Raw genomic sequence first — 57,671 nt, 5'->3', positions numbered from 1 at the left:
TGGGCTTCGAGGAGGCCGCCGCGAGGGTGCAGGACCTGTACCTGGCCAAGCAGCACCGCGACGCCGCGGCGGCCGTGCCGTTCGAGTTCATCGACGCGACGACCCTCATCGGGCCGCCGGACCGCATCCGCGACCGGCTCCAGCGGTATGCCGACGCGGGCGTGGGCACGCTGTCGGTGGCGCCGTTCGCCGGCGCCCTGGAGGACCGCCTGCGGGTCGTGCGCACCATGGCCGAGCTCATGGGGGAGACTGGCTCCGCCGTTCCCGCCCCCACGAAAGCAGACCAGTGACGCTGAGCTTCCTCCAGGCCATCATCCTCGGCATCGTCGAGGGCCTCACCGAGTTCCTGCCGGTGTCCTCCACCGGGCACCTCACCATCACCGAGAAGCTGCTGGGGCTGCAGGTCGACGCCCCCGCGATCACGGCATACACCGCGATCATCCAGCTCGGCGCGATCCTGGCCACCCTGATCTTCTTCTGGCGCGACATCGTGCGGCTGCTGGTCGCGTGGGTCCGTGGCCTCGGCAGCGCCGAGGCGCGCACGGACCACGACTACCAGCTGGCCTGGGCCGTCATCGTCGGCTCGATCCCGGTGGGGATCGTCGGCTTCCTCGCCAAGGACCTCATCAGCGGACCGCTGCGCAGCCTCTGGGTGGTCGCGGCAGCGCTCATCCTGTGGAGCGTCGTCATGTGGCTCGCCGAGTCGCGGCACGGCAAGCTCGAGCGCGAGGGCGTGGAGCGCACCGAGGGCGGCGTCACCCTCATGGACGGCCTCGTCATCGGTCTCGTGCAGTGCTTCGCGCTCATCCCCGGGGTGTCGCGCTCCGGCGCCACGATCTCCGCAGGCCTGTTCCGCGGCATCGACCGCGTCTCGGCGACGCGCCTGTCCTTCTTCATGGCGATCCCGGCCCTGACCGCGGCCGGCCTGTTCGAGGCCGTGCAGGAGAAGGATCACCTCAAGCTGCTCGGCGGGGCCCAGATGGCCGTCGGCATCGTGGTCGCGTTCGTCGTCGCCTACGCCTCGATCGCGTGGCTGCTGCGGTTCGTCTCCAGCAACAAGATCACGGCCTTCGTCTGGTACCGGGTGCCCCTCGGCATCGTGCTCGCCGTGCTCCTCGCCACGGGGGTCATGTCGGCCACCTGACCGGCTGGGCCGCCCGTCGCGCTACAGCCAGCCCGACTTCTTGAACATGCGGTAGAGCACGACGCACGCACCTCCCATGAGGCCCAGGGCGCCGAAGTAGCCGTAGTACCAGTGCAGCTCGGGCATGTGGTCGAAGTTCATGCCGTAGATGCCGGCGATCATGGTCGGCACCGCGGCCATCGCGACCCAGGCCGAGATCTTGCGCATGTCGTTGTTCTGCTGCACCGAGATCTGTGCCAGGTGCGCGCTGAGGATGTCCGTGAGCAGCCGGTCGTAGGACTCCATGTGGTCGATGACCCGCAGCAGGTGGTCGGCGACATCGCGAAGCAGCAGCCGGACCTCCTTGTCCGGCAGGGGCGAGCGCGATCCGTCGTGGAGCATCCGCAGGGGAGCCGCGAGCGGCGTCGCCGCGCGCCGGAACTCCAGCACCTCGCGCTTGAGCCGGTAGATCGTCTCCGAGGTCACCGTGTCGGACCCCGCGAAGACCGACTGCTCGATCTCCTCGAGGTCGTCCTGGAGCTCGGCGTCGATGGCCAGGTAGTTGTCGACGACCGCGTCCGTGACGGCGTGCAGCACCGCGATGGCCCCGTGCGAGAGCATCTCGGGATTCGCCTCGAGTCGTGCCCGCACCGACTTCAGCGGGCCGGCCTCGCCGTACCGCACGGTGACGACGAACCGGTCGCCGACGAACATCATGACCTCGCCGGTCTCGATGTCCGAGGTCTCCTCGATGTACCGCAGCGGCTTGAGGACGACGAACATCGTGTTGTCGTACAGCTCGACCTTGGCCCGCTGGTGGCCGTTGACGGCGTCCTCGACCGCGAGCGGGTGCAGCTGCAGCTCCTCGTTGACGAGGTCGAACTCCGCCGATGTCGGGTCCTTGAGCCCGATCCAGAGGAAGTCGGTGCTTTCCTCGTCGGCGCGCAGGGCGTCGAGCGCGTCGCTGAGGTCGCCGCACGGCTCACGACGCCCTCGCCGGTAGATGGCCTGGTCCACGATCACGGGGACCACTCCACCACGCCGCGGGCCGCCGGGCACGCAGCCACACGTATGGTTCGTGCGTGCCCACCGTCATCCTCGTCCGCCACGGCCACTCGACGTCGAACGGCGACGGCACCCTCGCGGGCCGCACCCCCGGCATACACCTCAGCGACCGGGGGCGTGAGCAGGTGGCGAGGCTGGCCGAGCGGTTCGCCGGTGCCACGCTCGCCCGCGTCGTGAGCAGCCCGCTCGAGCGGTGCCGGGAGACGGCCGAGGTCATCGCGGCCGCCGTGGGCGCCGACGTCGTGGTCGAGGACGACCTGCAGGAGTGCGCCTACGGCGCGTGGACCGGCCGCAGGCTCAGCGAGCTCGCCAAGGAGCCGCTGTGGTCCACCGTGCAGGACGACCCCGCCTCGGCGCGCTTCCCCGACGACGAGCGGTATGCCGCGGAGAGCCTGGCCGAGATGTCCGACCGCGTCGTGCGCGCGGTGCAGCGGCACGACGCGCAGGTGCGCGAGGCCCACGGCGAGAACGCCGTGTGGGCGGCGGTCACGCACGGCGACCTGGTCAAGGCGCTGCTCGCCGACGCGACGGGCGCGGGCCTGGGCCGGTTCCAGCGCTACACGGCCGACCCGGCGTCGGTCTCGGTGGTCCGGTACGGCGGCCGGCACACGTTCCTGCTCGCCGCCAACGACGTCGCCCCCGACCTCTCGCGCTTCCACACCCAGGAGCCGCCCCCGGCCGACGCCGCCGTGGGTGGGGGCGCCGGTTAGGCTCGCTCCATGGCGCTCGTCGAGTTCGACCCACCGGACCGGTTCGTGGCCGGCACCGTCGGCCCCCCGGGCCAGCGCACCTTCTTCCTGCAGGCCAGCTCGGGCCGTCGGGTCACGAGCGTGTCGCTGGAGAAGGAGCAGGTGTCGGTCCTGGCCGACCGCATCAACGACCTGCTGGACAGCTACGCCGGGGGAGCGGGGGGCGACCACGCCGCTGCCGCCCTGGTCGACAACGCGCCGCTGGACACGCCCATCGAGGACGAGTTCCGGGTCAACACGCTCAGCCTCGCCTGGGACGAGGCCCGCGGCGTGGTCGTGATCGAGGCACTCGACCGCGACCCCGACGACCCCGAGGCCAGCCTCGACCCGTCGGTCCTGACCGAGGAGCCCCGCCAGATCCGCGTCGTGCTCCCGCCCGCGAACGCGCGGGCGTTCGCCCGCCGGGCCCAGTCGGTGGTCTCCGCCGGCCGCCCGCCGTGCCCCTTCTGCGGTGGCCCGCTGGAGCCCGAGGGCCACATCTGTCCACGCGCGAACGGATACAAGCGCTGAGCGGCTGGCCGACCGAACCGCGGGCCGTCGAGGAGCTGCTCACCACGGCGGACCTGGTGGTGCTCGGTGCCCTCGCGGACGCGTCCAACCTGGCGCTGCTCGTGCGCCTCGGCTCCGACGAGGGCCCACTCGCGGTGTACAAGCCGATCTCGGGCGAGCGACCGCTGTGGGACTTCCCGGACGGGTCACTCGCGGCCCGCGAGGTGGCGGCCCGGCTCATCAGCGACCTGGGCGGGTGGGACGTCGTCCCGGCGACGGTGCTGCGCGAGGGGCCGCACGGTCCCGGTTCGGTGCAGCGCTGGGTCGGCGACCCCGAGGAGGTGCCGGAGCACCCCGTCGACGTCGTCCCGGTCGGTCACGTCCCCGAGGGGTGGTTGCCGGTGCTGCGGGGCGAGGACGAGCGGGGGCGTGCCGTCGTCGTCGTGCACGAGGACACGGCCGCCGCCCGCTCGGTGGCGGTGTTCGACGCGGTGATCAACAACGCCGACCGCAAGGGCTCGCACCTCGTCCGGGTCGAGGGCGGGCTGCGCGGCTTCGACCACGGCGTCAGCCTGCACGAGGAGCGCAAGCTGCGAACCGTGCTGTGGGGGTTCGCCGGCCAGCCGGTCGCCGACGAGGAGCTGGCCCGCGTCGACCGGGTGCTGGCGGCCGTCTCCGACGGCACGTCGGACCTGCGGGCCGAGCTCGACGTGCTGCTCACCCCCGCCGAGGTGGCGGCCCTGGAGGCGCGCTGCCGCGCCCTGCTGGCGGCCGCGGCATACCCCACGCCGTCGGGGCAGTGGCCGGCCATCCCGTGGCCGCCGCTCTGAGCCGCCCCCGTAGGCTTCGTCCGTGATCTCCTGGCCCACGCCCTCCATCCCCTCCGTGCCGGGCACCGGTCGCCCCGTCCAGCTCTTCGACACCTCGACCGCGGCCGTCCGCGCCCTCACGCCAGGCCCCACCGCACGCCTGTACGTCTGTGGGATCACCCCCTACGACGCGACGCACATGGGCCACGCCGCGACCTACGTGACCTTCGACGTGCTGGGCCGCGCGCTGCGCGACGCCGGGCACCGGGTGCAGTACGTCCAGAACATCACCGACGTCGACGACCCGCTGCTCGAGCGGGCCCAGCGCGACGGTGTCGGCTGGGAGCAGCTGGCGGCCGACCAGATCGCGCTGTTCCGCGAGGACATGACGGCGCTGGCCGTGATCCCCCCGGACCAGTACGTCGGGGTCGTCGAGAGCATCGTCCCGGTGGCCGCGGCGGTGCGGGCGCTCCTGGAGTCCGGTGCGGCGTATGCCGTGGACACGCCGGATTCCGAGGCCGGCGACGACATCTACCTCGACCTGCGCCGCGACCCCGGCTTCGGGTCGGTCTCCAACTGGTCCCGCGAGCAGATGATGGCCGTCTTCGCCGAGCGGGGCGGCGACCCCGATCGCGCGGGCAAGCGCGACCGCCTCGACCCCCTGCTGTGGCGCGCCGCCCGGCCGGGGGAGCCGTCGTGGCCCGCGAAGGGGCTGGCCGACGGCCGGCCGGGATGGCACATCGAGTGCACGTCCATCGCCCTCGACCACCTCGGCATGGCGTTCGACGTGCAGGGCGGCGGCACCGACCTCGTCTTCCCGCACCACGAGATGAGCGCGACGCAGGCCACCGTCCTGACGGGGGAGCGGCCGTTCGCCCGCACGTACGCGCACCAGGCGATGGTGGGCCTCGACGGCGAGAAGATGAGCAAGTCCCGGGGCAACCTGGTGCTCGTCTCGAAGCTGCGCGCCGATGGCGTCGACCCGATGGCGATCCGCCTGGCCCTGCTCGCGCACCACTACCGCACCGAGTGGTCGTGGACCGACGCCGGCCTGGCCGAGGCCAAGCAGCGTCTGGACCGGTGGCGCGCGGCGTTCTCGGTCGCCACGGCGCCGTCGTCCGACGGGGCCGTGCAGGAGCTGCGCGCCCGGGTGGCCGACGACCTCGACACCCCGGGCGCCCTCGCCGTGGTGGACCGCTGGGCCCACCGCACCCTCACGGTCGGCGGCGAGGACGAGGCCGCTCCGGGCGTGCTGGCCCGCGCGGTCGACGCGATCCTCGGCGTGCGGGTCTAGTCCCACCCGGGTCTGGTCCGGGCGAGGGTCCGGACCGAGGAGGGTCCGGACAGGACGAGGACTCGGTCCGGACGAAGGGCTAGGCCGGACCCCCGGGGCCCGGCTGCGGGCCGCCGTCCTGGCCGCGCCGTCGCAGGTACCGCTCGAACTCCCGCGCGATGGCGTCGCCGCTGGCCTCGGGCAGGTCCGCCGTGTCCTGGGCCTGCTCCAGGGACTGGACGTACTCGGCGACCTCGTCGTCGGTCTCGGCGAGCTCGTTCACGCCGCGCTCCCACGCACGTGCGCCCTCGGGGAGGTCGCCGTGGGGGATGGGGGCGTCCAGCAGCTCCTCGAGCTTGGAGATGAGGGCGAGGGTGGCCTTGGGCGAGGGGGTGTGGCCGGCGTAGTGCGGCACCGCGGCCCAGCACGAGACCGACTGCAACCCGCTCTGGGTGGCTGCGTCGGCGAGGACGCCCACGATCCCCGTGGGGCCCTCGTACCGGCTCGGCTCGAGGTCGAAGCGGTGGATGACGTCCTCGTCCTCGGAGGTCGCCGTCACCGGGATGGGGCGGGTGTGCGCCACGTCGGCCATCAGGGCGCCGAGGGTGATGACGGTGCTCGCCCCGACCTCCTGGGCGAACTCCATCAGCTCGATCGTGAAGGCGCGCCAGCGGAACGACGGCTCGATGCCCTGCACGAGGACCACGTCGCGGTCCAGGCCCGAGCTCGAGGCCACGAGGATCCGGGTCGTCCGCCAGTGGATGCGGCGCCGGCCGTCGTCGAGCACGACGCGGGGGCGGTTGACCTGGAAGTCGTAGTACTCCTCGGGGTCGAGGGCCGCGATGGGCTCGGCGTCCCAGACGTCGACGAGGTGGTCGATGGCTGCCGTGGCTGCCTCGCCGGCGTCGTTCCACCCCTCGAAGGCTGCGATCACGACCGGGTTGTCCAGCTCCGGCACGTCCTCGAGCTCGATCACCGTTCCTCCTTCGCACACCGGCGGGGTGCCGGTCTTCCCAGCCTACGGTCCCGTCGTCGGGACGGTGCGCAGGCCTGCGTAGACTCGGCCGACGTGACCGACCTGCCCGCCGCCGTCTTCTGGGACATGGACGGCACCCTCATCGACACCGAGCCGTACTGGATCGCTGCCGAGCACGCGATCGTCGAGGAGGCCGGCGGGGTCTGGAGCGACGAGTACGCCCACGAGCTGGTCGGCAACGACCTCATGGTGTCGGCACAGTTCATCCGGGACAACAGCCCCGTGGACCTCGACCCGGTGCAGATCGTCGACCAGCTGCTCGAGCGGGTGATCGTCCAGGTGCGCGAGCACGTGCCGTGGCGTCCCGGCGCGCTCGAGCTGCTCGAGGCCCTCGCCGCCGAGTCCGTGCCGAGCGCGCTCGTGACCATGTCGTGGCGGTCGCTGGCCGACGCCGTCGTCGGCGCCCTGCCGGAGGGCACGTTCTCGGCCGTCATCACCGGGGACGAGGTCGAGCACGGCAAGCCCCACCCGGAGCCGTACCTGGCTGCCGCCCGCGCCCTCGGCGTCGAGGCGGCTGAGTGCGTGGCCATCGAGGACTCGCCGACCGGTGTCCGGTCGGCCGTGGGCGCCGGCGTGCCGACCCTGGCCGTCCCGCATGTGGTCCCCGTGCCGGTCATCGCCGGCGCGGTGCAGGCGCCGAGCCTGCGCGGGCTCACCCCGCGCGACCTGCGCACCCTCTTCGACGGCGCCCGCCGGGCCTGACGCCCGCAGTCCTCCGGGCTAGTCGTCGGCGGGGACGACCTGACCCGAGACGCCCGGGTCGAGCGCGATCCTGGCCGCGTCCTGCGGCAGCGGTGGCGGGGTGCCGCCCCACGCCGGGCAGAACTGCCGGAAGTCGCACCAGTCGCACAGCCGTGAGGTCTTGGGCCGCCAGTCCCCGGTGGTGGCAGCGCGCTCGATGGCGCCCCAGACCGCCTTGAGGTTGCGCTCGAGGCCGAGCAGGTCGTGCTCGTCGGGGGAGTAGCGCACCACCTCGCCGTTGCCGAGGTAGACCAGCTGCAGCAGGCGCGGGATCTCACCGCGCAGCCGCCAGAGCACGAGCGCGTAGAACTTCATCTGGAACAGCGCCTTGCCCTCGAACAGCTCGCTCGGGGACCGGCCGGTCTTGTAGTCGACGACCCGCATCGCGCCGTCGGGCGCCACGTCGAGTCGGTCGACGTACCCGCGCAGGACGAGGCCGTCGACGTCGGTCTCGACGTAGAGCTCCCGCTCCGCCGGCTCGAGCCGGGTCGGGTCCTCGAGGGTGAACCAGGTCTCGATCAGCGCGTTGGCCTCACCGAACCACGAGTCGAGCGTGCGCTGCTCGTCCCCGGCGATCATCTCGGCGAGCTCGGGCTCCTGCTCGACCAGCTGCTGCCACTGCGGCCCCACGAGCTCGGCCGCGGCCGTGGGCGTCCGCTGCTCCGGAGGCAGGTCGAAGAGCCGCTCCAGCACGGCGTGGACGAGCGTGCCCCGGGCCGCGGCAGGCGAGGGCGGGGCGGGCAGCTTGTCGACGGCGCGGAAGCGGTAGAGCAGGGGGCACTGCTTGAAGTCCGACGCTCGGCTCGGGGACAGGGCGGGAACCATGCCACGCACTCTAGGTGCCGGCGCCGACACGACCCGGCACCCCGCGCCATACCAACTCCCAGACCTCCCACTTGTTGCCAGCAGGTCGTCACGGAAGGCCGAAGAAGCCGGCCTGGTGACCACGAGGTGGCAACAAGTGGGGAAGGCGGGGGTCAGTCCTCGGGGATGTAGCCCAGGTTGGGGGAGAGCCAGCGCTCGGCCTCGGCGAGGGTCCAGCCCTTGCGCCCGGCGTAGTCCTCGACCTGGTCGCGGCCGAGCCGCCCCACGACGAAGTACTGCGACTCCGGGTGCGAGAAGTACCAGCCCGACACCGATGCCCCCGGCCACATGGCCATCGACTCCGTCAGCTCGATCCCGGTCTTCTCCTTGACCCCCAGCAGGTCCCAGAGGACCTCCTTCTCGGTGTGGTCGGGGCAGGCCGGGTAGCCGGGCGCCGGGCGGATGCCGCTGTACTTCTCCGCGATCAGGTCGTCGTTCGGCAGGTGCTCGTCGGGGGCGTAGCCCCAGAAGTCGTGCCGCACGCGCTCGTGCATGCGCTCCGCGAACGCCTCGGCCAGCCGGTCGGCGAGGGCCTCGAGCATGATGGCGCTGTAGTCGTCGCCGTCGGCCTTGAGCTGCATGACCCGCTCCTGCGACCCGAGCCCGGCCGTGACCGCGAACGCCCCGACGTGGTCGGACAGGCCCGACTCCCGCGGCGCGACGAAGTCGGACATGGCGCGGTTGGGCACGCCTTCACGGTGCGAGCCCTGCTGGCGCAGGGTGTGCAGCGTCGTCGCGACGTGCTCGCGGCTCTCGTCGGTGTAGACCTCGATGTCGTCGCCGACCGCGTTCGCCGGGAACAGGCCGATGACGCCCTCAGCCCGCAGCCAGCGCTCCTCGACGATGCGGTCGAGCATCTCCTGGGCGTCCTGCCAGAGCCGGGTCGCGGCCTCGCCCGTGGCGGGGTTGTTGAGGATGTCCGGGAAGCGCCCCTTCATCTCCCAGGCGAGGAAGAACGGCCCCCAGTCGATGTACCGGCGCAGCTCGTCGAGCGGGTAGTCGTGGAACGTCCGCACGAACTGCGTCGGCACCTTCCCGCGGGCGCCGGACTGGCGACGCAGGAGCTCCTTCTCCTGGGCGGCGACGAGGTGCGGCACGGGCGGGTGGTAAGCCGTCCAGTCGATGGGCGTGGCGTGCGCCCGCGCCTTCTCGAGGGAGACCAGCGGGCGCTCGGTCGCCTTGGCCGCGTGGCGGGCCCGCAGCGAGTCGTAGTCGGCCTCGACCTGGGCCATCAGCGTCGGGCGCTGCTCGTCCGACAGCAGCTGCGCGACGACCGGGACGGACCGCGACGCGTCCTTCACCCACACGACCGGGCCGTGGTACCGCTGGTCGACCTTGACGGCGGTGTGCGCCCGCGAGGTGGTCGCGCCACCGATGAGCAGGGGCAGGTCGAAGCCCTGCCGCTCCATCTCCGCGGCGAAGTTCACCATCTCGTCCAGGCTCGGCGTGATCAGGCCGGAGAGGCCGATGACGTCCGCGTTCTCCGCCCTGGCCGCGTCGAGGATCTTCTGCGCCGGCACCATGACGCCGAGGTCGACGACGTCGTAGTTGTTGCACTGCAGCACCACGCCGACGATGTTCTTGCCGATGTCGTGGACGTCGCCCTTGACGGTGGCCATGACCACCTTGCCCTTGGCGCGCTTGGGGGCGTCGGACTTCTCGGCCTCGATGTACGGCACGAGGTACGCCACGGCCTTCTTCATGACGCGGGCCGACTTCACCACCTGTGGCAGGAACATCTTGCCGCTGCCGAACAGGTCGCCCACGACGTTCATGCCGTCCATGAGCGGGCCCTCGATGACCTCGATCGGCCGGCCGCCGCGCTCCTCGATGAGGGCGCGCAGCTCCTCGGTGTCGGCCTCGACGTGGTCGTCGATGCCCTTGACGAGCGCGTGCGTGATCCGCTCCTCGACGGGGAGTGAGCGCCACTCCTCGGTCTTCTCCTCGGCGGCCTCGCCGCTGCTGTTGAACCGGTCGGCGATCTCGAGCAGGCGCTCGGTGGAGTCCGGGCGGCGGTTGAGGACGACGTCCTCGATCCGCTCGCGCAGCTCGGGGTCGATCTCGTCGTAGACGACGAGGGCACCGGCGTTGACGATGCCCATGTCCATGCCCGCCCGGATGGCGTGGAAGAGGAAGACCGCGTGGATCGCCTCACGGACGGGGTTGTTGCCGCGGAACGAGAACGAGACGTTGGAGACGCCGCCGGAGACGAGCGCGCCGGGGAGGTTCTCCTTGATCCAGCGCGTGGCCTCGATGAAGTCGGTGCCGTATGCCGCGTGCTCCTCGATACCCGTGGCCACCGCGAAGATGTTGGGGTCGAAGATGATGTCCTCCGCGGGCAGGCCGACCTCCTGGGTGAGGATGTCGTAGGCCCGGCGGCAGATGACCTTGCGCCGCTCGAGGTTGTCGGCCTGGCCCTCCTCGTCGAAGGCCATCACCACGACGGCCGCGCCGTACTTGCGGCACAGGCGGGCCTGCTCGACGAACTTCTCGACGCCCTCCTTCATCGAGATGGAGTTGACGATCGGCTTGCCCTGCACACACTTGAGGCCGGCCTCGATGACCTCCCACTTCGAGGAGTCGATCATCAGCGGCACGCGGGAGATGTCCGGCTCGGACGCGACGAGCTTGAGGAAGCGGTCCATCGCCGCGACGCCGTCGATCATCCCCTCGTCCATGTTGACGTCGATGACCTGCGCGCCGGCCTCGACCTGCTGCCGGGCGACGTTGAGCGCGGTGGGGTAGTCCTCGGCCTGGATGAGCTTGCGGAACCGTGCCGAGCCGGTGATGTTCGTCCGCTCGCCGACGTTGACGAAGAGCGACTCCTCGGTGACGGTCAGCGGCTCCAGGCCCGAGAGGCGCAGCGCAGGCGAGACCTCCGAGGGCACCCGCGGCTTCTCGCCCGCGGCGGCCTCGGCGATCGCCTTGATGTGGTCGGGGGTCGTGCCGCAGCACCCGCCGAGCAGGTTGACCAGCCCCGCCTGCGCGAACTCGCCGACGACCGCCGCCATGGCGTCCGGGGTCTCGTCGTACTCGCCGAAGTGGTTGGGCAGGCCGGCGTTCGGGTAGCACGACACGAAGGTGTCGGCGACGCGCGCCAGCTCCGCGGCATACGGGCGCATCTCGGCCGCACCGAGGGCGCAGTTGAGCCCGACCGCGATGGGGCGGGCGTGGCGCACGCTGTGCCAGAAGGCCTCGGTGACCTGGCCCGAGAGGGTGCGGCCCGAGGCGTCGGTGATGGTGCCGGAGATGATGACCGGCCAGCGGCGGTCGTGCTCCTCGAAGAGGGTCTCCAGCGCGTAGATCGCGGCCTTGGCGTTGAGGGTGTCGAAGATCGTCTCGACGATGAGGACGTCCGCGCCGCCGTCGACGAGGCCGCGCGCCTGCTCGAGGTACGCCTCGACGAGCTCGTCGTAGCTGACGTTGCGCGTGCCCGGGTCGTTGACGTCCGGGGAGATCGACGCGGTGCGGTTCGTGGGGCCGAGGGCGCCGAGCACCCAGCGCGGGCGGTCGGGCGTGCGCGCGGTCATGGCGTCGCACGCCTCGCGGGCCAGGCGGGCGGCCGCGACGTTCATCTCGTAGGCGAGGTCGGACATGCCGTAGTCGGCCAGGGAGATGCGCTGGGCGTTGAAGGTGTTCGTCTCGACCAGGTCGGCGCCGGCCTCGAGGTAGGCGTCGTGGATGCCACGGATGACGCCCGGCTGGGTGATGGACAGCAGGTCGTTGTTGCCCTTGAGGTCGTCGGCCCAGTCGGCGAACCTCTCTCCGCGGTAGTCCTCCTCGGCCAGCCCCTCCCGCTGGATCATGGTGCCCATGGCGCCGTCCATCACGAGGATCCGCTCGCGCAGGGCAGCCCCCAGCTCGTCGGATACGTCGGGGCGATGTGTCACGGTTCCAGGCACCCGCCAAGTATCGCCCATGCCCCGCCCGGGGCGTCCACCGCCTTCACGTAGGGTTCCCGCATGAGCGCCCCCGCCGCCCGTGAGGCCGAGGAGTCCGGGCACGGCGTGCGGATCGCCCGCGTCGCCGGGATCCCCGTCTACCTCGCGCCCAGCTGGTTCCTCATCGCGGTGGTGATCATCGCGATCGTGGCCGGTCCGGTGCTGACGACCCGGCCGCTGTTCGGCATCGGGGTCGGGGTGCTGCAGGCCCTGCTGCTGCTCGTCTGCGTCCTCGCCCACGAGGCCGCCCACGCCGTGACGGCCCGCGCCTTCGGCATGCCGGTCCTGCGCATCGTGGCCAACGTGTGGGGCGGTCACACCTCCATGGAGGCGGTGCGCTCGACCCCCGGCAGGATGGCGGCCGTCGCCGCGGCCGGCCCGCTGGCCAACGCCGCCCTGGCGCTCCTGGCGTATGCCGTGGCGCCCCTCGTGACCGGCGACCTCAGCCACCGGCTCGTCACCGGCATGGTCATCATCAACGGCAGCCTCGCGGTGCTCAACCTCCTCCCCGGCATGCCCCTCGACGGCGGCCAGGTGGTGGAGTGCCTGGTCTGGAAGGCGACGGGGGACCGCAACAAGGGTGCCGTGGTCGCGGGCTGGTCCGGCCGGGTCGTCACGGTGCTCGTCGTCCTGTGGTTCTTCGTCCGGCCGGTCGCGCTGGGGCAGGGCATCGGGTTCGGCTCGATCTGGGTGCTCGTGATCGCCTCGGTGCTGTGGGCCGGGGCGAGCGAGTCCGTGCGCCGCGGCACCGCGCTGGGCAAGCTCGGCCGGCTGAGGGTGCAGGACGTCGCCGAGCGCGCCGTGGTGCTGGCCCCCGACAGCACCGTCGGCATGGCCCTGGACCACCCCGACATCGTGCTGACGACGGACGAGCGCGGCGTGCCCTGCCTGGTCTTCGGTGCCATGGACCTGGCCCTGCACCACGACCTCGACCGGCAGGCGCCGGTCAGCGCCGCCGTCTTCCGGGTGCCGGATGCCAACGTCGTCGACGCCGGACCTCAGGACGGGGTGGACGTGGTCGTCGCCGCGATGCAGCAGACCGGCTCCGGGACCGTCGTCCTCACCAGCGGCGGCCGGGCCTGGGGTGTCACGAGCGTCGACCGGATCAACGCGGCCGCGGAGCGCAACTAGACTCCCGGCCCATGACCACCGGGCCGCAGGACACCACCACCTCCACCTCGACGGCCGTCGGTGCCGACCTGCGCCGCGGGCCGTTCGGCGTGGGGGAGCGGGTCCAGCTGACCGACCCGAAGGGGCGGCTGCACACGATCACCCTGGAGCCCGGACGCGAGTTCCACACCCACCGCGGCCGGCTCGCCCACGACGACCTCATCGGCGCCCCCGACGGGTCGGTGGTCCGCAACACCGCGGGTGTCGAGTATCTCGCGCTGCGCCCGCTGCTGTCCGACTACGTCATGTCGATGCCGCGCGGCGCCGCGGTCGTCTACCCCAAGGACGCGGGCCAGATCGTGACGATGGCCGACGTGTTCCCCGGGGCCCACGTCGTCGAGGCGGGCGTCGGGTCCGGCGCCCTGTCGATGTCGCTGCTGCGGGCTGTCGGCGAGCACGGCACCCTGCACTCCTTCGAGCGGCGCGAGGACTTCGCCGACATCGCCAGGGGCAACGCGCGGGCGTTCTTCGGCGTGGACCACCCCGCGTGGACGGTCACCGTCGGCGACCTCGTCGAGGAGCTGCCCCGGACCGTCGAGCCGGGGACCGTGGACCGCGTCGTCCTGGACATGCTCGCGCCGTGGGAGTGCCTCGACGTCGTCTCCCAGGCGCTGCTGCCGGGCGGGGTGCTCATCTGCTACGTCGCCACCGCCACCCAGCTCTCGCGCGTCGCCGAGGCGATCCGTGACCACGGCGGCTACACCGAGCCCGAGGCCTGGGAGTCCCTGGTTCGGGGCTGGCATCTCGAGGGCCTCGCCGTCCGCCCGCAGCACCGCATGCACGGACACACCGGCTTCCTCATCACCACGCGCCGGCTCGCCCCGGGCGTCACCCCGCCGCTGCGCAAGAGGCGGCCGGCCAAGGGCGCCTACGGCGAGGACGGCGACGCCGGCGCCACGCCCGGTGACACCACGGCATTCGGCCAGGAGGCGGAGTTCTCGGCCGAACAGCTGGGGGAGCGCGTCCCATCAGACAAGAAGATCCGGCGCCTTCGCCGTTCTGTGACGCAAACCTCCACGACGACCGAGCAGTAGCGCGTTAGGTTGGGTCATCGGTCGCACTGCTGCGGCCGGTGGGTACGTCGATCGCCACCGAGGGAGCCGACATGACCGACCAGCACCGCCACGACCCGTCCGACGAGCGCCGCCAGGCCGAGCTCCTCGCCGAGGAGGTCGCTGCCCTGCGCCAGCGGCTCGCCGACGCGCCGGCACGATCCCGCGAGCTCGAGACCAAGGTCCTGCAGCTGCAGTCGAACCTCGCCACCATCTCCTCCCAGAACGAGCGGCTCGTCCGCACGCTCAAGGAGGCGCGCGAGCAGATCGTGACCCTGAAGTCCGAGGTGGACCGGCTCGCGCAGCCGCCCGCGGCATACGGCGTCGTCCTGGAGTCCTACGACGACGCCACGGTGGACATCCTCACCGGGGGCCGCAAGATGCACGTGGCCGTGAGCCCGGCCGTCGACCCCGCGGAGCTGTCCGCCGGGCGCGAGGTGCGCCTCAACGAGGCCATGAACGTCGTCGCCACGTGCGGGTACGAGCGCACCGGCGAGGTCGTGATGATCAAGGAGATGCTCGGCGACGGCCGGGTCCTGGTCGTCGCGCACGCCGACGAGGAGCGCGTCTGCCGGATCGCCGACTCCCTCGAGGGCGAGCCGATCCGCGTCGGCGACGCCCTCATGCTCGAGCCGCGGTCCGGGTTCGTCTACGAGCGCATCCCCAAGGCCGAGGTGGCCGAGCTGGTGCTCGAGGAGGTGCCCGACATCGACTACGAGGACATCGGGGGCCTGGCCGGCCAGATCGAGGCCATCCGCGACGCCGTCGAGCTGCCCTACCTGCACCCCGACCTGTTCACCGAGCACCAGCTCAAGCCGCCGAAGGGCGTGCTGCTCTACGGCCCGCCCGGATGTGGCAAGACGCTCATCGCCAAGGCGGTCGCGTCGAGCCTGGCCAAGAAGGTCGCCGAGCGCGAGGGCAAGCCGGTCGGCAAGTCCTTCTTCCTCAACATCAAGGGCCCCGAGCTGCTCAACAAGTACGTCGGCGAGACCGAGCGGCACATCCGGCTCATCTTCCAGCGGGCCCGGGAGAAGGCCTCCGGTGGCACGCCGGTCGTGGTGTTCTTCGACGAGATGGACAGCCTGTTCCGCACCCGCGGCTCGGGTGTCTCCTCCGACGTCGAGACGACGATCGTCCCGCAGCTGCTGTCGGAGATCGACGGAGTGGAGCGGCTCGAGAACGTCATCGTCATCGGTGCCTCGAACCGCGAGGACATGATCGACCCGGCGATCCTGCGTCCCGGCCGGCTCGACGTGAAGATCAAGATCGAGCGCCCCGACGCCGAGAGCGCCCGCGACATCTTCACGAAGTACCTGACCGCGGACCTGCCGCTGCACGAGCACGACCTGTCCGAGCACGGCGGGTCACCGCAGGCGACCGTCGACGCCATGATCACCGCCACCGTCGAGCGGATGTACTCCGAGATCGAGGAGAACCGGTTCCTCGAGGTGACCTACGCCAACGGTGACAAGGAGGTCCTGTACTTCAAGGACTTCAACAGCGGCGCGATGATCCAGAACATCGTCGACCGGGCGAAGAAGATGGCCATCAAGGACTTCCTCACCGTCGGCGCCAAGGGCATCCGGGTCGACCACCTGCTCGCCAGCTGCGTCGACGAGTTCAAGGAGAACGAGGACCTGCCCAACACGACCAACCCCGACGACTGGGCCCGCATCTCCGGCAAGAAGGGCGAGCGGATCGTCTACATCCGCACGCTCGTCACCGGCAAGAGCGGCACCGAGCCGGGTCGGTCGATCGACAACGTCGCCAACACCGGCCAGTACCTCTAGCCGCCAGCTCCAGCGGCCGACCGCTAGCCGCCGACGCCCGCCCGGGTCCGCACGCTGCGGGCCCGGGCGACGTGTGTCCGCACCCGGGATGCGGTGCCGCGGCCGCGGGCCTCCAGCCAGGTCCAGCCCCGGTGGTAGGCGATGCCCACGGCGATCGAGGCCGCCATGGCGAGCACCGAGCTGTACGCCATGAGGTGCGGGTAGACGACGAAGTGCGTCAGGTAGACGAACAGCGAGGCTGCCGCGACCGCCGAGGCCGCCCGCGCGAGGCAGCCCGGCAGCCGCACGGCAGGCAGCCAGACCAGGGCGAGCACCCCGAGCATGACGGTCGGGCCGCGCATCGGCATGCTCGGCCAGAATCCCGGCAGCGTGAGCAGCGGCACCGCCGAGACGAGCAGCCGCTGCGGCACCGTGCGGGCGCGCGCGGCCGCCCAGCCCGTCGCGAACAGCCAGATCAGCACGTAGGCGTTGGCGCCGCGGTATGGCCCGGCGTCCGGCACCACCACGTCGTACCGCGTGAGCAGGCCGACGCCCACCAGCGCCATGGGGAAGGCGAAGGGGAACCGCCGCTCCCACCGGTCGACGGCCGGCACCGACAGCAGGAGCGCCGCGCCCGCCAGCAGGGCGACCAGGGCCTCGACGAACCAGTAGTGCCAGTGCGGCGACCAGCGGGCCCAGTCCCCGAGGACCTGGTTGAGCAGCAGGACGTTGCGCCAGTCGTAGGTGCCGAGGGTCACCGCGACGACGGCGATCCACAGGGCGCTGGGTGCCCAGATCCGCAGGGCACTCCGGACGATGCCCCTGGCGCGCTCGGCGCGCGGTCGGGCGGTGAGCTGGAAGCGGGCCAGGTTGAACCCCGCGAGGGCCAGCAGGGTGTGCGCGCCACCGGGCACGAAGGACAGGTGCGTGTGGTTGGCGAGGATGAGCAGGACCGCGACCGCCCGCACCACGACGCTCGTCTCCACGGCGTGCCAGCCGCGTCGCCAGCGTGGGGTCGGGCGGCCACCGTCCACCGCCAGGTCCCGGCCCGGGTGCGAGGGCCGGGCTGCCGCGACGAGCTCGGCGGGGGAGAGCAGGTGCCACCCGGCCGGGAGCGCGCCGAGGAGCCGCTCGAGGCGCAGCGACACCTCGACGTAGGAGAGCGAGTCGCCGCCGAGGTCGACGAAGCTCGTGCGCTCGTCGGCCCCCGGGGCGTCGAGCAGGTCGCGGTAGAGGGCCGCCACGGCCTGGGGAGTGAGGGCGGCCGGGGCGCCGGCGCCTGCGTGCTCCGCCCGTGCTGCGCGGGCGCGGGCCCGGTGGGCCTCGACGAGCGCTGCCATGCCCGGGTAGTCGGGCTTGCCCGTGGGCAGGACCAGCACGTCGGCGCCGTCGAGCACGACGACCCCGCTGGCGGGTATGCCGTGCCGGCGGGTGAGCGTGTCCGTCACCGCGTCCCCGGAGCCGGGCTCGGCGGCCACGACGCCCACGGCGTCGCCGAGGTCGACGCAGTGGGCCCGGACGCCGGCCTCGGCCAGGTCGCGCTCGGCCCGGTCGAGGTCGATCCGCAGGCCGACGACCTTGGCGAAGCGGCTGCGCCGCCCGACGACCTCGACCGTCCCGTCGGCGCGCAGGTGCCCGAGGTCGCCGGTGCGCAGCTCGGTGACGTCGCGCCCGCGCGCCAGGTCACCGGGGTGCTCGGCGTACCCCAGCATGACGTTGGGGCCGGAGTAGACGAGCTCTCCGAGGCCGCACTCGAGCTCGGACAGCGGGTCGAGCCGGAACCGTCCGCCTGGGACGGGGAGCCCGACGGTCTCGGCGTGGGAGTCGAGCAGCTCCGGCGGCAGGACCGCCATGCGCGCGGTCGCCTCGGTCTGGCCGTACATGACGAAGAGGTCCCAGCCGCGCGAGCGCCCCAGCGTGGCATACCGTCGCACCGCGTCGGGGGCGAGCCGGCCGCCGGCCTGGGTCACCACGCGCAGGCTGGGGTGGTGGCGCTCGGCGAAGCCGCTGCGGTCGAGCAGCTCGAACGTGTGCGGGACCCCGGCGAGGGTCGTGACACCGGCGTCGTCGACGAGCCGCCAGAAGCACGGGTCGACCACGGACAGGTCGGTGAGGACGAGCGAGGCGCCGACCGCGAGGTGGCTGTGCGCGACGGAGAGGCCGTAGCAGTAGTGCAGCGGGAGCGTGGTGGCCGCCCGGTCGCCGGGTCGGGTGCGCAGCGCCTCGGCGATGGCCAGGGCGTTGCTGTCGAGGTTCTCGTGCGACAGCCGGACGAGCTTGGGGGAGCCGGTGGAGCCGGAGGTCGGCAGGAGCAGCGCGAGGTCGGGGTGCAGCTCATGGGCCGGTTCGGCGCTCCGGTGGGTGACCTGCCAGCCGGCGCCGTCGCGGGAGGCCACGACGTCGGGGGAGTACCGCTCCACGAGGGACGCGTGGTGCTGGGGGCGGTCGCCCGGGACCACCAGCGGGACGTGCCCGGAGGCCAGGGCGCCGAGGTAGGTGACAAGGAAGTCGAGCGAGTTCTCCGCCGCGAGCAGCACGAGGCGCCGTCCGGTCCCGAGCGCGGAGCCGGCGTCCTGGACGCGAGCGGTTAGGTCGGCATACGTGAGCGGGCCCTCGGGCGTCCACACGGCGCAGCGGTCGCCGTGCTCGGCGAGGGCGGCGGCGAACCGGCTCGCGGGCCGGGGCCGCGTCGTCTCGTGCGAGGGGGTGGGGAACGAGCTCACGCAGGGCACGTTATTAGGTAAGCCTTACCAAACTCAAACCCGGGCGTGCCGCGGTGGCCGCCCGCCTGGCCGGTGGTCACCGCCTCAGCGGCGGTTCGCCGCCCGGGCCGACCACCGGGCGAGGCCCTCGCCCCCGAAGCGCAGGACCGCGACCGCGCAGCGCCAGCCCACGAGGAAGAGGCCGAGCACCAGCAGGGTCACCAGGCCGAAGGACCAGGCGAAGCCGCCCCCGGACAGGACCCGCAGCCCCAGCCCGAGCACGACGGTGACCAGCCACACCACCTCGGCACCGGGCACGCCGACCGGCCAGCCGCGCAGCCGCACCGCCGCCACCCAGCCCACGGCGAGGGCGACGAGGAAGGGCCACGCGACCTCGAGAACCCCCGTGACGGTGAGGCCCTCGCGGTGGCTGGCCCGGCCGACGGTGGCGAACAGCAGCACGAAGGCGGCGTCGACCACGAACGCCGCGATCCTGCCCCTCAGGCGGACCACCCCGTCAGGTGCCGGCGCGCAGCCGGGCGGCCACCGGCCATCAGTGCACCCGGTCGAAGAGGGTGGCCTGCGGCGGCGCGTGCGTGGGGTCGACGCCGTCGAACAGGCTGCTCACCGACTCGCCCGCGTGGATGCGGCTGATGGCCTCGGCGAAGAGCTGGGCCACGGTCCGCACCCGCAGCTCCGGCCACCCGCTGGGCGCCGGCACCGTGTCGGTGGTGACGACCTCGCCCACCATTGGGTGCTCGCGCAGCCGCTCGACCGCGCGCCCGGCAAAGAGCCCGTGGGTGCACGCGACGTCCGCCCGGGTGCACCCGAGGTCCTTGAGCCGCTCGAGCAGCTCCACGATCGAGCCGCCGGTCGCGATCTCGTCGTCGAGGACGATCGCCCGGCGGCCGGCCACGTCGCCGACGATGGAGTCGATGACGACCCGGTCGTCCGCCAGCCGCTGCTTGCTCCCGGCGGCGACGGGCAGGCCGAGCAGCCGGGCGAACTGGGTGGCGGTCTTGGCGTTCCCGAGGTCGGGCGAGACGACGACGGAGTCGGTGAGGTCGGTGCCGCGGAAGTGGTCGGCGAGCACCCCGATGGCCGTGAGGTGGTCCACCGGCACCGAGAAGAACCCGTGGACCTGGGGTGCGTGCAGGGTCATGGTGAGGACCCGGTGGACGCCGGCGGCGACGAGCATGTCGGCGACGAGTCGGCCGCCGAGGGAGATGCGCGACGCGTCCTTCTTGTCCGAGCGCGCGTAGGCGTAGTGCGGGATGACCGCGGTGATCTGCGCCGCGGAGGCGCCCCGTGCGGCGTCGACCATGAGCAGCAGCTCCATGAGGTGCTCCTGCGTGGGCGGCACCAGCGGCTGGACGATGTAGACGTCACGCTGGCGGCAGTTGGCCAGCAGCTGGGCCTGCAGGCAGTCGTTGCTGAACCGCTTGATCTCCACCGGGGAGAGGTCGACGCCCAGCGCCCCGCAGATGCGGTGGGCCAGGGCGCGGTGGGCGCTTCCGCTGAAGATCACGATGTCGCGCAATGCGTCTCCCGGTGGGGTCCGTGGGGGATCGGTCCGTGGCGGATCGGGTCGAGCCTAGCCCGCGTCGCCGCGATCCGGGACCGTCGCCGGGTACAGGTGGGCGCGCAGCTCCGCGACGAGCTCGGCCCGGTGGCGGGGCCCGGCAGGGGTCGCACCCGGCATCGACGCGAAGCCGTGCGGCACCCGCCGGTAGTTGGTGTGCCGCACGGGCACCCCCGCTGCCCGCAGCGCCGCGGCATACCTCACGCCGTCGTCCCGGATCGGGTCGAGGTCGGCGGTCTGCACCAGGGCCGGCGGCAGGCCCTCGAGCCGGCCGAACAGCGGCGACACCAGCGGTTCACGCCAGTCCGCCTCCCGGGGCGCGTAGTGGGCGCGACAGGCCAGGATGCTGTCGCGGGTGAGCATCGGGGCGTGGGCGTGCTCGGCGATGGACGGTGAGCCCAGGGTCATGTCGGTCGAGGGATAGATGAGGGCCTGGTGGAGCAGCGGGGAACCGCCCAGGTCGCGCATCAGCTGGGCGGTCACGGCCGCCAGCGCCCCGCCGGCACTGTCGCCGACGACCGCCATCCGCGAGGTGTCGGCCCGCAGGACCGCGCCCCGGAGGGAGACCCACGAGGTCGCGTCGTAGGCGTCGAGCGCCGCGGTCGGGGCCCGGTGCTCCGGGGCGACGCGGTAGTCGACGCTGACGACGACGGCCCGCACCTGCGCGGCGAGGTGGGTGCACAGGGGGTCGTAGGAGACCACGTTCCCCTCGACGAACCCGCCTCCGTGGAGGAAGACGACGACGGGGACGTCGGTGTCGGTGTCCCGCACGGCACGGGGCCGGTAGACGCGCAGCGGGATGTCGTAGCCGTCCCGCGCGGGGGCGGTGCCGTAGGTGATCCCCACCGAGCGGTCCACCGGTCCGGTCACCCAGGTGAACGGCGGGCGCGCCGGGTAGGTCCGGCCGCGGCGCCGCGCGATCTCGTCGGGCGTGAGCCGCTCGACCGGTGGCAGCAGGACGTGGTCGAGCAGGGCCGTCAGCGCCGCGAGCCGCACCGGCATCGCAGCAGGGGAGTGGCGCATGGAGCGGAAGTCTCTCACCTAGGGTGGTGACCGTGACCGTGCGCCGCGTGATGGGGATCGAGACCGAGTACGGCATCTCCGTGCCGGGCGACCCGGCAGCCAACCCGATGATCCTGTCCGGCCAGGTGGTCAACGCGTACGCGTCGATGCAGGGCATCCGGGCCGCCCACGCCTCCTGGGACTACGCCGACGAGGCGCCCCTGCGCGACGCGCGCGGCTTCGACATGGCGCGGGCGCTGGCCGACGCGAGCCAGCTCACCGACGAGGAGGACCCGACGCTGGCGAACGTCGTCCTCACCAACGGCGCCCGCCTCTACGTCGACCACGCCCACCCCGAGTACTCCTCGCCCGAGGTCACCTCGCCCCGGGCCGCGGTGGCCTTCGACCGGGCCGGCGAGCTCATCATGGCCGAGGCCGTCCGCCGGCTGTCGGCCGTCCCACCCGGGGTGAACCTCTACAAGAACAACACCGACGGCAAGGGCCAGTCCTACGGCACGCACGAGAACTACCTCATGCGGCGCGAGACGCCCTTCACCGACATCGTCCGCCACCTCGTGCCGTTCTTCGTCGCGCGGCAGGTGTTCACCGGCTCCGGCCGGGTGGGGATCGGCGTCGACTCCCGCAACCCCGGGTTCCAGCTCAGCCAGCGCAGCGACTTCTTCGAGGTCGAGGTCGGGCTCGAGACGACCCTCAAGCGGCCGATCATCAACACCCGCGACGAGCCGCACGCCGTGGCCGACCTCTACCGGCGGCTGCACGTCATCATCGGCGACGCCAACCACTGCGACGTGGCCAACCTGCTCAAGCTCGGCACCACCTCGCTGGTGCTGGCGATGATCGAGGACCGCGCGATCGACGTCGACCTCACCGTCGCGCGGCCCGTCTCGACCCTGCAGCGGGTCAGCCACGACCCCACGTGCCGCGAGCTCATCGAGCTGCGCGACGGCACGAAGCTCACGGCGGTGCAGCTGCTCTGGCGCTACCACGAGCTCGCCGAGCGCTACCTCGAGCGCCGGTATGCCGGGGAGCTGGACGAGGACACCGCGGAGGTCATGCGCTGGTGGGCGCTCGTGCTGGACCGGCTCGAGCGCGACCCGCGTGAGGCCGCGCGCGAGGTCGACTGGGTCGGCAAGCTGCAGGTGCTCCAGGGGTACATCGACCGCGACGGCCTGGAGTGGTCCGACCCCCGGCTGCGCGCCGTCGACATCCAGTGGTCCGACGTGCGCCCGGACAAGGGCATCTTCCACAAGCTGCGGGCTGCCGGCCGGTTCGAGGAGCTGGTGAAGGACGACGAGGTCCTGCACGCGGTGCACGAGCCGCCGACCGACACCCGCGCCTACTTCCGCGGCAAGTGCCTGGAGAAGTACTCCGACCAGATCGCGGCGGCATCGTGGGACTCGGTCATCTTCGACATCCCCGGCCAGAGCTCGCTGCAGCGGGTGCCGATGCTCGAGCCGCTGCGCGGCACCAAGGCCGGTGTCGGGGCGCTGCTCGACCGCAGTCCGGACGCCGCCACCCTCCTGCGCGAGTTGGCCTCGGCATCGGGTTAGGGTCGCACTAGGTTGGAGGCACGGGGCGCAGCAGCGCCGACGGAGCAGCACGAGCGGGAGGTCACGGAGATGCCGAGCCAGGAGCAGAGCCGACCACAGCGCCGGGACGACGCGCCGGACGAGGCGCCGGAGCCCACCCCGGCGTCACCCGAGGCGAGCGCCCGCAAGGAGAACCTCGACTCCGACATCGACAGCGTCCTCGACGAGATCGACGGCGTGCTCGAGTCCAACGCCGAGGAGTTCGTCCGCGGGTTCGTCCAGAAGGGCGGCCAGTGACCACGGACACCGGCGCGGGGCGCCTGCCCGCGGCATACCTGTCCACGGGCTCGTCCTCCTTCACCGAGTTCGTCGGGGTGCACGCACCCCACCTGCTCCCGTCGGGCCGGGCACTGCCCCCGGGCAGCTCGCTCGAGGCGCCGCACGGCACGACGATCGTCACCGCGACCTTCGACGGCGGCGTCGTCATGGCGGGCGACCGCCGCGCCACCATGGGCAACCTCATCGCCAACCGCGACATGGAAAAGGTCTTCGCCGCCGACGAGTACTCCGCAGTCGGCATCGCCGGCACCGCGGGCCTCGCCATCGAGCTGGTCAAGCTCTTCCAGGTCGAGCTGGAGCACTACGAGAAGATCGAGGGCACGCTGCTCTCGCTCGAGGGCAAGGCCAACCGGCTCGCCTCGATGATCCGCGCCAACCTCGGCATGGCCATGCAGGGCCTGGCGGTCGTCCCGATGTTCGCCGGGTACGACCTCGACCGGAACCTGGGCCGGATCTTCTCCTACGACGTGACCGGCGGCTGCTACGAGGAGCACGACCACCACAGCGTCGGGTCGGGCTCGCTGTTCGCCCGCGGGTCACTGAAGAAGCTGTGGCGCCCCGGCCTGTCCGCCGACGACGCCGTGCGCGTGGTGGTCGAGGCGCTCTACGACGCGGCCGACGACGACTCCGCCACCGGCGGCCCGGACGTGGGCCGGCGGATCTGGCCGACCGTGGCCGTCGTCGACCTCCAGGGCGTGCGGTTCGCCGCCGAGGAGGCGCTGCGCGAGGTGGTCGAGTCCGTGATCGCCGGACGCCAGGGCAACCCGGGAGGTGCGCGATGAGCAGCATGCCGTTCTACGTCTCGCCCGAGCAGCTGATGAAGGACCGGGCCGACTACGCCCGCAAGGGCATCGCCCGCGGCCGGTCGGTCGTCGTCCTGGGCTACGACAAGGGGATCGCGTTCGTCGCGGAGAACCCGTCCCGGGCGCTGCACAAGGTGTCCGAGATCTACGACCGCATCGCTTTCGCGGCGGTCGGCAAGTACAACGAGTTCGAGAACCTGCGCGTGGCCGGCGTCCGGTACGCCGACCTGCGCGGCTACTCCTACGACCGCACCGACGTCACCGCCCGCGGCCTGGCCAACGCCTACGCGCAGACCCTCGGAACGGTGTTCACGCAGGAGTCCAAGCCCTACGAGGTCGAGATCGTCGTGGCGGAGGTCGGCGAGAGCGACGCCGACGACCAGATCTACCGGCTGACGTACGACGGCTCCGTCGCCGACGAGCACGGGTTCGTCGCGATGGGCGGGGCGGCCGACTCGATCGAGACCGGCCTGAAGGACCGCTGGCGTCCGGGGATGAGCCTGGGCGAGGCGCTCACGCTGGCCGTCGGCGAGCTCGGCAAGGACCCGTCCGGCGGCGCAGACCGCGGCCTCACGGCGGCCCAGCTCGAGGTGGCGGTGCTCGACCGCGAACGCCCCCGCCGCACCTTCCGGCGGATCGGCGGGGCGCTGCTGGAGGCGCTGCTCAGCACCGAGGACCCGACCCACGACGCGCCGTCCGAGGACGACCGCACGCCCGGCCGTCACGACACCCTCACGGGCGAGGGCACCGTGCGCGACGAGTCCACCAACCCCCAGACCCAGCGGCCGGCGGACGACGCCTGACACAGGAGCCGTCCGGGACCCGTCGCGGGCACCCGGACGGCTCGAGGCCCCGGATGGTGGGGTTTCAGACGGGCAGGTGCTCGGCCAGCCACTGCCCGGTGGCGACCCAGGCCTGCTCCGAGGCGTCGGCGTCGTGGAAGAGCGGCGAGGGGTTGTCGAACGCGTGGCCGGCGCCGGCATACGTCAGGAACGTCGCGTCGCGCCCATCGGCGGTGACGGCGTCCTCGATCTCACGGACCTTGTCCTGGGGGATGTAGTCGTCGGCGAGGCCGAAGTGGTGCAGGCTCGGGCAGGTGACCTGGGGCGCGAGGCCGAGCAGGTCCGGCAGGGCGGACCCGTAGTAGCTGACGAGGGCGTCCGGGCCGGCGCCCTGCGGCAGGGTCGCGGCGGCCGTCGCGAACGCCAGCCCACCGCCGAAGCAGAAGCCGAGGACGCCGACCGGCCCCTGCACCTCGTCCCGCTCGCGCAGGGCGGCGAGGGCCGCCGACGCGTCAGCGACCGCCGCGTCCCAGTCCAGCCGCTGGAGCAGCCCCATGGCCTCGGGCAGCCCGTCCTGCGCCTCCGAGACGACCTGGTCGCCGAGCCGCCAGTAGATGTGCGGCACCAGGACGACGTACCCCTGCGAGGCGAGGTCGCGGGCGCGCCCGCTGATGTACCCGGTGACGCCGAAGATCTCCTGCAGGAGCACGATGCCCGGGCCCTGCCCGCTCGGCGGCAGGTGGAGGTCGGCCGGCAGGTCACCGCCCGTGACGGGGACGGTCAGCGTGGTCACGTCGTTCTGGCTCATGCCGGACAACGTATGCCGCGCCGGCCCCGTTCGCCGGGCGAACCGCCTCAGGCGGTGGGCGCCGCGGCGTAGCGCAGGTAGGGCTTGACCTCCTCGACGTCCTCGAACCGCGCCCGCGCGTCCTCCGTCGACACGGTGGGGGCGACGATGACCCGCTCGCCCTGCTTCCAGTCGACCGGCGTGGAGAAGGGTCCCGCGTCGTTGACCTGCAGGGCGTCGAGGGCCCGCAGGATCTCGTCGAAGTTGCGGCCGGCGCTCTTGGGGTAGGTCAGGGAGAGGCGGACCTTGCCGGCCGGGTCGATGAGGAAGACCGAGCGGACGGGGGAGGTGTCGCCCGCGCCGGGGTGGATCATGTCGTACAGCTCGGCGACCTTCCGGTCGGCGTCGGCGACGATCGGGTAGTCGACCGAGGTGCCGGCGACGTCCTCGATGTCGCCCTTCCACGCCTCGTGGTCCTCCAGGGCGTCGACGGAGACGGCGAGCACCTTGGTGTTGCGGCGGGCCCACTCGTCCTTGAGCTGGGCCACGCGGCCGAGCTCGGTCGTGCACACCGGCGTGAAGTCGGCCGGGTGGCTGAACAGGACGGCCCAGCCGTCGCCCTTCCACTCGTGGAAGCTCAGCTCGCCCTCGGTCGTCGGGGCGGTGAAGTCGGGGGCGTCGTCGCCCAGTCGCAGCGTGGCCATGTCGGGGTCCTCCCAGAGGTAACGCGGTGTTTGCCGAGACCAAACATGCCGTTACCTGATCGGGATGTGGATGCCGCGTCCGGATCGTGGACCTGCGACGAGGGCGAGGAGGGCGTCCGCGAGCGCGTCGAGGCTGCCCGGGTCGAGCAGGGTGCCGTAGTGGTCGGCGTCCAGCCGGACCGTGCGGACGTCTGCCGGCAGGTGAGCCTGCGCCAGGCGCGCGGGGGAGTACAGCCCCGGCTCCTGCCCCAGCGGACCGCGCGCGGCCCAGGCGAGCACCGCGGGGCACTGCAGCGTGTGGACCGCCGCGAGGGTGGCCGGGTCGCTCATCATGTCGGCCCAGTCGGCCCGGACGCACTCCAGCGAGCTGCTCGAGCGCATGGCGCCCGGTGCGCCGGCCAGGTCGTGCTGCAGGTATGCCGCGAGCGCGTCACCGTTCGTGCGCGCCAGCGCCGGCCCGAGGGTCGGGTGCTCCCGCCAGTGCTCCAGGTACGCCTGGTCGTCCTCGAAGGTCATGGTCAACCGGTCCATGGCCGGGCCGATGATCCCGTGGAGGACCTCGTCGACGTCGAAGCTGCCCGGAGTCGGGTAGGCGAGGCCGCCGTCGACGAGCAGCACCCCGCCCACGACGTCCGGGCGGCTCGCCGCAGCCAGGGCGGCGACGAACGCACCCATGGAGTGCCCTGCGAGCACCGGTCGCTCGAGGCCGAGGTGCTCGATGACGGCGAGCACGTCGCGGACGTGGTCGGCGAGCCCGGTGGAGCGCAGCCGGGAGCTCTCTGCCCGTCCGCGCATGTCCGGCGCCACCACGGACAGGCCGCCGGCGAGGGTCGTGGCGAGCGGCTGCCAGGCCAGCCCGTTCGAGGAGATGCTGTGCAGGGCGAGGACGGTCCCGGTCCCGGCCGGCGCCTGCGTGAGGAGGTGCACCGTCAGTGCGCCCCCGGCCACCGGCACCTGGCAGGTCCCCGCGTCCACGTCGTTCCCCCTGCCACGGTCGGTCGGTCGGACCGACGACGCTACGGGCCGGCGGTGCCGCCGGACATGGTGCGCAGACCCACTTCCCGGCAGCACGCGTGTGCGCCGCTCACGGCAGGTCCTCGTCGCCTCGCGCCCGGACCAGCAGCTCCCGCTCCTCGGAGGGGGACAGGCCGGCCCGGCGCGGCCGTCCCGGCCCCTGCCGCAGCTCCCACTCCAGCACGTCCTCGAGGGTGTCCTCCAGCGGTCGGGTGACCAGCCCGAGGGTCTGCGCGGCGGAGGTGTCCCTCGCCATGAAGCCGGCATACTCCGGCACGGGGAGCCACATCGGCAACGACCGCTCGCCGCTCCAGGGCGCCACGGAGTGCTCCGCGAGCCACTCCTGCGGCACGGCGACGAGCTCGCCCTCGTGCCCGGCCACGCGCCGTGCGGCGGCGAGGTGCTCGGCGAGGGGGAGCGTCGGACCGGAGGCGTTGACCACGCCGTTCGCGCCCTGTGCGCCGGACCGGACGAGCCACGCGGCGAGGTCCCGGGAGTCGACGAGCTGAGTTGTCACCGTGCTGTCGGGGACGAGGACCGAGCCGTCCGTGGTCGCCGGGTGGGCGAACCGCAGGGGCCAGTATCCGGTGCGGTCCGAGACGTCCCCGGGTCCGCCGATGAGCCCCGCGCGGGCGACCAGGGCCCGGTCGGGCAGGGCCGCCAGGACGTGCTGCTCGCAGGCCACCTTGCGCTCGCCGTAGGTCTCGAAGCCGTCCTCGTCGGTCTCGCTGGGAGGTAGGAGCGGCGCGGACTCGGCGGCCCCCGGCTGGTCGTGGCCGGCGTAGACCGAGCAGGACGAGACGAACACCCACGTGCCCGTGCGGGGCCCCAGCGCGGCCACCGCGCCGCGCACGTGGCTCGGCTGGCGCGCGACGTCGACCACGACGTCCCACTCGCCATCGACCTCGGCGTACGCGCCGGGACTGCTCCGGTCGGCCCGCACGACACGCACGCCCGCCGGGGGCGGCCCGGACTCCCCGCGTGCGAGCACGGTGACCTCGTGACCCGCCCGCACCGCCTCCTCGGCGACCTCGCGGCCCAGCCAGGCCGTCCCGCCCAGCACCAGGAACCTCGCCATGGCGCCACGCAACCACGGCGGCCGACGGCCTGTCGACCGCTTGCGCTGAGGGCTGACGCGCGACGGGAGCGCCCCGGGTGGGGGCGCTCCCGTCGTCGGAGGGTGGCGTCAGGCGCGGCTGGTCGCGCGGCGGTCCGCCCCGCCCTTCGCCTCAGCCACGTCGTCGCCGGACTCGTCGTCCCGGGCGTCGGCCTCGTCGGCCTCGTCGACCTCGTCCTCGTCGGACGCGTCGTCATCGGCCTGCGCGTCGGCGTCCGCCTCGTCGGACTCCCCGACCGGCTCGGCGGCGTCCTGCGTCGGCTGCTGCTCGGCCGCCACGTCCTCGTCGCCCGCGGCGGCCGGCTCGTCCTGCCCGGACGCAGCGGCCGCGGCGGGGTGGTCCGCGGCGGGCGCGACGGCCTCGTCGAGCTCGCCCACCATGGCGGCGCCGCCCAGCGTCGCCAGCATCTGGCGCACGTTGCTGAGCTGGGCGGTGATGCTGTCGCGGCGCGCGGTCGCGGCGGCGAGCTCGCGCTCGGAGTCGCGGCGGATGCGCTCGGCCTGCTCGCGGGCGGCGGTGACGAGCTGCTCGGCCTCCGCCCGGGCGTTCTCGAGCAGGCGGGTGCTCTCGGCCTGGGACTCGGCGTGGGCCCGCTCGCTCTCGGCGCCGAGCTGCTCGGCCCGCTGCTGCGCCTGGGTCAGCGCCTGCTCGTGCTGGGCCATCTGGGCCGCGAACTCGGCAGCGGCCTTGTCCCGGCGCTGGCCGAGGGTGGCCTCGAAGTCGGCGGCCGACGCGGCGGCCCGCGCCCGCTGGTGCTCGTAGAAGGCCTCCGCCTCCTCGCGACGGGCAGAGGCCTCGCGGTCGGCGTCGTCGAGGATCGCGTCGGCCTGCTGCTTGGCCTGCTCGACCACGCGGGTCGCCTCGGCGTCCGCCTTGGCCCGCACCGACTCGGCGTACCGGTCGGCGTCCGTGCGGGCCTGGTCGGCGGCCAGGCGGGAGGTCCCCGCCAGCGTCTCGGCGTCGGCCCGGGCGTTGGCGCGGATCTCGGCGGCCTCCTCGTCGGCCATCCTCAGGATGGCGCCGATGCGCTCGCCGAGGTCGGTGTAGGTCGGCGCGGCCGCCTTGCGCTGCTCGGCCTGCAGCTCCTGCAGGGAGCGGCGGATCTGCGCCTGCTCCTCCTGCGCGGCCGCGAGGGAGGCACGCAGCTCGCTCACCTCGACGGTGCGCTCGGCGGCCTCCCGCCGGGCCTGCTCCAACGCGCTGGCGTTCTCGGCGCGCCACTGGTCGACCTGGGCCGGGTCGTAGCCGCGCAGGACGCTGCGGAAGGAGGTGGTGTCACTCATGGTCGGTCCGTTCGTTCTCGGTGGTGGGGGAGTCGGGGGTGGTCTCGTCGGTGCCGGCCACGGCAGCCACGTCGGTGGCGGTGACGGCACTGGGTTCCTGCGGGTGCGGGCTGCCGGCGGCACCCGCGGAGGGACGCTCGGGCACGGCGAGCGCGTCGATGACGCCGGACAGGTGGCCGAGCTGCTTGGTGATGTCCTCACGGCGGGCGGCGAGGACGGCGACCTCCGCCCGTGCGCGCTCGAGCATCGCCCGGGCCTCGGCACGGACCCGGTCGGCCTCGTCCCGAGCCTGCGTCGTGGTGCTGACGAGCTGCTCGCGGGCCTGGCGGTGGTTCTCGTGCGTCTCGCGCTGGAGCCGCTCGATCTCGACCGCGGTGCGCTCACGCACGAGACGGGCGGCCTTCTCGGCCTCCTCGACCCGGCGGCGAGCCCGCTCGTCGGCTGCGCGCTCGGTCTCGGCCGCGGAGAGCTGCACCCGCTCGGCGTGCTCCTCGGCCGCGGTGGTGGTCCGCTGGGCGTGCGCCTGTGCAGCGGTCATGACGGCCTCCGCCTGGGCGCGCAGCCGCTCGGCCTCGGCACGCGCGGCCTCGCGCTCGGACCGGGCCCGGTGCGCCGCACGCGCCAGCGCGCTCTGGATGAGCTGGCGGCGCGAGCGCATCCGGGCGGCGAGCTCGCGGTGGGTCTCCCGCCGCTGGCGGGCCACCTCGGCCTCGCCCTCGTCGAGGATCCTGCGGACCGTGTCCTGGCCCCACTTGAGGTGCTCCTCGGCCTGGGTCATGATCTCGCCGGCCTCGGCGTGGGCCCGCTCGAGACGCTCACGGGCATCGGTGCGGGCCTGTTCGAGCAGTGCCGCGGCCTCGAGCTCGGCGTCCTGGCGCAGCAGCACCGCCTCACCCGTGAGCCGCTCGGACTCGGCCTCGGCCCTGGCCCGCACCTCCGCGACGTCGCGCTCGGCGGCCTCGCGCAGGGCGGCGAGCTCGGCCTGCTGCTCCTCGTCGCGCTGCGCGAAGTGGGCGTCCATCCGCTCCACCCCGGCGGCGAAGGCCGCGTCGCGCTCCTGCTCGTGCGCGGCATACCGCTCCATGGCGGCGTCGTAGTCGGCCTGGGCTGCCGCGCGCAGCTGCTCCGCGTGCGCGGTGGCCCCCTCGAGGAGGGACTGGGCCTCGGCACGGGCCGAGGTGACGGCCTCGTCGCTGGTGCGGGTGGCGGACTCGGTGAGCATCGAGGCCTGCTCGGCGGCGTCGGCGACGAGGGACTGGGCCTCCTGCTGCGCCTCCTGCAGGGCACGGCCGGCCTGGTCGCGGTCCCGGGCGGCGTCGGCGTGCCGTCGCTCCGCGTCCTCGAGCAGCTCCCGGGCACGGGCGCGCAGCTCCTCGGCCTCCGAACGGGCCGTGGCGAGGACCTCGTCGGTCTCAGCGCGCATGGCGTCGGCGTAGGCCTGGGCGCGCTCGAGGATGGACTGCGTGTGCCGGGTCAGGTCACCGACCTGGACGGTCGTCTGGCCGGGGGGCCGGCTCGCCGCGTCCGTGGGGGCGTCGGGCATGGCGTCAGTCTGTCGCATGCCGGGCCGTGGATGCAGCCAGGGCCGGACCTTTCGGACCATCCCTTTACCTACCGGGCGTTGACCTGCGCCGATGCGTGGACGGCCGCCCGCAGCACGCGCGTGCGGCCTACAGTGTCGTCATGGAGCGCCGGATCTTCGGGATCGAGAACGAGTACGGCATCACCTGCACCTTCCAGGGCCAGCGGCGGCTCACGCCGGACGAGGTCGCGCGCTACCTCTTCCGCAAGGTCGTGTCCTGGGGTCGGTCCTCGAACGTGTTCCTGTCCAACGGGTCGCGGCTCTACCTGGACGTGGGGTCGCACCCCGAGTACGCCACGCCCGAGTGCGACCACGTGCGCCAGCTCGTCGTGCACGACAAGGCGGGGGAGCGGATCGTCGAGGGGCTCGTCGCCGACGCCCAGGAGCGGCTCGTCGAGGAGGGCATCGAGGGCGAGATCTACGTCTTCAAGAACAACACCGACTCGGCCGGCAACTCCTACGGCTGCCACGAGAACTACCTCGTCGGTCGTGCCGGCGAGTTCCAGCAGCTGTCCGACGTGCTCATCCCGTTCCTCGTCAGCCGCCAGATCACCTGCGGGGCCGGCAAGGTCGTCACGACGAGCAAGGGCGCGACCTACTGCGTCAGCCAGCGCGCCGACCACATCTGGGAGGGCGTCTCCTCCGCCACCACGCGCAGCCGGCCGATCATCAACACCCGTGACGAGCCGCACGCCGACGCCGAGCGCTACCGCCGGCTGCACGTCATCGTCGGCGACTCGAACATGAGCGAGACGACCACGATGCTCAAGGTCGGCTCGGCCGACCTCGTCCTGCGGATGATCGAGGCCGGGGTCGTCGTGCGCGACCTCACGCTGGAGAACCCGATCCGGGCCATCCGTGAGATGAGCCACGACATGACCGGCCGCAAGACGGTCCGGCTGTCCAACGGCCGCGAGCTGTCGGCGCTGCAGATCCAGGGGGAGTACCTCGAGCGCGCGACGGCCTTCGCCGACCGCGAGGGGCTGCAGGACCCGATCCACAAGCAGGTCCTCGACCTGTGGGAGCGCACCCTGCGGGCCGTGGAGACCCAGGACCTGTCGCTGGTCGACACCGAGATCGACTGGGTGATCAAGCACAAGCTCATCACCGGGTACATGGCCAAGCACGACCTGCCGATGGAGCACCCCCGCATCGCCCAGCTCGACCTGGCGTACCACGACGTCAACCGGCAGCGGGGCCTGTTCTACCTGCTGCAGAAGCACGGCCGCGCCGCCCGCGTCTGCACCGACCCCGAGGTGTTCGAGGCCAAGACGACGCCGCCGCAGACGACCCGGGCCAAGCTGCGCGGCGACTTCATCAGGGCCGCCCAGGAGCACCGGCGCGACTTCACGGTGGACTGGGTGCACCTCAAGCTCAACGACCAGGCCCAGCGCACCGTGCTGTGCAAGGACCCGTTCGCGGCGGTCGACGCCCGCGTCGAGCGGCTCATCGAGGGCATGCGCGGCTGAGCCCGTTTCGGGAACACACAGCCCCCGTGGTTATGGTGGGCGCTGGTCCGACCCCGATCGAAAGCCCCCACCGTGCACCCACGACGTATCCATGCCCTCGGCGCTGCCGTCCTCGCGGCGGCCCTGACCCTCACCGCCTGCGGCAGCGGCAGCGACGGCAAGGGCTCGCCCCTCGACAAGATCACCGTCACCGGTGGCAGCGACACCACCGCCCCCACCGTCAAGGTCCAGCCGCAGCCGCTCAGCGTCGCGGAGACCACGACCCGGGTGGTCAAGCCCGGTGACGGCCCCGTCGTAGCCAACGACGAGATCGTGAGCATCAAGTACGTCCTGCTCAACGGCAAGGACTCCTCGGTCCTCGACTCCAACTACGGCAAGCAGAACCTCGGCCTGAACCTGGGCGCGAACGACCTGCTGCCCGGTCTCAAGAAGGGCCTGGCCAACCAGAAGGTCGGCTCGCGCATCCTCGTCGCCATGCCGCCCAAGGACGCCTTCGGCACCCAGGGCAACACCGAGCTCAAGGTCGGCGCCAAGGACACGGTCGTCTTCCTCATGGACGTGCAGTCGGCGACCAAGCCGCTGGCCTCCGCCGAGGGCAAGGCCGTCAAGCCGGCCGCCGGCCTGCCGACCGTCAAGGTCGAGCCCGGCCAGCAGGCGACCATCACGATGCCGAAGAACGCCAAGGCCCCGGCCAAGACCATCCGCCAGCCGCTCATCGAGGGCACCGGCCCGAAGGTCGAGTCCGGGCAGACGGTCCGCGTCGCGTACACCGGAGCGGTCCTGTCGACCGGCAAGGTCTTCGACTCCTCGGCCAAGACGCCGCAGAAGTACTTCGAGACGGTCATCGGCAAGCAGCAGGTCATCAAGGGCTGGGACTCCACGATCGTGGGATCCACGGTCGGCAGCCGGCTGCTGCTGCTCGTGCCCCCGGCGGACGGGTACGGCGCGGCCGGCCAGCCGCAGGCCGGCATCAAGGGCACCGACACGCTCGTCTTCGTCGTCGACATCCTCGCGGCCTACTGACCCGCACGTCTCCGGCCGCACCCACCCGAACCCCCGAACAGGAGAGCCACATGGGCTTCGACCCCAACACCACCAAGCCGGAGATCGACTTCCCCGGTGACGAGGCGCCCAGCGACCTCGTGATCGAGGACATCGAGGAGGGCGACGGCCGCGAGGCCAAGGCCGGCGACACCGTCCTGGCGCACTACGTCGGCGTCGCCCACTCCACCGGCGAGGAGTTCGACGCGTCCTGGAACCGTGGGGCGCCGCTGGACTTCCCGCTCGGCGCCGGCCGCGTCATCCAGGGCTGGGACCAGGGCATCGTCGGCATGAAGGTCGGCGGCCGGCGCAAGCTGGTCATCCCGCCGCACCTCGGCTACGGCGACCGCGGCGCGGGCGCCGTCATCAAGCCGGGCGAGACGCTGATCTTCGTCGTCGACCTCGTCGACGTGCGCTGAGCGCGTTCTCCCCACGCGGTCGCTGAGCCGCGCAGCTACTCCGACAGCAGCCGGGCGGCCCACCGCCCGGCTGCTGCGCTGTACCGGAAGGCGGCACGGTCCTCCTCGACCCCGCGCCCCATGGTGGAGAGCCTGACGGGAGAGGTCGCCAGCGACTCGTCGAGGCCCTCGCCCTCGACCTGCACCACCACCGCGGTGCCGGAGGCCTCCGCGACGAGCTCCTGGGCCTGCCGCAGCACGAGTGCCTCGAAGTCGTCGGAGGGGTCGATGGCCACCACGTCCGCGGGCACCAGGCAGATGCGCCCGTATGCCGTGGTGCTGTGGTGGGAGATGCCGCGGTGGCGTTCGCGCGGGTCGGCGTCCGAGACGCGCAGCGCGGCGACGCCCCGGCCGTGCAGGGTGGACACGGCGTTGAGCGCCTCCCCGGCCGCGACCCCGGTGTAGCCCCACCGGGTGCCGGTGCCGACGTTGCCGGGCCCCTGCGTCACGACGACGACGTCCGCGTCGAGGACGTGGCGGGCCGCCAGCAGCCCGCTGTGCAGGGTCACCGCCTCGTGGTCGCCGCCGTAGGCCTGGCCCACGGTCACGGTGCCGGCCAGCCAGCCCGCCTCGCGCAGCGCGGCGACCGTGCGGGAGAACGCGACCGGCAGGGCCCCGCCGTCGGTCATGACGTAGGCGACGACGGCGTCCGGGCGCTCGGCCCGGATCCCCGCCAGGACCGCGGGCAGGGCCGAGTGCAGGTCGGCGACGACGACCGGCATGCCGTCGAGCTCCACGTCGACCGCCGGGCCGGACGTGAGGGTGGCGTGGTGGGGGCTGTCCTGCTCGTCGACCGCCATGAACATCTGCTGCTGCGGGGTGTAGCGGGCCTTGACGATGTGGCCGTCCTGCGCGGGCGGGTCGGCCGGGAGCCGGTCGGGGGCCGCGACGACGAACGCCAGACCGCCGGTGCCGAGACCGCGCAGCAGGGCCGAGGCGTTGAGCAGCACGCGGTCGCCGACCTCCGGCTCGCCGACGACCTCCGTGTACGCGAGGGCCCGCACGACCCCGCCCGCGGGGCCGGCCAGCCGGACGGCATACTCCACCGCCCCGGGCCAGCGGTCGCGGACCTGCTCGACGACACCCTCGCGCCACTGCATCACGACACGCAGAGTAGCCACCGGCAGCAGGCGGGCACTCCGGTAGCGTCGGGCCGGTGAGCTCACCCACCGGCCCTGCGGCGAAGACCGAGCGGCTGCTCAACCTCGTCCTCTGCCTGCTGTACACCCGGCGCCCGCTGCCCAAGTCGCGGATCCGCGACGTCGTGCCGCAGTACGGCGACGCCAAGACCGACGAGGCGTTCGACCGCATGTTCGAGCGCGACAAGGACGAGCTGCGCGAGCTCGGCATCCCGCTGGTCACCGAGGACATCGGCGGTCTCTGGGACGACGAGGTGGGCTACCGCATCGACCAGCGTGAGTACGCCCTGCCGGACGTGGCGTTCGAGCCCGACGAGCTGGCCGTGCTCGGCCTGGCCAGCCGCACGTGGGCGCACGCTTCGCTCGCCGGCCCGGCGGCCCAGGCGCTGCGCAAGCTCAAGGCGTCCGGGATCGAGCGCGACGGCGACTCGCTCGTCGGCATCGAGCCGCGCCTCGGCACCCGCGAGCCCGCCTTCGAGGCCGTGAAGAACGCCGTCGTGGGGCAGCGCACCATCCGGTTCGGCTACCAGACCGGCGGGGCCGGCGAGGTGCAGGAGCGGCGCGTGCAGCCCTGGGGCCTCGCCTCGTGGCACGGCCGGTGGTACCTCACCGGCTTCGACCTCGACCGGGAGGCACCCCGGGTGTTCCGGCTGTCGCGGATCGACGGCGCGGTGACCGAGGTGCGCCGGGCCGAGCCGTACACCGTGCCGGCAGACCACCGCGCGCAGGAGATGATCCGCACCACCGTGGGGGAGCAGCGGCCGCGGACCGCCCGGGTGCGGGTGCGCGCGGGCCGCGGGCACACGCTGCGCCGTCGGGCCACGAGCACCACCGACGCGGGGGAGTGGACCCTCCTGGAGGTGCCGTTCACCGACGACGACGCCCTGGCCGACGAGGTCAGCGGGTACGGCGCCGACGTCGTCGTGCAGGAGCCCCCGGAGGTGCGCGACCTCGTCGTCGCCCGGCTGCGGGGTGCCCTCGCGGCCCACGGGGGTGCCGCATGAGTGCCCGCACCCCCCGCCCGCCACAGGAGACCGCCACCGACCGGCTCGGCCGCCTCCTCACGATGGTCCCGTGGCTGGTCAACCGCCAGGGCATCGACGTCGAGCAGGCCGCCACCGACCTCGGCATCACCCCCGAGCAGCTCGAGACCGACCTGCGGCTGCTCTACCTGTGCGGCTACGGCCAGATGCCCGACGAGCTCATCGACGCCGAGTGGGAGGGCGGTCGCGTCTTCGTCAGCAACGCCGACACCATCGCCCGGCCGCTGCGCCTCGGACGCGACGAGGCCCTCACGCTGATGGTGGGGCTGCGCGCCCTCGCCAGCGTGCCCGGGCTGGGGGAGCGGGACGCGATCGAGCGCGCCATGGCCAAGCTGGAGGAGGCGACCGGGGCGAGCAGCGAGGCCGCCGCCCGGGTCCAGGTCGCGATCGACGAGGGCGTGGAGGCCCAGCTGCTCGCCGACGCGCGCCGCGCCGTGGAGCAGCACCGACGCGTGCACCTGACCTACCTCGTGCCGAGCCGGGACGAGTCGACCGAGCGCGACGTCGACCCCATGCGGGTGGTCAACCTGGACTCGCGCTGGTACCTCGAGGGCTGGTGCCACCGCGCCCAGGACACCCGCACCTTCCGGATGGACCGCATCACGGCGCTGCAGGTGCTCGACGTCGACGGCACGCCGCCGCCGGACGCGCAGCTGCGCGACCTCGACGCCGGGGCCTTCACCCCGCGCCCCGACGACACGCTGGTGACCCTGCGGCTGGAGCCCGGCGCCCGCTGGGTCAGCGACTACTACCCCGTGGAGTCGGTGCAGGACGCCGCGGACGGGTCGCAGACGGTCACCCTGCGCACCGCCGACACCCTCTGGCTGCGGCGGCTGCTGTGGCGCCTGGGTGGCGGTGGCACGGTCGTCGCCCCGGCCGAGGTCGCGACCGCGGTGGCGCAGGGCGCCCGCGAGGCGCTCGCGGCATACGGGGTGGAGCAGGAGCCGGGCCCCACGGACGGCCCGCGGCCCGACAGCCCCGCCACGGACCGGTAGGGTCGAAGGCATGTGGTGGTGGGTGCTCATCTGGGCGCTGCTCGTGGTCGTGGCGCTGGTGTACCTCGCCTCGCGGGCCTGGGGCGTCTGGGGACAGTTCAAGGAGCTCACCGCCGAGCTCACCCGGGCCACCGAGACCCTGTCCGCGCTCGAGGCGGCCGCGGACCGGCTCGGCGACCGGTCGGCACCGCCCACGCCCGACCTGCTCGGCGACCCGCGCCTGCTGCGCCGGGAACGCGAGCGCACCCGTGCCTCGTTGAGGCAGGAGAGGCGGGCCCGACAGGCGGCCCGCCGCCCGGCCTGGGCACGTCACCTGGACTGAGGCGCCGACACCCGCGACGCGCCACGTGGACTGCGCGCCACCGAGGGTCGCGCGCCGCCTAGACTGGCCCCGACACAGCACCACACCACGCCGGGCACCCGGCTGAAGGGAACGAACCACCATGGGACGCGGACTGTTCGAGGGATGGCACCTGATCATCCTGATCGTGTTGCTCATCGTTCTCTTCGGCTTCCGGCGGCTCCCGGACGCCGCGCGCTCGATCGGGCGGTCGATGCGCATCTTCAAGTCCGAGGTGGACGAGATGAAGAACGACGGCAAGAACGGCAAGAGCGCCGCGAGCCGCGACACCGTCAAGGGCGAGACCGTGCCCGGCACCGAGACCGACGCCGCCGGGACCACCCCGGTGCGTGAGGACAACTCGCCCCGCACGGACAACTCCTCCGGCGCAGCCTGACCTCGACCGACACGCCCACCCTGCCCACGATGGCGTTCCGCCGTGCCCGAAACCCCGACGGGCGGATGTCACTGGGGGACCACCTGCGCGAGCTGCGCCGGCGCGTCGTCATCGCGGCGGTCGCCGTCCTGGTCCTGTCGGTCCTGGGCTGGATCTACTACCCGGAGATCTACGGCCGCCTCGCCGCGCCGTTCAACGACTACAAGAACGCGCACCCGGGCAGCGCGATCAGCCTCAACTTCGGCAACGCCACCGCGGCGTTCTCCCAGCAGCTGAGCATCTCGATCTTCGCCGGCGTCATCTGCGCGAGCCCGGTGTGGCTGTACCAGCTGTGGGCGTTCATCGTCCCGGGCCTCACCAAGAAGGAACGGCGGGTCTCGCTGGCCTTCATCGCCGCCACCGTGCCGCTGTTCCTCGGCGGCTGCGCCCTGGCGTACTGGGTGCTGCCGAAGGTGCTGGCCGTGCTGTACGGCTTCACGCCGTCGGGAGCCTCGAACATCCAGCAGGTGTCGGACTACTTCTCGTTCGTCACCCGCTTCATCCTCGCCTTCGGCGGCGCGTTCCTCATGCCGGTCTTCCTCGTCGCACTCAGCGCCATCGGGGTGCTGCCCTCCTCGGCGATGGTGAAGGCCTGGCGCCCGGCCGTCTTCGGCATCTTCGTGCTCTCGGCGATCCTGACGCCGACGCCCGACGCGTTCACGATGTTCCTCATGGCCGGCCCGCTCGTCGTCCTCTACTTCGCCGCGATCGGCGTCGCCAAGCTGATCGAGCGCAGCCGTCGCCGGGCCCGGCCCGAGTGGGCGGACGTGGCCGACGACGAGGCCTCGAGCCTGTAGCCTCCGCGCGTGGCACCCCTCCCCGCGGGCGCCAGGCGGGTCGGCCTGGTCGTCAACCCGACCTCCGGCAAGAACCGGGGCATGAGCCTGGGCCTCGAGGTCGCCCACCGCCTGCGGGCGGCCGGCCACGAGGTCCTCGACCTCTCCGACGAGACGTATGCCGCGGCGCGCGACCGCGCGCTCGGCGCCATCGCGCAGGGCCTGGACGTGCTGGCGGTCGTCGGCGGTGACGGCATGGTCCACCTCGGGGTGAACCTCGCGGCGGAGACCAAGACGCCCCTGGCCGTCATCGCCGCGGGAACGGGGAACGACGTCGCGCGCGGGCTCGGCCTGCCCGTGCACGACCCCGTGCGGGCGGCCGACCTGGTGACGACCGGCGTCCCGCGCAGCATCGACGCGGTGCGCCACGTCGACGTCCACGGTGTGCACCGGTGGTACGCCGGGGTGCTCGGTGCCGGGTTCGACTCCCTCGTCAACGAGCGCGCGAACACCTGGCCGTGGCCCAAGGGCCAGATGCGCTACAACCTCGCCATCCTGCGCGAGCTGCCGCTCTTCCACGCGATCCCGTACGCCGTCACCGTCGACGGCGTGCGACAGGAGACGCGGGCGATGCTCGTCGTCGTCGCCAACGGCCCGTCCTACGGGGGCGGGATGCGCGTCGCGCCCGACGCGCGGTTCGACGACGGCCTGGCCGACGTCGTCATCCTGCACGAGATCAGCACCCTGGAGTTCCTCAAGGTGTTCCCCAAGGTCTTCTCCGGCCGCCACCTCGGCCACCCGGCCGTCGAGGTGCTGCGCGGGCGCGAGGTGACGCTCGAGGCCGACGGCATCGTGGCATACGCCGACGGCGAGCGGTTCGCCCCGCTGCCGCTCACCCTGGAGACCGTGCCGGGTGCCCTGACGGTGCTGACGCCACCCGCCACGTAGTCTCGCCCCATGGCCACCCCCGCCGAGAGGTATGCCGCGTCGGTCCAGCGAGCGGCCCGTCGAGGGCCGCAGCTCACCGCCTTCGCGGACACGCTGGACTTTCCCCTAGACCCGTTCCAGGAGGAGGCCTGCGCCGCCGTCGAGACCGGCCGAGGCGTCCTCGTCGCGGCACCCACCGGCGCCGGCAAGACGATCGTCGGGGAGTTCGCGGTGCACCTGGCGCTGGCGACGGGGCGCAAGGCGTTCTACACGACCCCGATCAAGGCGCTGTCGAACCAGAAGTACAACGACCTGGTCCGTCAGCACGGGGCCAAGAACGTCGGGCTGCTCACCGGCGACTCGTCCGTCAACGGCGAGGCGCCCGTCGTGGTCATGACCACCGAGGTCCTGCGCAACATGATGTACGCGGGGTCGACCACCCTGCGCGGGCTCGGGTTCGTGGTCATGGACGAGGTGCACTACCTCGCAGACCGGTTCCGCGGCGCCGTGTGGGAGGAGGTCATCATCCACCTGCCGCAGGACGTGCAGGTCGTGTCGCTGTCGGCGACGGTCAGCAACGCCGAGGAGTTCGGCGCCTGGCTGTCCGAGGTCCGCGGTGGCGTCGACGTCATCGTCGCCGAGCACCGGCCGGTCCCGCTGTGGCAGCACATGATGGTCGGGCAGGGCATGTACGACCTGTTCGTCGACGAGGCGTCCGCACCGGCCACCGGTGACGGCGCGACGAGGGTCAACCCCGAGCTGCTGCAGGCCATCCGCACCACCGAGCAGCGCAGCGGCTGGGACTCGGGGGGTCGCGGGGGACGGGGCCGCGGCGGGGACCGGTACGGGCGCGGCGGGGATCGCTACGGCCGGGGCGGCGGGCGCCGTGCGCCCGGCGGCCCCGGCGGCAACGACGGGGGCGCCGGAGGGGCGGCCCGGGTCATGGGCGGCTCGGGTGGTCGCCCCGGCGGGGGAGCGACCCGCTCGGAGGTGGTGCGCCGGCTCGAGCGCGACGGCCTGCTGCCGGCGATCACGTTCATCTTCAGCCGGGTGGGCTGCGAGGCAGCCGTCGGGCAGCTGCTGCGCGACGGCGTGCGGCTCATCCCCGAGGCCGAGGGCGAGCGCATCCGCAGGGTCGTCGAGGAGCGTGTGTCCTCCCTGGCGGACGAGGACCTCGGCGTGCTCGGCTACTGGGACTTCGTCGACGGCCTCACCCGGGGCTTCGCCGCCCACCACGCGGGCATGCTGCCGACGTTCCGGGAGATCGTCGAGGAGCTCTTCACCGCCGGGCGCACCAAGATGGTCTTCGCGACCGAGACGCTGGCGCTGGGCATCAACATGCCGGCCCGGACGGTCGTCATCGAGAAGCTGGTCAAGTTCAACGGCGAGACGCACGCCGACGTGACCCCGGCCGAGTACACCCAGCTCACCGGCCGGGCCGGCCGGCGCGGCATCGACGTCGAGGGCCACGCGCTCGTGCAGTGGAACCGCGGGATGGACCCCATGGCCGTCGCCGGGCTCGCCTCCACCCGCACCTACCCGCTGCGCTCGTCGTTCCGGCCGACGTACAACATGGCGGTCAACCTCGTGGCCCAGGTCGGCCGGGAGACCGCACGGGAGATCCTTGAGACCTCCTTCGCGCAGTTCCAGGCCGACCGTGCCGTCGTCGGCATCGCCCGCTCGGTCCGCCGCAACGAGGAGGGGCTCGAGGGGTACGCCGAGGCCATGCAGTGCCACCTCGGCGACTTCTCCGAGTACGCCGCGCTGCGACGCGAGATCGCACAGGTCGAGAAGGAGGGGGCCAAGGCACGCTCGGCGAGCAGACGGGCGGCGGCCGCGATCTCGCTGGAGTCCCTGCGCATCGGCGACGTCATCAAGATCCCGGCCGGTCGCAGGGCCGGGTGGGCCGTCGTCGTCGAACCGGCGCGCACCCACCGCGGCGAGACGACGCTCCCGTCGGTCGTCACCGAGGACAAGCACCTGGTGCGCCTCACCCTCACCGACGTACCCGTCCCCGTCGAGGCCGTCACGACCGCCAAGGTGCCACCGCACTTCAACGCCAAGAGCCCCAAGGCCCGTCGCGACCTCGCCACGACCCTGCGCATCGCCGTGCCGCACGACCCGCCGCCGAAGCGGGGCGCCGCAGGAGGTGCCGGGCACGGGGTCACCGAGGACGAGCGGATCGCCGACCTGCGGCGGCAGCTGCGCGCCCACCCCTGCCACCAGTGCCCCGACCGGGAGGACCACGCCCGCTGGGCCGAGCGGTGGTGGCGGCTCAAGCGCGAGACGGTCGGTCTGCAGCGCAAGGTCGAGGGACGCACCAACTCCGTCGCCCGGACGTTCGACCGCATCTGCACCCTGCTCTCCGAGATGGGCTACCTGTCCGACGACGGCTCCGCGGTCACCGACCAGGGCGAGCACCTGCGCCGGCTGTACACCGAGAAGGACCTGCTCGCGGCGGAGTGCCTGCGCCTCGGGGTGTGGAAGCGGCTCGACCCGGCCGGGCTCGCGGCGGTCGTGTCGGCGCTCATCCACGAGCCGCGGCGCGACGAGACCGACGTCAGCCCGCGCATGCCCACCGACGAGGTCGCCGAGGCGGTGCGGGAGATGACCCGGCTGTGGTCCGAGCTCGAGGACCGGGAGCGCGACCTCGGCCTGCCGCTGACCGGCGACCCCGACGCCGGGATGGCCTGGATGATGCACCGCTGGGCCAGCGGCCGCCGGCTCGAGGAGGTGCTGCGCGGCTCGGACATGGCGGCGGGCGACTTCGTGCGCCGGTGCAAGCAGGTCGTCGACCTCCTCGGCCAGATCGGTGACGCCGCGCCCGAACCGCAGCTGCGCACGACGTCCCGCAAGGCCGTCGACGCCGTCATGCGCGGCGTCGTGGCCGCCGACCGCCTCGACTAGCACGCCCTCGACCAGGATGCCCTCGTGGTGGCGGACTCGTGTGGCGCACCCGTGTCCAGGGACCCGGCTGTCTGCGGGCCGGGATAGGTTCGCCGCATGAGCGAGGCCCCGCCCCTGACCGGGTCTGCCGCGGACCTGCACCACTACCTGCAGCAGGGACGCGGCGCCGTCATGCGGGCGCTCGACGGGCTGGGGGAGTACGACATCCGGCGGCCGCTGGTCCCGAGCGGCACCAACCTGCTCGGCCTGGTCAAGCACCTCGCCGGGGTGGAGCTCGCCTACCTGGTCGAGTCGGTGGGGCGGCCGGCCCCGGTGCTGCCCTGGAACGAGGACGGCTCGGTCTGGGAGTCCGCAGACCTCTGGGCGACGGCCGACCAGTCGCGCGAGTACGTCGAGGGCCTGTACCGGCAGGCCTGGGTGCTGGCCGACGCCGCGCTGGCCGAGGTGCCGCTCGACGCCCCCGCCGAGGTGGAGTGGTGGCGTCCGGAGAACCGGCACACGACGTTCGGCCACCTCGTCGTGCGGGTCGTGGCCGAGACCGCCCAGCACGCGGGCCACGCCGAGATCCTGCGCGAGACGCTGGACGGGCAGGCGGGCCGCGACCGCGACGACCAGGGCAGCGCGGACTGGTGGCGGTCGTACGTCGGGCGCATCCAGGCCGCTGCGGACACGTTCCGCGGCTGACCTCGACCCGGCGGGCTCCCCGGGCTCCCCGGGTTGCCGGGTCCGTGGGGGCGACGGAGGGTGGGACGGTGAGCCACCCCGCACCCGATCCCCGCCGCTGGCGCGCCCTGGCCGTCTGCCTGGTCGCAGGCTTCATGACGCTGCTCGACGTGAGCATCGTCAACGTGGCGCTCCCGTCGATCGAGCGCGGCCTGCACGCCCCGACGAGTGACCTCCAGTGGGTCGTCTCCGGCTACGCCCTCGCCTTCGGGCTGGCCCTCGTGCCGTCGGGCCGCATCGGTGACGCAACGGGTCGCCGGCGCATGTTCGTCGCCGGTGTCGTCGTCTTCGGCATCGGCAGCCTGCTGTGCGGCCTCGCCACCGGGAGTGCGGTGCTCGTGGCGGCCCGGCTCCTGCAGGGGGTCGGCGGCGGCATGCTCAACCCGCAGGTGTCCGGGCTCATCCAGGAGCTGTTCCGCGGGGCCGAGCGCGGGCGGGCGTTCGGGATGCTCGGCGCGACCATCGGCCTGTCGACCGCGGTGGGACCGGTCACCGGTGGCCTCATCATCTCCGCGGTCGGTCCGGACACCGGCTGGCGCTGGGTCTTCTTCGTCAACCTGCCCGTCGTCGTGGCGGCCGTGGTCCTGGCGATGCGCTGGTTGCCCGCAGCAACGGCCCGCGAGCGCAGGCGGGAGGACCTCGACCCGCTCGGGACGGTGCTGCTCGGGGCCGGTGTCCTCGCGCTGCTGCTGCCGCTCGTCGAGACCGGCCACGGCCAGTCGGGTGGCCGCAGCGTGCCGGCCTGGTGGGCCGCGGTCGGGGCGGTCTTCCTCGTCGCGTTCGTCCTGTGGGAGCGGGCGTATGCCCGTCGTGGCCGCACGCCGCTGGTCGACCTGCGCCTGTTCGGCCTCCCCGGCTACTCCTCGGGCGCGGCCGTGGCCCTGGTGTACTTCTCGGCGTTCACCGGCATCTTCTTCGTCCTGACGATCTTCTTCCAGCGCGCCCTGCACTACTCGGCGCTGCTGGCGGGCTTGGCGGTGACCCCGTTCGCGCTGGGGTCTGCGGTCACGTCCTTCGTCGGGGGTCGCCTCGTCGGACGCTTCGGGCGCTCCTTGGTGACGGTGGGCCTGGCGCTCGTGGTCGCCGGCCTCGTGGGGGCGGCGGTCGTGCTCGACCACGCCCGTACCGATACCGGCTGGTACCTCGCCGGGCCGCTCCTGCTCGCCGGGCTCGGCAGCGGCATGGTCATCTCGCCGAACGTCACGCTCACGCTGGCCGAGGTGCCGGTGGAACAGGCCGGTACCGCCGGGGGCGTGCTGCAGACCGGGCAGCGGATCGGCACCGCCGCCGGCATCGCCCTCGTCGGCACGGTGTTCTTCACCCTCGTCAGTGACGGGAGCCCTGCCTCCGCCGCCTCTCGCGCGCTGCTCGTCGCGACCGGTCTCGCAGTCCTCGCCCTCGTGGCAAGTGCCGCCGACCTGCTGGCGCGCCGACGCTCGGAGTCGCCGGACAGCGGTGGCCGCACGGCACCGGCGCCGCGGTCAGCCCAGGCGGAGGGCTGACAGCACCCGGTTGACCGAGCTCGTCACGCCGTACTCGCTGGCGACCCGGCTCAGCAGGGCCGGGTCCGCCACCTCGCTCGGAAGGCTCGTGTCGACGTGGGGGACGGGGGCGTCCGGCGCCACCTGGACCACCTTCGGGGCCACGTCGAGGTATGCCGCGCCCGCCTCCAGGCGCGCCCGCTGAGCCCCCTTGAGGGCGGGATCACCCGCATCGATGGCCTCGCGCAGCGCCACCAGCGAGCCGTAGGTGGTGATGAGCTTGGCGGCGGTCTTCTCTCCGATCCCGGCCACCCCGGGCAGCCCGTCGCTGGTGTCGCCGCGCAGGACGGCCATGTCGGCGTACGACGGGCCGTCGGGGATGGCGTACTTGGCAAGGAGGAACGCCTGGTCGACGAGGTCGGGGTCGCGCACCCCGCCCCGGGCGGTGTAGACGACCCGGACGCCGGCGGCGTCGTCGACGAGCTGGAACAGGTCGCGGTCGCCCGTCACGACGTCGACGGCCATCGAGCCCTTGTGCCGGGCGGTGAGCGTGCCGATGACGTCGTCCGCCTCGTACCCGTCGGCGCCGAGCCGCGCGATCCCGAGCGCGGCCAGCGCGTCGACGATGACCGGCACCTGGGGGGAGAGGTCGTCGGGGACCTGCTCCTCCTCGATCCCGCCGTCGGCGAGGCGGTGCGTCTTGTAGGTGGGGATCGCGTCGACCCGGAACTGGGGGCGCCAGTCGTTGTCCCAGCAGGCGACGAGGTGCGTCGGCTCGAACTGGGTCACCAGTGAGGCGAGCATGTCCAGGAAGCCGCGGATCGCGTTGGTGGGGGGCTGGCCGGGGTCCTTGCGCTGGTCGGGCACACCGAAGAAGGCACGGAAGTACAGCGAGGCGGAGTCGAGCAGCAGCAGTCGGCCAACGGAGCCCGGCGTGGTCATGCCGGACATGCTGCCACGGCCGCCTCTACGCTGTGCCTGTGGAAGACCTCGACCGTCGCATCGTCGACCTGCTGCGCACCGACGGGCGGATGAGCTACACCGACCTCGGCAAGGCCATGGGCCTGTCCACGTCCGCGGTGCACCAGCGGGTGCGCCGGCTCGAGGAGCGCGGCGTCATCAAGGGGTATGCCGCGGTCGTCGACCCCACCGCGCTCGACCTGCCCCTCACGGCATTCATCTCGATCACGCCGCTGGACCCGGCGGCACCGGACGACATCCCCGAACGGCTCCACGGCTTCCCCGAGCTGGAGGCGTGCCACTCCGTGGCCGGCGACGAGAACTACATCCTCAAGGCCCGGGTACGCGCCCCCGGCGACCTCGAGGAGCTGCTGGCGCGGATCCGCGCCACGGCCAACGTGGCCACCCGCACCACGGTCGTCCTGTCGACCCCCTGGGAGTAGCGGGGGAGCGGGGTCAGCGGGCGATCGGGGCGAACGACCCGCCCGTGACCCGCACCAGGTCCGCGGGGTCGAGCGAGAGGTCGAGCCCGCGGCGACCGCCGGAGACGTACACCCGGTCCAGCGAGGCGGCTGACTCGTCGACCACCGTGGGAAGTGGCCGCTTCTGGCCGACGGGGGAGATCCCGCCGACGACGTAGCCGGTGGAGCGCTCGGCCGCGGCGGGGTCGGCCATCGACACCTTCTTCAGGCCGAGGGCGGCTGCGACGGCCTTGAGGTCGAGGGTCCGGTCGACCGGCACGACACCAACGGCAAGACCCCGCTCGCCCTGCACCAGCAGCGTCTTGAAGACGTGCGCGGGCGGGACGCCGAGTGCCTCGGCGGCCTCCAGCCCGTAGGACGGGGCGGCGGGGTCGTGCTCGTAGGGGTGCAGGTCGTACGCGACGCCGAGGCGGGTCAGCGTGGTCGTGGCCGGGGTGCCGGCCGCCTCACGACGCTTCGCCACGCTCGGCACCGAGGGGACGGGTCAGCCGCGGCCGAACCGGCGGACCAGCGACCACGTCGCCGGCAGCACACCCGCGGCGACGGCCGTCTTGATGAGGTCGCCGACGACAAAGGGGGTGAAGCCCAGCGCCAGGCCCTTGGCCAGGCCGACGTGCGCGAAGCTCATGAGCCAGCCGACACCGAGGACGTAGATGACGGCGTTGCCGAGCAGCATGGTCCCCGCGGTGCGCAGGACCGTGCGGTCACCGCCCCGCTCGGCGAGCTTGCCGACGAGGGCCGCGGCCACCACGAAGCCGACGAGGTAGCCGAAGGAGGCGAACTGCCACCCCGACCGGCCCTCGGCGAACCAGCCGACACCAGCCATGCCGGCGGCGAGGTAGAGCAGCACGCTCAGGCCGCCGCGGACGAGGCCGAGCGAGGCACCGGTGAGCAGGACCGCGAAGGTCTGCAGGCTGAGCGGGACCGGGGTCCAGGGCAGCGGGATCGAGGCCTGCGCGGACAGGGCGACCAGCCCGGTGCCGGCGAGGACGAGGACGGCGTCACGGACGAGCGACGCCTTGCCGGACACGGCGATGGCGTCGGCCAGGACACGCTTGCGGGGGAGGGCGATGGCAGTCACGGGAGCAACCTAGCGAACCGCCTGCGCGACGCACACCGACGTCTCACGTCGGCCACGTCACACCGGCCGCGCCCACCCCGCGGGCGTCCACGCAGAACGGCAGTTGCTGACGTGAAACGTGGCTTTGGAACTGCCGTTTCGTGCCAGCAACTGCCGTGTTGCGGAGGGCGGGGTCAGACCAGCGAGGCCTCGCGGCTCGCGGCTGCGGCGACCACCGCAGCCTCGTGCGCCGCCTCGTGGCCGCCCTGCTCGAGCCACCACTGCTGGCCGGACTCGGGCAGGGTGTAGATCGGGTCGTAGTAGACGTAGTCCCGAGACAGCGCCTCGGTGTCCGCACCCTCGATGGAGGTCCGGTAGTTCTTGCGCCAGAACGACATGCCCTTCTCGGTGTCGTACTCGTCGACCTGGTGGACCCAGCGCTTGCCGACGAACGGCACGTCGCACACGATGCGCGGCGTCGAGAACCCGGGCAGGTAACCCATGATCGAGTGCTGCAGGCGCTGGGCCTCGGCCAGCGACAGCCGCCAGTGCTCGGCGAACGGGATCATGTCGCACATGTAGAAGTAGTACGGCGTGATCATCGCGTCGTCGGCGAGGGCGAAGCAGAGGTCGAGGAGCTGCTCGGGGGTGTCGTTGACGCCCCGCATCAGCACCCCCTGGTTGCGCACGTCGCGGACGCCGACCTCGAGCATGGTGCGGGCCGCCTCGGCGACCAGCGGCGTCACCGACTGCGCGTTGTTGACGTGGGTGTGGATCGCGAGCGACACGCCACGGTCGTGCGCCTTCTTCGCGACGCGGCCGACTCCCTCGACGACGTCGGGCTGCAGCCAGTGCTGCGGAAGGCCCATGAGCGCCTTGGTGGCGAGACGGATGTCGCGGATGTTGTCGATCTCGAGCAGCTTGTCGAGGAAGCCCTCGAGGTTCTTCCACGGCATGTTCGCCACGTCGCCGCCGGAGACGACGACGTCGCGCACCTGCGGCGTCTGCTGCAGGTAGGCGAGCATCGCGGCATACCGGTCGACCGGCTTGCCCACGAGCTTGAGCTTGTCCACGACGGGCGTCGAGTTGCCGACGAGGTCCATCCGGGTGCAGTGGCCGCAGTACTGCGGGCACGTCGGGAGCAGCTCGGCGAGAACCTTGGTGGGGTAGCGGTGGGTCAGCCCCTCGGCGACCCACATGTCGTGCTCGTGAAGGCTGTCTCGGGTCGCGTGCGGGTGCGACGGCCAGTCGGTGCGGCGGTCGCTGAAGACCGGGAGCATGTAGCGGCGCACCGGGTCGGCGTAGAACGCCCTGGTGAACTCCTCACCGGCGGCCGGCATGGCGCCTTCGGTCGCCGGCACCATGGTGTTCATCATCTGCGGCGGCACGAGCATCGACATCGTGGCCCGCTCGGCCTGGTCGCGCTCGAGGTCGGCGTAGAACGCCTCGGTCAGCAGGTCGCCCATGAGCTCGCGCAGCTGGCGGATGTTCTTGACGCAGTGGACGCGCTGCCACTGCGCGCTGGCCCAGTCCTGCGCCGTGACGTCCTTCCACCCGGGCAGGCGGGTCCAGTCCGGCTCCACCAGCTCGCGGTGGCGGTAGGCGTAGGGCTGCTCGATCGTCGCGCTCATGCATGGCAGGATACGGTAGAAGTTCCACCGAACACGACCTGTCGCCGCAGTATTTGCGTCGCGTGTCGCTCTTGATGGGAGATTCTGTGCCGGACACCCCCTCGTCCCCGGTCGGCCTGCACCGCGTGCTGGAGCCCGCCGTTGCCTCGCTGCCCCAGGCCGCGCAGCGCCTGGACGCCCGTCCCGAGCTGTGGCCCGACGAGGTGCGCATCGCGGTGGAGACCCTCAACCTCGACGCCGCCTCCTACCGGCAGCTGCACGACAAGCACGCGGGCGACGGTGCGGCCATCCGGTCCGAGGTCCTGGACATCGTCGCCACCCGCGGCAAGATGCAGAACCCGGTCACCGGCTCGGGCGGGATGCTCATCGGCACGGTCGAGGAGGTCGGCCCCGAGTCCACCCTCGGCCTGGCGCCGGGGGACCGCGTGGCGACGCTGGTCTCCCTCTCGCTCACCCCGCTGGTCCTCACCGACGGGCTCGAGCGCTGGGACGGCCGCTCCGAGCGGGTGCCCGCCTCCGGTCACGCCATCCTCTTCGGCCGGTCCATCGCCGCGAAGCTGCCCGACGACCTCAGCCCGGACCTCGCCCTCATGGTGATGGACGTGTGCGGTGCGCCGGCCCTGGTGTCGCGGGTGGTGGGGGAGTATGCCGCGCGCGGCCAGGCGCCGACCGTGGCCGTCCTCGGCGGCGCCGGGAAGTCCGGCTCGCTGTCGCTCGCCGCGGCCGCCGAGGCGGGAGCCGGCCGGCGGATCGCCGTCGTCCCCGTGCAGCGCGAGGCGGACCTGCTCGCCGGCACCGGCCTGGCCGACGAGGTCGTCGTCGCGGACGCCCGCAGCCCTCTGGGGCTCTCCGAGGCCGTGGCTGCCGCCGGGGGACCGGCCGACGTCACCGTCGTCTGCGTCGACGTGCCGGGCTGCGAGCAGCCGGCGATCCTGTCGACCGCCCAGGGCGGCACGATCATCTTCTTCTCGATGGCCACCAACTTCGCCGCGGCCGCCCTCGGCGCCGAGGGCGTCGCCGCCGACGTGCGCATGCTCGTGGGCAACGGGTACGTGCCCGGGCACGCGGCATCCGCCCTCGACCTGGTGCGGGGGAACGACGCGGTCCGGCGGCTGTTCGAGTCGCGGCTCGACGACTGAGGCACATCCCGGGCCCCGGCGCCAAGGACCTCGGACCCGTGGACGCGCGGCCCGTCCCGTGGTCGGATGCGGGGTATGCCTGCTGACGTGACGCCGGGATACGCCGCGGAGGACCTCGAGCTCGACCTGCGGTGGTGGGCTGCGGCCAACTACCTCACGGTCGGGCAGATCTACCTGCGTGAGAACGCGCTCCTCACCGAGCCGCTGCGGGTCGAGCACACCAAGCCGCGCCTGCTGGGGCACTGGGGGACCAGCCCGGGCCTGTCGATGGTCTACGCCCTGGTGAACCGGCGGATCCGGGAGACCGGCTCCAGCTGGCTCTACGTCACCGGTCCGGGCCACGGCGGACCCGCACTCGTGGCGGCCGCGTGGCTCGAGGGGACGTACTCGGAGGTCTACCCGCAGGTGGGCGACGACGCGGCCGGGGTGCTGCGGCTGTTCCGCCAGTTCTCGTCGCCGGGCGGGGTGCCCAGCCACGTCAGCGTGCAGACCCCGGGGAGCATCCACGAGGGCGGCGAGCTGGGGTACGCGCTCGTGCACGCGGCCGGCGCGGCCTTCGACCACCCGGACCTGGTCGTGGCGTGCGTCGTCGGCGACGGCGAGGCCGAGACCGGCCCGCTGGCCGCGTCCTGGCGGCTGCCGCACTTCCTGAACCCGCGCCGCGACGGCGCCGTGCTGCCGATCCTGCACCTCAACGGGTACAAGATCGCCGGCCCGACCGTCCTCGGTCGCACGGACGACGAGGACGTCCAGGCGTACCTGCGCAGCCAGGGCTGGGACCCGGTCGTGGTGGCGGGCGACGACCCGCGCGAGGTCTTCCCGGCGTTCCGGGAGGCCCTGGCGCGGGCGCACGACCGGATCCGGGAGATCCAGGCCGGCGCGCGGGGCAATGCCACCGACGGCGGTGGCGGGGGAGGCCGCGACGGCGCCGACCTGTCCGACCACCGGGCCGCGTGGCCGGCGATCGTGCTGCGCACGCCCAAGGGGTGGACCGGCCCCGCCGTCGTCGACGGCAAGCAGGTCGAGGGCACCAACCTCGCCCACCAGGTGCCGCTCGCCGGCCTGGCCGAGAACCCCGAGCACCTGCGGATGCTCGAGGAGTGGATGCGCGGCTACCGGCCCGACGAGCTCTTCGACGGCGACGGGCGGCTCGTCCCCGAGCTGCGCGCGCTCGCCCCCGAGGGCGACCTGCGGATGTCAGCGACGCCGTACGCCAACGGCGGCCGGTTGCGCACGCCGCTGCCGATGCCGGAGCTGTCGTCGTACGAGGTGGAGGTCAGCCCCGACGGCCGTGGCCGGGAGCTGGTCGAGAACACCATCACCACGGGTCGCCTCCTGCGGGACCTGTATGCCGCGACGGCCCGTCCCGACGGCGGCGGCTCGTTCCGGCTGTTCTCACCGGACGAGACGGTGAGCAACCGGCTGCAGCCGGTGTTCGAGGTGACCGACCGGTGCTTCATGGGTCCGCTGCGGGACACCGACGACCACCTCGGACCCGACGGCCGGGTGATGGAGGTGCTGAGCGAGCACCTGTGCCAGGGCTGGCTGGAGGGGTACCTCCTGTCCGGGCGGCACGGGATGTTCGCGACGTACGAGGCGTTCGCGATGGTGTCCGCCTCGATGGCGGTGCAGCACGTGAAGTGGCTGCAGCACGCGCAGGAGCTGCCGTGGCGCGAGTCGGTGTCCTCGCTCAACATCCTGCTGACGTCCACGTGCTGGCGCAACGACCACAACGGGTTCTCCCACCAGGGTCCCGGCCTCATCGACTGCCTGCTGCCGCTGGCGCCCGGGGTGGTGCGGGTGTTCCTGCCACCGGACGCCAACACCGCGCTGTGGATCTCCGAGCACTGCCTGTCGGGCACCGACCACGTCAACCTCATCGTGGTCGACAAGCAGAAGCACCTGCAGTACCTCTCCCTCGAGGAAGCCGCCCGCGCCTGCTCGGCCGGGGCCTCGATGTGGGAGTGGGCGAGCACCTGCGGCCCGGACGACGACCCCGACATCGTGCTGGCCTGCGCCGGTGACGTGCCCACGCAGGAGGCGCTCGCCGCCGCCGAGCTGCTGCGCGACCACGTGCCCGACCTCAAGGTGCGGTTCGTCAACGTCATCGACCTGATGACGCTGATCCCGGAGAACGACCACCCCAACGGGTTCTCCGACAGCCACTTCGAGGACGTCTTCACCCCCGAGCGGCACGTCGTGTTCGCGTTCCACGGCTACCCGCGCGCCATCCACCAGCTCATCCACGGCCGGGCCAACCCGGGTCGCTTCCACGTCCGCGGGTTCAGCGAGCAGGGCACGACCACGACACCGTTCGACATGGTCGTGCTCAACCGGATGAGCCGCTTCCACCTCGCCAAGGAGGTCCTGCGGCGCGCGCGGACCAGGCCGCCGGGCTGGCGCGAGCTCAAGGACCTGTGCGACCAGCGGCTCGCCGAGCACGAGTCGTACATCCGCGAGAACCTGTCCGACCTGCCGGACATCGCGAGCTGGACCTGGCAGGGGGCGTCCGGCACCGCGGCCCGCTAGGTTCGGCGGCATGCCGAGCAGCATCTACCTCGCCGGGACGGAGGCGCGGTCGGGCAAGTCCGCCGTGGCGGTCGGGCTCCTGCACCGCCTCGCCCGGCGCGCGGGGCGGGTCGCCGTCTTCCGGCCCGTCGTCCGTGCCGGGGAGACCGACGTGCTCGTGCAGACGCTGCTGTCGCTGCTGCCGGCGACGACCACGACGGCGGAGCGGGCCTGCGGGGTCACCTACGACGAGGTGCACGCCGACCCCGACCGGGCCATGAGCACCATCGTCGACCGGTTCCACGAGGTGGCGCGCGACCACGACACCGTGCTTGTCGTGGGGTCGGACTTCACCGACGTGGCCGCCCCGACGGAGTTCGCGGTGAACGCGCGCATCGCGGCGAACCTCGGGGCGAGCATGCTGCTCGTCGAACCTGCCGTCGGCCGCGACCCCGAGGACGTGGCGACCACCGCGGAGCTGGCGATCACCGCCGCGCGCGAGCAGCACGCGCACGTGGCGGGGGTCGTCGCGAACCAGGTGCCGCCCGACCGCCTCGTGCAGACCGCGGAGGTGCTGGGCCGGCGGGTCGCCCCGGCATCGGTCCACGTCCTGCCCGAGACGCCCCTGCTGCGGGCGCCCACGGTCCGCGACCTGCTCGAGGTGTGCGGGGGCACCGTCGTGCACGGCGACGACGGGCTCCTCGACCGCGAGTGCCTGGGCCTGGTCGTGGCCGCCATGACCATGCCGCACGTGCTCGACCGCCTCATCGAGGGTGGGGTGGTCATCGTCCCCGGCGACCGGGAGGACGTCGTGCTCGGCACCCTGCTCGCCCACCGTTCCAGCACCTTCCCCTCCCTCTCGGGCCTCGTCCTCAACGGGGGGTTCGCCCTGACCCCGCAGGTGCGCCGGCTCATCGAGGGGCTCGACGTGCGGCTGCCGGTGATCGCCAGCGAGGGCGGGACGATGACGACCGCCACCGCCCTGGGCGAGGCCCGCGGCCGGATCACCGCCGACGCGACCCGCAAGATCGAGGCCGCGGTCGCGCTGGTCGACGACGCCTTCGGGCCGCAGGACTGGCCCGCCCTCCCGGCCCACCCGGGCGACGGTGAGGGTGCCGTCACCCCGCTGATGTTCGAGCACCAGCTGGTGGAGCGGGCTCGGGCGACCGGGGCGCACATCGTCCTGCCGGAGGGGACCGAGCCGCGCATCCTGCTCGCGACCGAGCGGGTCCGCAGCGCCGGCATCGCCCGCATCACGCTGCTCGGCGACGGCGAGGAGGTGCAGGAGGCCGCTCGCGCTGCCGGCGTCGACCTCACCGGGGTGGACGTGGTCGACCCCCTGACGAGCCCGTGGCGGGTGCGCTTCGCGCGCGAGTACGCCGCCCTGCGCGCCCACAAGGGCGTCACCCTGGACCAGGCGCTCGACCTCGTGGCGGACGGTGCCTACTTCGGCACGATGATGGTCCACGACGGGCTGGCCGACGGCATGGTCTCGGGCTCGGTCACGACGACGGCCCACACGATCCGCCCCGCGCTCGAGGTCGTGCGGACCGCTCCAGGGGTCCAGATCGTGTCCAGCGTGTTCCTCATGTGCCTGGCGGACCGCGTCCTCGTCTACGGCGACTGCGCGGTGAACCCGGACCCGACCGCCGAGCAGCTGGCCGACATCGCGATCTCCTCGGCGGCCACGGCCCAGCGGTTCGGGATCGAGCCGCGGGTGGCGATGCTGTCGTACTCCACGGGTGGCTCCGGCACCGGTGCCGACGTCGAGAAGGTCCGCGCCGCGACGGCGCTGGTCCGCGACCGTGCCCCCGACCTGCTCGTCGAGGGACCCATCCAGTACGACGCCGCCGTCGACCCGCACGTGGCCGCCACCAAGCTCGAGGGGAGCAGGGTCGCGGGCCGCGCCACGGTGCTGGTCTTCCCCGACCTCAACACCGGCAACAACACCTACAAGGCCGTCCAGCGCAGCGCGTCGGCGGTCGCCATCGGACCGGTCCTGCAGGGTCTCAACCGCCCGGTCAACGACCTCTCCCGAGGTGCCCTCGTGCGCGACATCGTCAACACCATCGCCATCACGGCGATCCAGGCCGGCGACTGATGGCCGGCAACCGCGTCCTGGTCATCAACGCCGGCTCCTCGTCCCTGAAGTACCAGGTCGTCGACGGGGCGAGCGGCGAGACGGCCGCCACCGGTCTCGTCGAGCGGATCGGCGGCGACGGCCACCTGCGGCACACCGCCGCGGACGGCACCCACGAGCAGGACGTGTCCGTCCCCGACCACGCCGCCGCGCTCGCGGCCGCCCAGCAGGCGCTGCGGGACCACGGCCCGGACCTCGACTCCGAGCCGCCCGTCGCCATAGGCCACCGGGTCGTGCACGGGGGTGCCCGGTTCAGCGAGCCGGTCCTCGTCGACGACCGCGTGCTGCAGGCGGTCCGCGACCTGGCCCCGCTGGCGCCTCTGCACAACCCCGCCAACCTCGAGGGCATCGAGACGGCGCTGCGCGCGTTCCCGGACGTGCCGCAGGTGGCAGTCTTCGACACCGCCTTCCACCAGACGCTGCCGGCGCACGCCCACACGTATGCCGTGCCGCGCGAGTGGCGCGAGCGCCACCGGGTCCGCCGCTACGGCTTCCACGGGACCTCCTTCGCGTACGTGTCGCGGCGGGCGTGCGAGGTGCTGGGGCGGGACCCGGGCGACACCAACCTCGTCGTGCTGCACCTGGGCAACGGCGCGAGCGCCTGTGCCGTCCAGGGCGGACGCAGCGTCGACACGTCCATGGGGCTCTCGCCGCTCGAGGGCCTGGTCATGGGCACCCGCCCGGGCGACCTCGACCCCGCCCTGGGCGCCTACCTGTCGCGCGCCGCGGGCCTGGACGCGACGGCATACGACAGGGCGCTGAACCATGAGAGCGGCCTCAAGGGGCTCACCGGCATCGCCGACCTGCGCGGGGTCGAGCAGCGCCGAGCGTCCGGCGACGCCGACGCCGCCCTGGCCTTCGACGTGATGACGTACCGGTTGCGCAAGTACGTCGGGGCGTACGCCGCAGCCCTCGGCCGGGTCGACGCCATCGTCTTCACCGGCGGCATCGGCGAGCACAGCGCCGCCGTGCGGGCGGCGGTCCTCGGCCGGCTCGAGGTCCTGGGCGTCGAGCTGGACGCCACCGCCAACGACGACGGCCCCGCCGAGGGCGTCGTCACCACCCCGGCCAGCCGGGTCGTCGGGCTGGTCGTGCCCACCAACGAGGAGCTGGAGATCGCCCGCGCCTGCCTCGGCGTCCTGGGGGAGCGGGCCGGCGCGTAGGCCCCGGCGCATAGGGTGCAGCCGTGACCACCCTGTACCGCGGCGGATTCGTCTACACCCCCATCGACCCCTTCGCGAACGCGATGGTCGTCGACGACGCGACCGGCACCATCGCCTGGATCGGCGGCGACGACGCGGCGGCCGTGCACGCCGACGCCGTCGACGAGGTCGTGGAGCTCGACGGGGCGCTCGTCACGCCCGCGTTCGTCGACGCCCACGCCCACGTGTCGCAGACGGGCGCAGGCCTGCGCGGGGTCGACCTCGGCACCGCCCGCAGCGTGGCCGAGGCGCTCAGCCGCGTCGAGGACGCGGCCCGGCGCGACCGCGGGCGCCCGGTCTACGCCCCCAACTGGGACCAGGGGAACTGGGCCGACGGCCGGCCGCACACCGGCGCCGAGCTCGACCGGGCGACCTACGGCGGCGTCGTCTACAGCCCCCGCGTCGACGGCCACTCCGCCGTCATCTCCTCCGCGCTCGCGGCCGCGTGCGGTGCCCGCGACCTGCCCGGCTGGGAGGGCGACGGCCTCGTCACGCGGGACGCCCACCACGCCGCCCGCGAGGCGTTCAACGCGGCGGTGACGCCCGCCCAGCGGCAGGCCGACATCGACCTCGCCCTGCGGACCGCCGCCGCAGCCGGCATCGGCCTCGTCCACGAGAACGGCGGCCGCACCCTGTCGGGCACCGACGACTTCGCCGAGGTGCTGGCGGCGGGGGAGCGGGGCGACGGCCCGCAGACGATCGGCTACTGGGCCCAGCTCGTCGCCGACGAGCAGGAGGCCCGCGACGTCGCCGCCCTCCGTGGCGCCCACGGCCTCGCCGGCGACCTCAACATCGACGGCTCCGTCGGCTCACGCACCGCCCACCTGCGGCGGCCCTACGCCGACCGCGAGGGGCACACCGGCAACGCCTACCTCACCGTGGAGCAGGTCCGCGACCACGTCGCCGCCTGCTCGCTCGCCGGGCTGCAGGCCGGCTTCCACGTCATCGGCGACGCCGGCGTCGACACCGCCGTGGCCGGGTTCGAGGCGGCCGCCGAGCTCGTCGGCGCCCCGGTCGTGACCCGTGCCCGGCACCGCCTCGAGCACCTCGAGATGGTCTCGCGCGACGGCATCGAGCGGCTGGCCCGCCTCGGCATATCGGCCTCCGTCCAACCCGCGTTCGACGCCTTCTGGGGAGGGGACTCCGGCATGTATGCCGCGCGGCTGGGCGCCGAGCGCGTCCACGGCCGGGGCGAGGGCGACGCGGGGCCGATGAACCCGTTCGCCTGGATGATGGCCGCAGGGATGACCGTCGCGCTCGGGTCCGACTCGCCGGTCACGCCGTTCGCGCCCTGGGAGGCCGTGCGCGCCTGCGTCAACCACCACGACGAGTCCCAGCGGGTCTCGGCCCGCTCGGCGTTCCTGGCGCACACCCGCGGCGGGTGGCGGGCCGCCGGCTTCGACGACCGCGGCTACCTCGACCTGGGCCTGCCGGCGACGTTCGCGGTCTGGCAGGTCGGCGACCTCGTCGTGCAGGCCCCCGACG

51 protein-coding genes (2 of these 51 cut by a window edge) are annotated in these 57,671 nt (G+C 73.1%); 32 read left to right on the top strand and 19 right to left on the bottom strand.

Going from position 1 to position 57,671, the window contains the following annotated elements:
• Together RKE38_RS18130 and RKE38_RS18125 are read left to right on the top strand one after the other, a co-directional pair.
• Window positions 1-290: the 3' portion of an LLM class F420-dependent oxidoreductase gene (locus RKE38_RS18130; protein WP_316008867.1), read on the top strand. The gene continues 802 nt to the left of window position 1, outside the view; 290 of the gene's 1,092 nt are visible here — the last part of the coding sequence; the start codon falls outside the window, past its left edge; its stop codon occupies window positions 288-290.
• Window positions 287-1,144, top strand: a complete 858-nt coding sequence (locus RKE38_RS18125; RefSeq protein ID WP_316008866.1) for an undecaprenyl-diphosphate phosphatase — start codon at window positions 287-289, stop codon at window positions 1,142-1,144. The genes RKE38_RS18130 and RKE38_RS18125 overlap by 4 nt, the downstream gene beginning before the upstream one ends.
• 21 nt (window positions 1,145-1,165) lie before the next feature.
• On the opposite strand, the gene corA is transcribed toward RKE38_RS18125, so the two are convergent.
• Complete coding sequence (corA, locus tag RKE38_RS18120; protein WP_316008865.1) at window positions 1,166-2,146, bottom strand: magnesium/cobalt transporter CorA; 981 nt, start codon at window positions 2,144-2,146, stop codon at window positions 1,166-1,168.
• A gap of 59 nt (window positions 2,147-2,205) precedes the next feature.
• Between corA and RKE38_RS18115 the strand changes: the two genes are divergently transcribed.
• Genes RKE38_RS18115 through mshC form a run of 4 tightly spaced genes read left to right on the top strand, consistent with a single transcriptional unit; the run spans window position 2,206 to window position 5,529 of the window.
• On the top strand, window positions 2,206-2,898 hold the full coding sequence (locus RKE38_RS18115; protein ID WP_316008864.1) for an MSMEG_4193 family putative phosphomutase: 693 nt from the start codon (window positions 2,206-2,208) through the stop codon (window positions 2,896-2,898).
• Between the two features lie 9 nt (window positions 2,899-2,907).
• Window positions 2,908-3,447: a DUF3090 domain-containing protein gene (locus RKE38_RS18110; protein WP_316008863.1), complete on the top strand. Its 540-nt coding sequence runs from the start codon at window positions 2,908-2,910 to the stop codon at window positions 3,445-3,447.
• Complete coding sequence (locus tag RKE38_RS18105) at window positions 3,417-4,256, top strand: SCO1664 family protein (RefSeq protein WP_316008917.1); 840 nt, start codon at window positions 3,417-3,419, stop codon at window positions 4,254-4,256. The genes RKE38_RS18110 and RKE38_RS18105 overlap by 31 nt, the downstream gene beginning before the upstream one ends.
• 22 nt (window positions 4,257-4,278) lie before the next feature.
• Complete coding sequence (gene mshC, locus RKE38_RS18100; RefSeq protein ID WP_316008862.1) at window positions 4,279-5,529, top strand: cysteine--1-D-myo-inosityl 2-amino-2-deoxy-alpha-D-glucopyranoside ligase; 1,251 nt, start codon at window positions 4,279-4,281, stop codon at window positions 5,527-5,529.
• 79 nt (window positions 5,530-5,608) lie between these two features.
• Here mshC and RKE38_RS18095 read toward each other — a convergent pair whose 3' ends face one another.
• Complete coding sequence (locus tag RKE38_RS18095; RefSeq protein ID WP_316008861.1) at window positions 5,609-6,484, bottom strand: PAC2 family protein; 876 nt, start codon at window positions 6,482-6,484, stop codon at window positions 5,609-5,611.
• A gap of 93 nt (window positions 6,485-6,577) precedes the next feature.
• On the opposite strand from RKE38_RS18095, the gene RKE38_RS18090 reads away from it, so the two are divergent.
• Window positions 6,578-7,246, top strand: a complete 669-nt coding sequence (locus RKE38_RS18090; protein ID WP_316008860.1) for an HAD family phosphatase — start codon at window positions 6,578-6,580, stop codon at window positions 7,244-7,246.
• 18 nt (window positions 7,247-7,264) lie between these two features.
• On the opposite strand, the gene RKE38_RS18085 is transcribed toward RKE38_RS18090, so the two are convergent.
• Window positions 7,265-8,110: a PD-(D/E)XK nuclease family protein gene (locus tag RKE38_RS18085; protein WP_316008859.1), complete on the bottom strand. Its 846-nt coding sequence runs from the start codon at window positions 8,108-8,110 to the stop codon at window positions 7,265-7,267.
• Between the two features lie 152 nt (window positions 8,111-8,262).
• Complete coding sequence (gene metH / locus RKE38_RS18080) at window positions 8,263-11,976, bottom strand: methionine synthase (RefSeq protein ID WP_410055482.1); 3,714 nt, start codon at window positions 11,974-11,976, stop codon at window positions 8,263-8,265.
• Window positions 11,977-12,111: 135 nt separating this feature from the next.
• Here metH and RKE38_RS18075 point away from each other — a divergent pair, with 135 nt between their 5' ends.
• The 3 genes from RKE38_RS18075 to arc all read left to right on the top strand — a co-directional run bounded on the left by RKE38_RS18075 (window position 12,112) and on the right by arc (window position 16,102).
• Complete coding sequence (locus RKE38_RS18075; RefSeq protein ID WP_316008857.1) at window positions 12,112-13,221, top strand: site-2 protease family protein; 1,110 nt, start codon at window positions 12,112-12,114, stop codon at window positions 13,219-13,221.
• 11 nt (window positions 13,222-13,232) lie between these two features.
• Window positions 13,233-14,294 (top strand): tRNA (adenine-N1)-methyltransferase, encoded by a 1,062-nt coding sequence (locus RKE38_RS18070; RefSeq protein ID WP_316008856.1) that lies wholly within the window; start codon window positions 13,233-13,235, stop codon window positions 14,292-14,294.
• Window positions 14,295-14,365: 71 nt separating this feature from the next.
• The gene (gene arc, locus RKE38_RS18065; protein ID WP_316008855.1) at window positions 14,366-16,102 is read left to right on the top strand and encodes a proteasome ATPase; all 1,737 of its coding nucleotides are present in this window, start codon (window positions 14,366-14,368) and stop codon (window positions 16,100-16,102) included.
• A 23-nt stretch (window positions 16,103-16,125) separates the two neighbouring features.
• Here the strand turns inward: arc and RKE38_RS18060 are convergent, their stop codons facing one another.
• The 4 genes from RKE38_RS18060 to RKE38_RS18045 all read right to left on the bottom strand — a co-directional run bounded on the left by RKE38_RS18060 (window position 16,126) and on the right by RKE38_RS18045 (window position 21,388).
• Entirely contained in the window at window positions 16,126-18,804 is a 2,679-nt protein-coding gene (locus RKE38_RS18060) for a non-ribosomal peptide synthetase (RefSeq protein WP_316008854.1), read from the bottom strand.
• Window positions 18,805-18,888: 84 nt separating this feature from the next.
• Window positions 18,889-19,263, bottom strand: coding sequence for a DUF3054 domain-containing protein (locus RKE38_RS18055; RefSeq protein ID WP_316008853.1), 375 nt, complete (start codon window positions 19,261-19,263; stop codon window positions 18,889-18,891).
• 73 nt (window positions 19,264-19,336) lie between these two features.
• Window positions 19,337-20,323 (bottom strand): ribose-phosphate pyrophosphokinase, encoded by a 987-nt coding sequence (locus RKE38_RS18050; RefSeq protein ID WP_316008852.1) that lies wholly within the window; start codon window positions 20,321-20,323, stop codon window positions 19,337-19,339.
• A gap of 54 nt (window positions 20,324-20,377) precedes the next feature.
• Window positions 20,378-21,388, bottom strand: coding sequence for an alpha/beta hydrolase (locus RKE38_RS18045; protein WP_316008851.1), 1,011 nt, complete (start codon window positions 21,386-21,388; stop codon window positions 20,378-20,380).
• 38 nt (window positions 21,389-21,426) lie between these two features.
• Between RKE38_RS18045 and dop the strand changes: the two genes are divergently transcribed.
• The 4 genes from dop (at window position 21,427) to prcA (ending at window position 24,862) form a co-directional block, all read left to right on the top strand.
• Entirely contained in the window at window positions 21,427-22,938 is a 1,512-nt protein-coding gene (gene dop / locus RKE38_RS18040; RefSeq protein WP_410055481.1) for a depupylase/deamidase Dop, read from the top strand.
• A gap of 69 nt (window positions 22,939-23,007) precedes the next feature.
• Entirely contained in the window at window positions 23,008-23,214 is a 207-nt protein-coding gene (locus RKE38_RS18035; RefSeq protein ID WP_091760181.1) for a ubiquitin-like protein Pup, read from the top strand.
• Window positions 23,211-24,038: a proteasome subunit beta gene (gene prcB, locus RKE38_RS18030; protein WP_316008850.1), complete on the top strand. Its 828-nt coding sequence runs from the start codon at window positions 23,211-23,213 to the stop codon at window positions 24,036-24,038. The genes RKE38_RS18035 and prcB overlap by 4 nt, the downstream gene beginning before the upstream one ends.
• Entirely contained in the window at window positions 24,035-24,862 is an 828-nt protein-coding gene (gene prcA, locus RKE38_RS18025; RefSeq protein ID WP_316008849.1) for a proteasome subunit alpha, read from the top strand. Before prcB ends, prcA begins: the two co-directional genes overlap by 4 nt.
• Window positions 24,863-24,926: 64 nt before the next feature.
• Here prcA and RKE38_RS18020 read toward each other — a convergent pair whose 3' ends face one another.
• From RKE38_RS18020 to RKE38_RS17995, 6 genes are all read right to left on the bottom strand, one after another.
• On the bottom strand, window positions 24,927-25,649 hold the full coding sequence (locus RKE38_RS18020; RefSeq protein WP_316008848.1) for a dienelactone hydrolase family protein: 723 nt from the start codon (window positions 25,647-25,649) through the stop codon (window positions 24,927-24,929).
• 47 nt (window positions 25,650-25,696) lie between these two features.
• Window positions 25,697-26,332, bottom strand: coding sequence for a peroxiredoxin (locus RKE38_RS18015; RefSeq protein ID WP_316008847.1), 636 nt, complete (start codon window positions 26,330-26,332; stop codon window positions 25,697-25,699).
• Window positions 26,333-26,383: 51 nt separating this feature from the next.
• A complete protein-coding gene (locus tag RKE38_RS18010; protein WP_316008846.1) occupies window positions 26,384-27,307 on the bottom strand; it encodes an alpha/beta hydrolase in 924 nt (307 codons plus the stop codon).
• Between the two features lie 109 nt (window positions 27,308-27,416).
• Entirely contained in the window at window positions 27,417-28,424 is a 1,008-nt protein-coding gene (locus RKE38_RS18005; RefSeq protein ID WP_316008845.1) for an NAD-dependent epimerase/dehydratase family protein, read from the bottom strand.
• A 108-nt stretch (window positions 28,425-28,532) separates the two neighbouring features.
• Window positions 28,533-29,747, bottom strand: coding sequence for a hypothetical protein (locus tag RKE38_RS18000; RefSeq protein ID WP_316008844.1), 1,215 nt, complete (start codon window positions 29,745-29,747; stop codon window positions 28,533-28,535).
• Complete coding sequence (locus RKE38_RS17995) at window positions 29,740-31,290, bottom strand: hypothetical protein (protein ID WP_316008843.1); 1,551 nt, start codon at window positions 31,288-31,290, stop codon at window positions 29,740-29,742. The genes RKE38_RS18000 and RKE38_RS17995 overlap by 8 nt, the downstream gene beginning before the upstream one ends.
• 140 nt (window positions 31,291-31,430) lie before the next feature.
• On the opposite strand from RKE38_RS17995, the gene pafA reads away from it, so the two are divergent.
• The 3 genes from pafA to RKE38_RS17980 all read left to right on the top strand — a co-directional run bounded on the left by pafA (window position 31,431) and on the right by RKE38_RS17980 (window position 34,258).
• Window positions 31,431-32,798, top strand: coding sequence for a Pup--protein ligase (gene pafA / locus RKE38_RS17990; protein WP_316008842.1), 1,368 nt, complete (start codon window positions 31,431-31,433; stop codon window positions 32,796-32,798).
• Between the two features lie 72 nt (window positions 32,799-32,870).
• Complete coding sequence (locus tag RKE38_RS17985; protein ID WP_316008841.1) at window positions 32,871-33,821, top strand: FKBP-type peptidyl-prolyl cis-trans isomerase; 951 nt, start codon at window positions 32,871-32,873, stop codon at window positions 33,819-33,821.
• 50 nt (window positions 33,822-33,871) lie between these two features.
• On the top strand, window positions 33,872-34,258 hold the full coding sequence (locus tag RKE38_RS17980) for an FKBP-type peptidyl-prolyl cis-trans isomerase (RefSeq protein WP_316008840.1): 387 nt from the start codon (window positions 33,872-33,874) through the stop codon (window positions 34,256-34,258).
• Between the two features lie 35 nt (window positions 34,259-34,293).
• Here the strand turns inward: RKE38_RS17980 and RKE38_RS17975 are convergent, their stop codons facing one another.
• Window positions 34,294-35,400, bottom strand: coding sequence for a DUF3866 family protein (locus RKE38_RS17975; protein WP_316008839.1), 1,107 nt, complete (start codon window positions 35,398-35,400; stop codon window positions 34,294-34,296).
• Window positions 35,401-35,453: 53 nt separating this feature from the next.
• Between RKE38_RS17975 and RKE38_RS17970 the strand changes: the two genes are divergently transcribed.
• The 9 genes from RKE38_RS17970 to RKE38_RS17930 all read left to right on the top strand — a co-directional run bounded on the left by RKE38_RS17970 (window position 35,454) and on the right by RKE38_RS17930 (window position 45,085).
• Window positions 35,454-36,440: a helix-turn-helix transcriptional regulator gene (locus RKE38_RS17970; protein ID WP_316008838.1), complete on the top strand. Its 987-nt coding sequence runs from the start codon at window positions 35,454-35,456 to the stop codon at window positions 36,438-36,440.
• On the top strand, window positions 36,437-37,474 hold the full coding sequence (locus tag RKE38_RS17965) for a WYL domain-containing protein (RefSeq protein WP_316008837.1): 1,038 nt from the start codon (window positions 36,437-36,439) through the stop codon (window positions 37,472-37,474). The genes RKE38_RS17970 and RKE38_RS17965 overlap by 4 nt, the downstream gene beginning before the upstream one ends.
• Before the next feature lie 10 nt (window positions 37,475-37,484).
• On the top strand, window positions 37,485-37,796 hold the full coding sequence (locus RKE38_RS17960) for a hypothetical protein (protein WP_316008836.1): 312 nt from the start codon (window positions 37,485-37,487) through the stop codon (window positions 37,794-37,796).
• Between the two features lie 121 nt (window positions 37,797-37,917).
• On the top strand, window positions 37,918-38,211 hold the full coding sequence (tatA, locus tag RKE38_RS17955) for a Sec-independent protein translocase subunit TatA (RefSeq protein WP_310156952.1): 294 nt from the start codon (window positions 37,918-37,920) through the stop codon (window positions 38,209-38,211).
• 29 nt (window positions 38,212-38,240) lie between these two features.
• Entirely contained in the window at window positions 38,241-39,047 is an 807-nt protein-coding gene (gene tatC, locus RKE38_RS17950) for a twin-arginine translocase subunit TatC (protein ID WP_316008835.1), read from the top strand.
• Window positions 39,048-39,056: 9 nt separating this feature from the next.
• Window positions 39,057-39,974, top strand: coding sequence for a diacylglycerol/lipid kinase family protein (locus tag RKE38_RS17945; protein ID WP_316008834.1), 918 nt, complete (start codon window positions 39,057-39,059; stop codon window positions 39,972-39,974).
• Window positions 39,975-39,983: 9 nt separating this feature from the next.
• The gene (locus RKE38_RS17940; RefSeq protein ID WP_316008833.1) at window positions 39,984-42,860 is read left to right on the top strand and encodes a DEAD/DEAH box helicase; all 2,877 of its coding nucleotides are present in this window, start codon (window positions 39,984-39,986) and stop codon (window positions 42,858-42,860) included.
• Between the two features lie 96 nt (window positions 42,861-42,956).
• A complete protein-coding gene (locus tag RKE38_RS17935; RefSeq protein WP_316008832.1) occupies window positions 42,957-43,544 on the top strand; it encodes a DinB family protein in 588 nt (195 codons plus the stop codon).
• A gap of 68 nt (window positions 43,545-43,612) precedes the next feature.
• Window positions 43,613-45,085, top strand: a complete 1,473-nt coding sequence (locus RKE38_RS17930; protein ID WP_316008831.1) for an MFS transporter — start codon at window positions 43,613-43,615, stop codon at window positions 45,083-45,085.
• On the opposite strand, the gene RKE38_RS17925 is transcribed toward RKE38_RS17930, so the two are convergent.
• Window positions 45,065-46,006 (bottom strand): 5'-3' exonuclease, encoded by a 942-nt coding sequence (locus tag RKE38_RS17925; RefSeq protein WP_316008830.1) that lies wholly within the window; start codon window positions 46,004-46,006, stop codon window positions 45,065-45,067. The genes RKE38_RS17930 and RKE38_RS17925 overlap by 21 nt on opposite strands.
• A gap of 38 nt (window positions 46,007-46,044) precedes the next feature.
• Between RKE38_RS17925 and RKE38_RS17920 the strand changes: the two genes are divergently transcribed.
• Window positions 46,045-46,467, top strand: a complete 423-nt coding sequence (locus RKE38_RS17920; RefSeq protein ID WP_316008829.1) for an Lrp/AsnC family transcriptional regulator — start codon at window positions 46,045-46,047, stop codon at window positions 46,465-46,467.
• Window positions 46,468-46,480: 13 nt separating this feature from the next.
• Here RKE38_RS17920 and ybaK read toward each other — a convergent pair whose 3' ends face one another.
• The 3 genes from ybaK to RKE38_RS17905 all read right to left on the bottom strand — a co-directional run bounded on the left by ybaK (window position 46,481) and on the right by RKE38_RS17905 (window position 49,197).
• A complete protein-coding gene (gene ybaK / locus RKE38_RS17915) occupies window positions 46,481-46,969 on the bottom strand; it encodes a Cys-tRNA(Pro) deacylase (RefSeq protein WP_316008828.1) in 489 nt (162 codons plus the stop codon).
• A gap of 21 nt (window positions 46,970-46,990) precedes the next feature.
• Entirely contained in the window at window positions 46,991-47,587 is a 597-nt protein-coding gene (locus tag RKE38_RS17910; protein WP_316008827.1) for a biotin transporter BioY, read from the bottom strand.
• A gap of 173 nt (window positions 47,588-47,760) precedes the next feature.
• Window positions 47,761-49,197, bottom strand: a complete 1,437-nt coding sequence (locus RKE38_RS17905) for a lysine 2,3-aminomutase (protein WP_316008826.1) — start codon at window positions 49,195-49,197, stop codon at window positions 47,761-47,763.
• An 86-nt stretch (window positions 49,198-49,283) separates the two neighbouring features.
• On the opposite strand from RKE38_RS17905, the gene RKE38_RS17900 reads away from it, so the two are divergent.
• From RKE38_RS17900 to RKE38_RS17880, 5 genes are all read left to right on the top strand, one after another.
• On the top strand, window positions 49,284-50,336 hold the full coding sequence (locus RKE38_RS17900) for an L-erythro-3,5-diaminohexanoate dehydrogenase (protein WP_316008825.1): 1,053 nt from the start codon (window positions 49,284-49,286) through the stop codon (window positions 50,334-50,336).
• A 75-nt stretch (window positions 50,337-50,411) separates the two neighbouring features.
• Complete coding sequence (locus RKE38_RS17895; protein ID WP_316008824.1) at window positions 50,412-52,865, top strand: phosphoketolase family protein; 2,454 nt, start codon at window positions 50,412-50,414, stop codon at window positions 52,863-52,865.
• 10 nt (window positions 52,866-52,875) lie between these two features.
• Window positions 52,876-54,945: a phosphate acetyltransferase gene (gene pta, locus RKE38_RS17890; protein ID WP_316008823.1), complete on the top strand. Its 2,070-nt coding sequence runs from the start codon at window positions 52,876-52,878 to the stop codon at window positions 54,943-54,945.
• Window positions 54,945-56,147 (top strand): acetate kinase, encoded by a 1,203-nt coding sequence (locus RKE38_RS17885; RefSeq protein WP_316008822.1) that lies wholly within the window; start codon window positions 54,945-54,947, stop codon window positions 56,145-56,147. The genes pta and RKE38_RS17885 overlap by 1 nt, the downstream gene beginning before the upstream one ends.
• Window positions 56,148-56,170: 23 nt before the next feature.
• Window positions 56,171-57,671: the 5' portion of an amidohydrolase gene (locus RKE38_RS17880; RefSeq protein WP_316008821.1), read on the top strand. It continues 155 nt past the right edge of the window; the window shows 1,501 of its 1,656 coding nt (coding positions 1-1,501); it begins with the start codon at window positions 56,171-56,173; its stop codon lies beyond the right edge, outside the window.

Source organism: Phycicoccus sp. M110.8 (genome assembly GCF_032464895.1).
In the GTDB taxonomy this organism is placed as follows: Bacteria; Actinomycetota; Actinomycetes; order Actinomycetales; family Dermatophilaceae; genus Pedococcus.
This window is presented reverse-complemented; position numbering and strand designations above follow the sequence as displayed.

Excerpts from the sequence above, each read along its gene's own strand:
- RKE38_RS18000 (WP_316008844.1), bottom strand. The coding sequence starts at position 29,747 with ATGAGTGACACCACCTCCTTCCGCAGCGTCCTGCGCGGCTACGACCCG.
- RKE38_RS17885 (WP_316008822.1), top strand. The coding sequence starts at position 54,945 with ATGGCCGGCAACCGCGTCCTGGTCATCAACGCCGGCTCCTCGTCCCTG.
- tatA (WP_310156952.1), top strand. The coding sequence starts at position 37,918 with ATGGGACGCGGACTGTTCGAGGGATGGCACCTGATCATCCTGATCGTG.
- pafA (WP_316008842.1), top strand. The coding sequence starts at position 31,431 with ATGGAGCGCCGGATCTTCGGGATCGAGAACGAGTACGGCATCACCTGC.
- pta (WP_316008823.1), top strand. The coding sequence starts at position 52,876 with ATGCCGAGCAGCATCTACCTCGCCGGGACGGAGGCGCGGTCGGGCAAG.
- RKE38_RS18070 (WP_316008856.1), top strand. The coding sequence starts at position 13,233 with ATGACCACCGGGCCGCAGGACACCACCACCTCCACCTCGACGGCCGTC.
- RKE38_RS17965 (WP_316008837.1), top strand. The coding sequence starts at position 36,437 with ATGAGTGCCCGCACCCCCCGCCCGCCACAGGAGACCGCCACCGACCGG.
- RKE38_RS18110 (WP_316008863.1), top strand. The coding sequence starts at position 2,908 with ATGGCGCTCGTCGAGTTCGACCCACCGGACCGGTTCGTGGCCGGCACC.
- RKE38_RS18045 (WP_316008851.1), bottom strand. The coding sequence starts at position 21,388 with ATGCGCCACTCCCCTGCTGCGATGCCGGTGCGGCTCGCGGCGCTGACG.
- tatC (WP_316008835.1), top strand. The coding sequence starts at position 38,241 with ATGGCGTTCCGCCGTGCCCGAAACCCCGACGGGCGGATGTCACTGGGG.
- RKE38_RS17960 (WP_316008836.1), top strand. The coding sequence starts at position 37,485 with ATGTGGTGGTGGGTGCTCATCTGGGCGCTGCTCGTGGTCGTGGCGCTG.
- RKE38_RS17905 (WP_316008826.1), bottom strand. The coding sequence starts at position 49,197 with ATGAGCGCGACGATCGAGCAGCCCTACGCCTACCGCCACCGCGAGCTG.
- prcA (WP_316008849.1), top strand. The coding sequence starts at position 24,035 with ATGAGCAGCATGCCGTTCTACGTCTCGCCCGAGCAGCTGATGAAGGAC.
- RKE38_RS18015 (WP_316008847.1), bottom strand. The coding sequence starts at position 26,332 with ATGGCCACGCTGCGACTGGGCGACGACGCCCCCGACTTCACCGCCCCG.
- metH (WP_410055482.1), bottom strand. The coding sequence starts at position 11,976 with ATGGACGGCGCCATGGGCACCATGATCCAGCGGGAGGGGCTGGCCGAG.
- RKE38_RS17925 (WP_316008830.1), bottom strand. The coding sequence starts at position 46,006 with ATGACCACGCCGGGCTCCGTTGGCCGACTGCTGCTGCTCGACTCCGCC.
- arc (WP_316008855.1), top strand. The coding sequence starts at position 14,366 with ATGACCGACCAGCACCGCCACGACCCGTCCGACGAGCGCCGCCAGGCC.
- RKE38_RS17940 (WP_316008833.1), top strand. The coding sequence starts at position 39,984 with ATGGCCACCCCCGCCGAGAGGTATGCCGCGTCGGTCCAGCGAGCGGCC.
- RKE38_RS18075 (WP_316008857.1), top strand. The coding sequence starts at position 12,112 with ATGAGCGCCCCCGCCGCCCGTGAGGCCGAGGAGTCCGGGCACGGCGTG.
- RKE38_RS18085 (WP_316008859.1), bottom strand. The coding sequence starts at position 8,110 with ATGGTTCCCGCCCTGTCCCCGAGCCGAGCGTCGGACTTCAAGCAGTGC.
- RKE38_RS18005 (WP_316008845.1), bottom strand. The coding sequence starts at position 28,424 with ATGGCGAGGTTCCTGGTGCTGGGCGGGACGGCCTGGCTGGGCCGCGAG.
- RKE38_RS17895 (WP_316008824.1), top strand. The coding sequence starts at position 50,412 with ATGCCTGCTGACGTGACGCCGGGATACGCCGCGGAGGACCTCGAGCTC.
- RKE38_RS18035 (WP_091760181.1), top strand. The coding sequence starts at position 23,008 with ATGCCGAGCCAGGAGCAGAGCCGACCACAGCGCCGGGACGACGCGCCG.
- RKE38_RS17995 (WP_316008843.1), bottom strand. The coding sequence starts at position 31,290 with ATGCCCGACGCCCCCACGGACGCGGCGAGCCGGCCCCCCGGCCAGACG.
- RKE38_RS17935 (WP_316008832.1), top strand. The coding sequence starts at position 42,957 with ATGAGCGAGGCCCCGCCCCTGACCGGGTCTGCCGCGGACCTGCACCAC.
- RKE38_RS18020 (WP_316008848.1), bottom strand. The coding sequence starts at position 25,649 with ATGAGCCAGAACGACGTGACCACGCTGACCGTCCCCGTCACGGGCGGT.
- RKE38_RS17980 (WP_316008840.1), top strand. The coding sequence starts at position 33,872 with ATGGGCTTCGACCCCAACACCACCAAGCCGGAGATCGACTTCCCCGGT.